Consider the following 56781-nt stretch of genomic DNA (forward strand, 5'->3'; position numbering starts at 1 on the left):
GGTTGGCATAGCCCAGTTCCAGCAACACGTTGTTGTCGCAGGCCATGGCCAGAGCGCGGCGGACCTTGGCGTCGGCATAAGGTGCAACGCCATCCACTTCCGAATCGCGGTTGGTGCGCAGCACCAGCGTGTTGGCCGAGACAGATTCGCTCTGGTTCCAGCCGATGCCTTCGAAGATTTCGACAAATTCACCGACCGTTTCATAGGTCATGTCGATCTCTTCCGCCTCGGCCGCCGCTAGATGCGCCGCGCCGTCGGTGCCGTAGTCGATGAACTCGATCCGGTCCAGATAGGCCCCTTCGCCCCACCATTCGTGATCGGTGTTCTTCTCAAGCACGACCTTTTCGCCGACCGCATATTCGACCAGCTTGTAAGGTCCGGTGCCGACAGGATCATTCGCCGGGTCGCCCGACCAGCCATCGGGAACAATCGCCGCCGGGTATTCGGTGACCGCCGGGATGATGGTGATATCGGGCCGGGTCAGGTTCAGCTTCAGCGTCAGATCGTCAACAACCTCAAGCGCGCCATCCGCCGGGCCGTCGCCAGCATCGTTCTGCAACGAGCCCATGCGCGCGGCCATCGAGTTGCCTTCCCATGTGCCATCGCACCAGCGCCCGAAGTTATAGGCCACATCCTGCGCGGTCAGCGTGCCGCGCCCGTCGTTCCAGTTCACACCGGGACGGATGCGCAGCGTGTATTGGGTGGCGTCGTCATTGACCTCCCAGCTTTCCAGCAAGCGCGGCTCGAACGTGCCATCCGCGTTGTACTGGACCAGATATTCCAGAAAACCGCGCACCACGTTGCCAAGCTGCGGCCAGTTATAGAGCGGCGGATCAAGCTGCGCGCGCACGACCTGCTGAATGCGGATCGTCCCGCCCTGCTGGACATTGACGGCGGCGCGCGCGGGCTGCGCCAGACCGATCATCGAATAGGCGGCAGATGCCGAAACACCCAGTGCTGTTGCACGGGTCAGAAACTCTCGGCGGCTTAATTTGCCGCTCTCTACTTCGTCCACATGCATGTGAACCGCAGGATGGACCTGCTGCGAATTGCCGAGGCTTGTCATTTATATCTCCCCAAAATCTGGCCTTGCGGGTCTTATTGTACCCATTTGCCTAAGTTTTGGTACAGATTCGATTAAGTTTGCAGTAGTTGAATTTTTATGGATGACATTAGCAAAATTAATCGCAAACTCAGCCGGAACCTGGTCGCGCTGCACGCCTTTGACGAGGTCGCGCGGCACGAAAATTTCACCAGCGCAGCTGAGGCGCTGGGGCTGACCCAGTCCTCAATCTCACAGCGCATCAAGGCGTTGGAAACGGAATTGGGGGTGACGCTGTTCAACCGCGAACACCGGGGCGTGTCGCTGACAATCGAAGGGTTGCGCCTGTTGAACGAGGTCCGGCCCGCCATGACTCAGATGGGCCTCGCCGTCGTTTCCTTGTTGAATCGAAAGTCAAAACCACGGGTGCGCATCTCGGCGGATTTCGCGTTTTCAACCTTCTGGCTGCTGCCGCGCCTGTCGGTCCTGCGCGACGAGATCGGCGATGAGATCGAGATCCAGATCCTCGCATCCCCCACCCCACCGGTCGAAGGGACCGACGATTGCGATATTCAAATTCACGTGGCGCATTACGACCGGATGAAACCCGGCGATGTCCTGCTTATCGAGGAAAAAGTGGCCGCCGTCGCCAGCCCTCAGCTATTAGCCAGAACGGGGCCAATCCAATCTTCCGCCGATTTACTTAACGTTCAACTTCTGAGCCTGTCCAAGCCGCCATCGGCAGAATGGCAGACCTGGCAGGGCTGGTTCGAGCAGCTAAACGTCAGTGGCACGCGCAAAAAGAACTATGTCAGCTTCAACAATTACGACATGGTCACGCAATCCGCCATCGCCGGAGATGGCGTGGCCTTGGGCTGGCTGGGGCTAGTTGACGGGCTGATTCAGTCCGGCGCGTTGGTGCAGGTGACAAGTGACGTCGTGGTCAGCGACGCCGGATATGTGATGTCCTGGGGACAGACCAATCTGGGTCAGGGGCCCCGAAAGGTGTTTGACTGGATATCGAAACAGGTCCGCTCGACAGATAGCGACCGGACCCGGACCTTCTAACCCGAGACCGGAACGGTCCGGCGTCTGGCGGCTATATCCGTCCAGTTCCGCCCGCCGAAAGCGATCAGCGCGATATAGAGCGTGTCCGTCTCAGGCTCGGGGCTGAACACGACGGTCAACCGATTGCCCACGCCGCCATGGCGCACCAGCCAGCCGGAAAGGCGGCCCTGCAACCGCATCCCCGACAGCGGGTTGGACAGGATCGACCGCGCCAGCGCGTCGACCTCTTCCAGACGGCGCTGTGCCGCAGCGATATCGCCGTCGGTCACGTCAACGATGTGATCAGCGATACCGATCAGATCCCGTTCGACAAACGGGTGGCGAACCAGCCGCATCAGCGTCGTGAATTCAGTGAAGCCAGATATGCCCGAGCCCCGGCCGAGATGTCCGAAACATCCCCGACCGGCTCCCACTCCCCGGTCGGCAGCGACAGGCGGCGTTCCAGCTCTGCCTCGAGCAGCGAATTCTCACGCTCGCGCGCGGTCTTTGCCTTGGTCAATTCACCGGATACCGCCGCGCTGACATTGGGGTATTCGCCCGCCTCGACCAGTTCCTTGGCAAAGGCATAGGCCGCTTCGGTGAAGCTGACGGATTGCTTTTGAACGGTCATGGCAAATCTCCAATGGTGCGCCATTAGAATACCAGCCAAGCCGTCAGACGGCAATATCACCCGGTTCGGACGCTGAACCCGGTCACACCCGGGCGCGCTCGAACTCGGCCCATGCGGCTTGAAACTTGTCGAAATCGAAACCGGGCGCGCGTGCCGCGTCCAGGACGATCCGCTCGGTCGAGACCATCTTTTCGATCGCAGCCTCCAACTGCCCCTCCAGATCGCCGGGGATGACCAGCGCGCCATGCCGGTCCGCATGGATCAGATCACCAGGATGGACCGTCAGACCAAAAACCGAGACCGGTGTGTCGATTTCCCGGACGTGCACAAACCCGTGGCTGGGCCCGACCGAGCCTGCAACCACCGGAAACCCCTCGGGCAGATCGCCCAGATCGCGCATGACGCCGTTGGTCAGGGCCCCAGACATGCCGAACCCCTTGTGCACGCTGGTGTTGATCTCACCCCAATAAGCCCCGATGCAGTGCGGGTAATCCACATCCTCGATCACCGCGACCGAGGGTGCGGAGGCTTCGGCCATATACCGGTAATAGTCCATACGGCGCTGACGGATGATGTCGGGGGCCTCGGATGGCGGCTGGACGGCGGCGATCTTTGCGGTGCGGGCATAGCCGACGACGGCAGGTTCGGCCGGGGCGGAACACAGCATTGTGCCGCGCGTGAACCGGTCGAACCCGCGTTTGCCCTGCGCCACTTCGATGGCGTTGCAGACAGTGGGCGTGTCGACCTTGCGCAGCAAAGCCAGAAGGGATGGTGTCATGGGGCCTCCAGCCAGCGGATCAGCGCCGCGGTTGTTTTGTCAGGTTGTTCCAGAGTGGTCAGGTGCCCGGCACCTTCGATGATCTCAAGCACGCTGTTTGGCATCAGATCATGCATCAATTCGTGCCGCTCGAAAGGGCACAGCCCATCCTCGCGACCGCACAGGATCAGGGTCTGGCCGTCGTATCCGGCCAGCGTTTCCGTCTGATCCGGGCGGGTCATCAGGGCCTGCGACTGGCGCAGGAACACATCCGGCCCCAGATCCATCGCCATCGCCATGCACAGATCCAGAATGGCCCCCTGCCGGGGACCGTCTGCCAGATAGTTGGGCTTCATCTCATCCCGCATCACCTGACGCAGACGGCCCGCGCGGGCGGCGTCCATTTGCGGGCCGCGCCGCGCTTTCACCGCATCAGTCTCAGCCAGCGGGTTGGTGTCCATCAGCGCCATCTTGTTCACCCGGTCGGGGGCCTGACGGACAACCTCCATCGCGACGATCCCGCCCATGGACAGCCCCGCCAGCGCAAAGACGGGCGGAGCGTTTCTTAGCACATGCGCGGCCATCGCCTGAACGCTGTTGTGTTCGGACAGCGGGAAGCTCATCAGCGGCACCCGGCCGGACAAGGCATCACTCTGCGGGCCGAACAGGCGCGCATCGCACATCATGCCGGGCAAAAGGATCAGCGGTATCATTTGGACGCCAGCTCTGCCCCCTGCGCCAGTGAAGCCAGCTTGGCATAGGCGATATCGGGATCAACCGCGCCGAACCCGGCGAAAGTGCCGAAGCCACAATCGCTGCCCGCAATCACCCGGTCCGCGCCGACAATCCCGACAAAGCGGTCGATCCGCTGGGCGACGAGTTCGGGGTGTTCGACAAAATTGGTCGTGGTATCGACAACCCCCGGCACCAGCACCTTGTCATCGGGAATCTCGGACCGGCGGTCCCGGAACACCGTCCATTCATGGGCATGGCGCGGGTTCGATGTCTCAAACAGAACATAGCGGGATTTGGCGCGCATCAGGGTCGAGAACACCGTGTCCATCGCAATATCGCAGCAATGGGGGCCTTCATAGTTGCCCCAGCAGATATGCACCCGCACTCGGTCCTGAGGAACGTTCTGCAAGGCGTGGTTCAGCGCCTCGACATGCATATCCGCGATCCTGACGAAATCTTCATCCGACAGGTCAGTGAACAGCATATGCCGCGACAGGGCCAGATCTGGGCAATCCAATTGCAGGTCCAGCCCGGCGGCCACGATGGTCTCATATTCCTCTTTCATCGCATCTGCCAAGGCGGCCAGATAGGCCTCACGGTTTGGATAGAAATCGTTCTGCAGAAACAGCGAGATCACACCCGGTGAGGCCGCATTCATGAACCCACGCACGGCCCCATGCTGCGCCATCGCCGCCTTGAGGTTGGCAATGTCCTTCTGCAACTCTCCCTGCCCTTTCGACCGCACCTCACCCGTGCACATGGGCCGCGCATATTGCGGCGTGCCGCCATCATCGGCCAGACGTTGCAGGAACCCGGGAAACATCTTCAGATCAGCAGGCGCATTACGCGGGCTGTCGCCGGAAAAGCCGGTGTAGCGGTCCTTGACATAGGTCGCATAGGAAATCTTGGAGGTCTCGCCATCGCTGACGATATCAACCCCGGCCTCGACCTGCCTGCGCACGGTGTCCGACACGGCGGTGGCCATGCAGGCATCAAAAGCAGCGGCATCGTAGGCTTCCTCGCGCTCGCGTGCGAAGATGAAATCCACAACCGCCTGAGATCGAGGCAAAGACCCCACATGCGTGGTCTCAATTCTGGTCATGCGGGGTCTCCTTTGCTCAGTTGCCGGTCCAGGTCGCACCCGCAGGATCGTCGGTTGCCGTGATCCGGTACAGCCCCGCCTGCCCGGTCATCGAAGGCTGCACGCTATAGGCTTCGCCCGGCAGGACCAGCGCGGTGTCCCCCACGGACAAAGTGCTTTCATACCCGTCCACCGAAATCCGCCAATGGCCGCTGGCGGGCATCAGAACGACCGGTTTGCCCGCCGCCACCGGCTCCGCCACGCAAGAGCCGCGCCCGAGGAAATCGACCTCGAACCCCGGCTTGTCCTTGATCAGACCGTTTTCACCGATCACCACAGCAGGCTTGTCGGTGGCCAGCGCCATCAGGTCCCAGTAGCGCGCAACGTATTTGCCGATCACCGCCTCAACCGGCACCTCGGGATAAGCTTTAAGTTCCTCCTCGGTCAACAATGGCATCGGGCGCACGTTATGGGGCAGCTCCTGACCCTTCTTGCTGTCATAGAGCACGCCGTTATCGCCCAGCATCAGCCCATGCGCCTGCGCGTCCTCGATGACCTGCGGGGCCCATGTCACACCACCGCCCGCATCGTCGCCGCCCAGCATCGACATGATCATCCCGTAGTCCTGCCCCACATTCTCGAACCCGCGAAAGATGCCAGTCGGGATATTGAAAATGTCGCCCTCTTCGGCGATGAACTCACCCGCCGTACCATACCGGCCCCAAAAGAACCGCCAGCGGCCTTTGGCGACAAAGAACACCTCAGCCGTTGTATGGCTGTGCAGTGAGTTGCGGCACTTCGGCGGTTGGCCCGCAGCCCCGATGTTAAAACCGATCTTGTCGGTGATGTGAACGTGCTGGTCGGGCGACTCGGACACCCCGCCGCCAATGATGGTGAAGTTTTCCTTCTGATCGCTACCCGGCGTATGGGCGTCGATAAAGGCGGTTTTGCAGGGTTTCAATTCGCCGTAGCGGACGATGCGTTGCTGGATGGTGCTCATGACCTTATCTCCTTGAATGTGAGGGCAATGGGATCAATCCCCACCCTCCGGGAGGTCGATTGTTCAGCCGCCGCGCCCTGAGAGACGCGCGATGACAATGAAACCGCCGCGCCGCGTGACTGGCATTCAGAGACGAAACCCGCGCGGTCACTCAGCTTTCCCCACTCTGCAGCAAAATCTGTTTCCAGACCGAGGTTTCGTCGAACAGCGTATATTCCCGCCGCAGTTGCGGCTGACCCCCGATCAAGGCCCCGAACTCGGCATGGCTGATGCCCAGCACATAAACCTGCGCCCCGGTTGGCGCACCAAACACGCCCCAGCCGTCATGCTTGCCCCACAGGCTCCAGCGGAGCGCGGCACGCGGCGGCATCTGCGGATCGTCGCGTCCGATCTGATGGTCGATCCGGAACTCGGCATTCGGGAAGCTGGCGCGCAAGCCCATCCAGAATCGATCCACCGGGTCCCAGCCATGGCCGGTCATGCCGCCCACATATTCGGACTGCACCGCGCGGTCATATTCGGCCTCGATCACACCCATATCCGCGCCCATGATCCGGGTCAGGATATCCGCGTAACGCTGACCCCATTCGTTGTCATTGCCCCGGCCTTTGTAGGGGCCGGGCTGGTCGATCTCGGGCGTAAGGGGCCGGACGCAATTCTCCGACCCGCCCTCGCGGGCGATCAGGTCGGCGGCGTACTCCTTGGGCTCCCACCCCATCTGCCGGACGATGGCACCCTGATCCCGGATCAGCCATTCGTCGTTGATCTGGTTGTCGATGGCATGACAGTCCGCCAGAATCCGATAGCGCAGTTTCGTGCCGGTTGGTTTGCCATATACACCCTCGGCCAAATGCGTCGCCGTCGAGATAATCCTGTGCGAACTCAGCATCCCCTCTTCCGGCGTGCCGGACCAGATCACATCCTCGCCCAGCAATTGCCGGTCGGGAAACTCGGCCAGTGTCGCCATGGTCGCGCCGATCACGTTCTGATTGCCCAGAACCACCGAACCGGGCGAGCGCACGACGATATCCTTGCTGTAATAGTCATGCAGGGTCGCGATGCCCCGGTCTTCCCAAATCTCTTTGGTGATACCGATGATGTAATCGGGAAAATCCCGGAACTTGGGATCAAAGCCTTTCATGTGTTCGTCCTTTGTGGGGTCCATCCTTTGGGCAACCGGGCCGAGGTACGCACGATCAGTGGCCCGTCAATCGCCACTTTGCGCGGCTCGGCCACCGCCGGGTCCTGAATATGGGTCAACAGCGCATCGACCGTTTCCGAGACCATCAGGTTCGCCCGCTGCCGGATCGTCGTCAGATTATAGGCGGGCCAGCCCGCCGGGGGCACATCGTCATAGCCCACGACCGAGACATCCTCGGGCACGCGCAGGCCCAGTTCGAACCGGATCACATCCATCACCGCCAGCGCCATATGGTCATTGGCGACAAACACCGCGTCGGGCCGCTGGTCAGGTGCCACATCAAACATCCGGCGCGCGGCGGCGCGGGCGTTTTCGGTGTGGAAATCGCCAACATCATGGGCAAACAGGTCCTGCCCCGCATCGCTTAGCGCCGCGCGAAACCCGGCCTCGCGGTCGCGCTGGGTCGAGGCCCCTTGCCATCCCGCGACATAGGCGATTTTCTCATGCCTCCCGGCCAGCAGAAACTCAGCCACTTTACGGCCGCCGGCATAGTTGTCGGACGCAACCGTGGTAATCCCGTCGATATCCTGACTGCGGTTGAACAGAACCACCGGCACACCCGCCTGCTGGCACCGCGTCGCGATATCCGAGGACATGGGCACCGAGGCAAGGATGACCCCATCGACCTGATAGTCGAGGATCTCCTCCATCACGTTGTCAATATTGCCCGCCGACCTCGAAGCCATGAAGATCAGGACGTGATAGCCATGCTTTTGCAGACCGTTCGACAGTTTCTCAAGCGCTTCGGGGTAGAAGTAATTATCCAGATACCCGACCACCAAGCCGATGATACGGCTTTTGCCCGACACCATCGCGCGCGCCAGCACGTTCGGGCGATAGCCCAGCTCGGTGGCGGCTTTCCGCACTTTCTCCTCGGTCTTTTTGCTGACCGAGGCTCCTGGCGTAAACACCCGGCTGACCGCCGACTGGCTGACCCCAGCCAGTTGCGCAACCTGAAGCGATGTGACTTTCTCAGCCATCAGTCCGCCGTCCACCCCCCGTCAATCAGCATCGACGTACCGGTCACCAGCGCCGAGGCGTCCGAGGCCAGATAGCGCACCGCGCCCATGATGTCCTCGACCTCGCCCACCCGGTCCAGCTTGATCTTGTCCATGATCCAGGCGGCCCGCTCGGGGTTGTCGAACGTGGCCTGAGTCAGCGGCGTGCGGATAAAGGTCGGGCAGACCGTATTGATCCGGATACCCAGCTTGCCCCACTCGATGGCCATGGACTTCACCATCCCCTCAAGCCCGTGTTTGGTGGCGCAATAAAGCGCCCGATCCACCCCGCCCACATGGCCCATCTGGCTGGAGATATGGATGATCGACCCACGCCTGCCCGCGCCCATCAACGCCTTCGCCGCATAAGCCGACAGGAAATAGGCCGAACGCAGATTAACGCTTGTCACCGCATCGAAATCTTCGGGCGTGGTCTCAACCGCCGCGCTGTGGCGCGCGGTCCCCGCTGAGTTCACCACCATGTCGAACACGCGCCCGTCGAACACATCGCGCAAGGCGTCCAGATCTCCCTGATCCACCACCACAGCCTCGGCCGACCATCCCCTCGCCTGCAATGCCGCGACGGTTTCGTTTAATCGGTCAGCTCCGCGCGCCGCACAAACCACATGCGCCCCGGCCTCGGCCAAAGCGACGGCGCAGCCTTGCCCGATGCCCGAGGACGCGCCGGTTACAAGCGCGGTCTTGCCGTCCAGCGAAAATGAAGGGGTGCGGGGCAAGTCAGTCATCAGCTCATTCCATCCGGTATCTCAATAGGGCCCATGTTCCGGGCCTTATTGAACTCCCGCAGTCGGGCAAAAACGTCAACGCCAAGTTGCCGGTAGGCGTCCAGCAAATCGACCAGAACCCAGTTTTCCCGAATCCGGCCATCCTCGAGCCGCCAGAAATCTAGACTGCGCATGGTGATCCGTTTGCCCGAGGGCGCAATCCCCATCCAGCCGTCATGGGTCACCGTTTGGATCATGTTGGGCCATCCCGTAACAGCCGCATAGTCACCATCGCCGAAGAAGTGATAGGTGATCTCATCAACATACTGCCCGCGATCCGGCATGCCGTTCAGAAACGGAATCTGGTGCCAGTTGCGAAACCCGGCATAGCCCCGCCCGGTGCCAATCCCAGACGGCCCGTACCAGTTCATTCGAGGGTGCCAGAACCGCTCCATCTCCATCACCTCGGGGCCGCCTTCTGACGGGTGTTTCTTCAGGTGATCCAGCATGTAGACGATATGTTGACACGTTGCCTGTCCCTTTGCCGCATCATAAGGTCCGGGCACAAACCCATCCTGCGTCGCCGGACCTGGCACATGCCACTCGCGCCCCAGACTTGGGGCCATAGGCCAGGCACCTGCCTGCATCATCACCTCGGGAATGTCCCAAAGCGCCTGCATCTCGATCACTTTGTCCTTCTCGAACCGAAAGAACTCGTGAAATCGCATGGTCACCTGATGACCGGTCGGAGGGATATCCAGCCACGGCCCAACGAACGTGCCGGTGTAATAGCCACCACATCCAACCCAGTCAGCGCCGTCCCCATCCGGCCCAGCCATGACGATGTAATCGCGCCGCTCCAGATCGGGCCAGGCCCCCAACAGGTCCTGAAACGCGGTATCAAAAAACGCCTCACTGCCGATGCTGTCCCCAAACGGATGGCACAGCCTGAACACAGCATCCGGAGCACTCGCCTCCGCCAGCGCCCCGCGCACTCCGTCCTCGGAAAAGTCATACATCGCCGCCCGCAGCGGCGCGATAAGACCCTTGTTCTGACTGTGCCTATCCAACTTCATCTTTTCCAAAATACTCCGGGGGAGGCCGAAGGCCGGGGGCAGAGCCCCCTACTCTGCCGCCTCCCGATAGGGCGCTGCTTCCCCGTAGGGCACGTTGATCCCTCCATAGCGACGCACCCGGATGTTGCACTGCTCGGCATGGCCCACGAACCCTTCCAGCATGCAAAGGCGCGAGCCATATTCACCGATCAGCGTCGCCGCCTCATCGGTCAGAACCTTCTGATAGCTGTGCGTTTTCAGGTATTTCCCAACCCACAACCCGCCGGTGTACCGCCCCGCCTTCTTGGTCGGCAGCGTGTGGTTGGTCCCGATCACCTTGTCCCCGTTCGAGACATTGGTCCGCGGCCCCAGAAACAGCGCGCCATAGCAGGTCATATTCTCAAGGAACCAGTCATCGCGGTCGGTCATCACCTGCACATGTTCTGAGGCAATGTCATCAGCCATCTGCAGTATTTCATCGTAAGTGTCGCAGACGATCACCTCGCCATATTCGTCCCAAGACACTTTCGCGGTTCCGGCCGTCGGCAGAATGCCCAACAGGCGATCAACCTCCGAAAGGGTCTCCTCGGCCAGCTTGCGCGAATTGGTCAGCAAAACGCAGGGGCTGTTATAGCCATGCTCGGCCTGCCCCAGCAGGTCAGTGGCGCACAGCTCAGCATCGGCGGCGCTCTCATCCGCGATTACCATCGTCTCGGTCGGACCAGCGAACAGATCAATCCCGACCCGGCCAAACAACTGCCGCTTGGCCTCGGCCACAAAGGCGTTGCCGGGGCCGACCAGCATGTGAACGGGATCAATGCTCTCGGTCCCCAAAGCCATCGCGCCGATGGCCTGAATGCCGCCCATCACATAAATCTCATGCGCGCCGCCCAGATGCATCGCTGCAATCACCGCCGGGTTCGGCTTGCCCTGAAACGGAGGCGTGCAGGCAATGATCCGGGGCACCCCAGCGACGCTTGCCGTCGCCACCGACATATGCGCCGAGGCCACCATCGGGAACTTGCCACCCGGGACATAGCAGCCCACGGACTGCACGGGGATGTTCTTATGCCCAAGGATCACACCCGGCAGGGTCTCGATCTCGATATCCAGCATTGAATCCCGCTGCGCCTGCGCAAAGTTCCGAACCTGCGCCTGCGCGAATTTGATATCGGCCAGTTCGCGGTCGGTCAGTTGCCCGATCAGCGCGTCGATCTCAGCCTGCGACAAGCGGAACGAGGCAGGCGCGTAATTGTCGAACTTCTCGCTCAACTCGCGCACCGCCGCGTCGCCCCGCGTTTCGATGCCTTTCAGCGTCGCTTCCACAACAGCGCGGGTTTTGGCATCGTCTTCGGCCCGGTCAGCGTCAGATTTGCCGCGTTTAAGATACTCGATTGCCATTTTCCAATCCTCAGTTTTCGGGCCGGGGCGGAGTCTTGTCCCCCCGGTCATAGGCTTCCCAGCCTTCGCCGTTGAACAGATCCACGCCCAGTTGCGCGGCGACATGGGCGAAATCCACATTCACCCAGTTGTCGACAATCTTGCCGTCCACCACTTTCCAGAAATCCATGTACCGGATCTCGACCCGCCTGCCGGTGGGCGCGATACCCAGAAATTCGCCCGAATGCGTGGCCTCCTGCCGGCCAAAGGCGGCGGCCCATTCGCCCATGTAAAGACGCGCCTCATCAACACAGACCTTGTCCGAGAACGCCGCCTGAAACGGACGCTGCCAGTTTTCCTGAAACTCTTTCAGGCCGGTCTTGGTGCCGCAGCCCTGATTGCCCAGCCAGCGGAACCCGTCGGCGAAGAACTCGCCGATATCGTCGATGCGGTGGTCGTTCAGGCCATCCACCATCGTCTCAATCACGCGGCGGGTTTCATCCGTTTTGGACATGTCCGTATCGCGGGTCAGAACGGCTTGTTCCGGGCGGGAACCCTTCATTTCTTTATCCTTTTACTGCGCCTGCGGTCAGACCGCTGACGATTTGGCGTTGGAAGATCATGACAAGGAAGAAGAGCGGCGCGGTGATCGACACCGCCGCAGCCACCGCAACTACCTGATCGGTGGTCGTGGTTTCACGGTTGAACATGCCCACGATGGCCGGAACCATCGTCTGGTTCTGCGCGTCCAGCAGCAGCGAGGTCACCAGCAGATCGTTGTAAGCCAGCAAAAAGCTGAACAGGCCCGTGGTGATGACGCCCGGCCACATGACCGGCATGATCACCCGGCGAAACGCCTGAAAATGGCTGCACCCGTCCACCCGCGCGGCCTCATCCAGTTCGGACGGGATGTTCTGGAAGAACGAGCGCAGCATCCAGATCGTAAACGGCTGGTTGATCGCAACCAGCACGGCGATCACCGCAAAAGGTTTGCCATAGAGCGTCGGCGCGTTGTCTCCCAAGATCGGGCTAAGCCACTCGGCCGAGTTGATGAAGACCGGCAGATAACCCGCCACCAGCACCGAATGCGGCAGGGCGCGGAATATCAGCGCAATGATCAGAATCCAGAAGGCCAAAGTCGAACCCGACCGCGCCAGACCATACCCCGCCAGCGTGCCCACGGTCAGCGAGACGGTGACAACCCCGGCGGTCACGATCAGAGAATTCTTGAAGTTGTTGGAAAACCCGCGATCCACCCAGACCGTTTTGTAGTGTTCAGTCGTCAGCCCCAGAACGTCCCGCCCCAGCGGGCCGAACAGCGGGTTCAGAACGTTCAACACGGCAGGTAGGATGACAAAGAACACCAGCAAAAAGCCGATCAGCGTTGCCAACACGCCGATGATCCACCCGAACCACTGCTGCCCGGGTTTCGAGTACGACACCACCATGGACGGCAGTGTTTTGGTCGCAACGATCACCCCGACCCAGATCACCACGATCCCCAGAATGATATCGAGGATCGACAACCCGTTCCCCGTCGCCAGCGTCGCCGGGCCGAAGATGACGTTCAGCGCATTGCTGTCATAGGCATCCACCGGGGATTTGACGCTCATCACCACAATCCAAAGGATCGGGAACGCGGCAACCAGGCACCAGAACGCCAGAAAGATGTTCGAGGTCAGCCGCAGACTGAACGGTTGGCGAAGCGCACGCGAGGACATGTCAGTGGCCTCCTTTATGATCACGCCAGGTCCGGCGCAGCGGGAAGATAAGCAGGATCACGATGCCGATCATGGTCAGCATAGCGCTGGCCGAGGCTCGGCTGATCGACCGGTTGCCCGCCTGATCCGGCACCAGGAAATCAAAGGTCAGCCATTGCAGCGAGATGACATAGCCCTGACTCGAGAAGCCGACGACCTCTTCGAAGGTGCGGAAGGCATCCATCAGGTGGATCATCGACACAAAGATGATCAGCGGCATCAGATGCGGGATGACGATGTATTTCATCCGCTGCCAGCGGGTCGCGCCATCAATCACCGCGCTTTCCAGACTGTCCTGATTGACGGTCTGCAGACCCGCATAGAACACGATTGCGGCAAAGGGTGCCACGTGCCAAACACGGTAGAGCATCATCAGAAGCTCGATCGTCCAGGCCTGCGCAAACAATGCGATGTCGCGCTGCAGCCACCACTCCATCATCGAGATCAGGATGCCATCCCCCTTGAACAGCCAGTTGATCGACAAAACCCCGATCAGCGGCGTGATGATGAAAGGCAGCAATGAGACAAAGATCACCGGCCCCTTGATCGACCGGGCGGCGTTGTTGATCAGAACCGCAATACCCAGACCGCAGCCCACGACAAGCGGCAGGGTGATCAGCGTGAAGGTCACGGTGAATCGCAGCGCCTTCCAGAAGTTGATCGTGGACAGAACGTTCCATTCTCCGTTGGAAATCGCGCGCCACGCACGTTCCGGCTCCAGAACATTGCGATAGCTTTGCAGGCCGACATATTCGGTCTGGGTGATGACCTCGCCGTGTTCGTCCAGCTTGGGTTGCGATTTCTCTTCGGTCACGCAGGTCTGGGTCAGGAAACCCGGCGTGCAGGTTTCCACCTCGACCGTCTCATAGACGGGCTGGGTGATGTAGAAGCTTTGCTTGAACACGCTGGCCAGCGGGAACGCAATAAAGAGAAGCATCATAAAGACAGAAGGGCCGACAAAGGCGGCAAATGTCCGGAAATTCATGGCTCTGCCTTTCTCATGGTTCTCGGGTTGGGAATGAGAGAGGGCCGGAGCCCTCCCCTGAGATGATCAGTTGCTGATCAGACCGGCCTCTTTCGCGGCGGTGATGTAATCCGCCTCGATATCGGCCAGCGTAGTTTGCGCATCCTTGGCCCCGGTCAGGTAATCGGCCAGACCGTTGCCCAATGCGCTGTGCAGCACACCCATCGCGGCGCTGGCCGGATAGGCCCCGGCGCCGTTCTCCGCAGATGCTGCCGCACCTGCCGCAAGCTCTCCGGGCTGGTAGGCTGCGCTCAGCCAGACGGCGGTGTCATTGTTGGCGCTGACCATGTCGCCGTCGATCCCTTCCATCACCAGACGGAAGGCCGCGTCGGCCTCGTCATCACTCATGTTCGAGGCCAGAACGATGCCGTCCCACCAGATCGTGGTCGAGGGCCGCGTCGATCCCATCGGGGCCGAGGCCATGGTGACCTTGCCCACAACCTGGCTTTCGGCCTCATCATTCATCGCAGCCGCGCGGCTGGCCCACAGGTTCGCCATGGCGATCTTGCCCTGCTGGAACTGCTGCTGCACGTAAGTGGAATCCGAGACCAGATATTCCGGGTCCATGAACTCGGTCATGGCCTTCATGGTCTCAAGCGCCTTGATGCCCTTTTCGTTGTTGATCGCGGGCATATTGCCTTCGCCAAGGAATGCCCCGCCTTCGCCCATGTACATGTTGACGAATTCCTGCGCGAGGTTCCAACCGGTCTTGAAGGTGCCGCCGATCGGGTATTCCATCACGCCCGCCTCTTTGATCTTGGCGGCGGCGGCCAGAACGTCGTCATAAGTCTTGGGCTCTTCGATGCCCAGTTCGGCCAGAACATCATCGCGATACATCAGGTGCTGCGCGTTCACCATCATGGCAATCGCCATCACCTTGCCATCCACCTTGATCAGCTGGTTCGGCAACAGGTCCTGCCCGTATTTCGCAACCAGATCGTCCAGCGGACGGATGGTACCCGCATTCAGCAGCGGGATCATGGTTTCATTCGCAACGCCGCCGATCTGATAGAGCGAGGGGTTGGCCGCAAACGCCTCGGGCTGCTTCTCGCGGAATTCCTGATCCAGCGAGGCGCTGAAATTGCCGCATTCGGCCATTGCATCGGTCACGGCTTTCCAGGCCTCGAACCCGGCGGACAGCGATTTCAGCGGCACTTCGTTTTCATAGGAACAGGCCGCTGATGCACCGCCTGCGGCGATGGCCATGGCCCCTGCCAAAAGGATCGTCTTGAGTTTCATGCGTTTCTCCCTGTCAGGATCGGTCCGTCGTCGACGCCCGGACCGCTGTTATGCCCGTGCGGGCTGTTGTTGGGGATGCTCCCCCATCCGCGCACCGCTTCCAGCTTCGAAGAGGTGACAGATTTCTGTCGGCACCGAGAACGAGACGTTTTCGCCAATCTCGGCGCGGAAGGATTTGTCGGCCTTGACCGAGACCAGCGCGCCGCCCACCCGGACCGAGATCATGGTCGCGTCGCCCAGCAGTTCCAGCGTGTAGATCGGCGCGGTGATCTGGCCCTGCCCGTCCGCAAGGCTCGCATCCTCGGCGCGGAAGCCCAGCGTCATCGGGCCGTCGGGTGCATCGACCGGAATCTCGACATGTTCGGCGCGAAACACTCCGCCCGACACCTCACCGTCCATCAGGTTCATCGCGGGCGAACCGATGAAGCTGGCGACAAAGGTATTGGCGGGGCGGTCGTAGATCTCGGTCGGGCTTCCGACCTGCTGCACCACGCCCTGCTTCATCACCACCACGCGGTCAGCCAGTGTCATCGCCTCGATCTGGTCATGGGTCACGTAGATCGTCGTCACCGCCAGTTCATGGCTCAGGTTCTTGATCTGCGCCCGGGTCGAGACGCGCAGCTTGGCATCCAAGTTAGACAGCGGCTCATCCATCAGGAACACGTTCGGCTCGCGCACGATGGCGCGGGCCAGCGCCACACGCTGCCGCTGACCGCCCGACAACTCAGCCGGTTTGCGATGCAGGAAATCGTCCAGTTCCACCATCGCGCTGGCGCGGCGCACCTTGTCGTCATGGGTTGCCGGGTCGATGCCGCGCACTTTCAGCGGGAAGCGAATGTTCTCATAGACATTCATGTTGGGATACAAAGCGTAGCTTTGGAACACCATCGCCACATCGCGGTCCTTGGGTTCCAGATCGTTGACCACCCGGCCATCGACCAGAATCTCGCCCTCGCTCACATCCTCGAGCCCCGCGATCATGCGCATCGTCGTGGTCTTGCCACATCCCGAGGGGCCCAGCAGAACCAGAAACTCCCGGTCTGCAATTGTCAGGTCGAAATTATGGACCCCGATAAAGGACCCCCACCGCTTGCCGACATTGCGCAGCTGAATTTCCGCCATGGTGCCCCCTGCAAGGATTCGGTTTGCATACGTTTGCAAAACTGTAAGTCGCATACATCAAATCAGGCAAGACTTTTTTGCATACGTATGCAAGAATAAGCCGAAACGGCGATTCAAAAGCCTGCATCGCCCCCTCTAACAGTGTGACGAAGAACGGAAAAACTGTGAGCTTCCAGAAAGAGAAACACCTGATCCTGGCCTTTCACGACGCCCTTGAAACAGCGGACGATGCAAATCTTGTAGGCATAATTCAGCAGTTTTGCGCACAAGGTATGATCTGGCGTGGCTTCCATCCCTTCGACCAAATCACCGGCGCGCAGGCGATTGCCAAAAAATTCTGGCAACCGCTGAAACACAGCCTGAAACGAATGCAGCGCCGACAGGATATTTTCTTCGCCGGTCGCAACTCTCTGGACCAAGACGAGGATGTCTGGGTGGTCTCGATGGGCCACCTGATGGGCCTGTTTGACGCCCCGTGGCTGGGTATCCGCCCCACCGGCAAGATGGCCTTTCTGCGCTATTGCGAGTTTCATCGCGTGTCGCAGGGGCAGATCGCCGGAACGGCGATGTATTTCGACATCCCCCATCTGATGGTTCAGGCGGGCCAGAACCCCTTCCCCCCGCAAACCGCCGCCCATCTGGTCCAGCCCGGACCAAAGACCCATGACGGCATCCTGACCGAAGACCAGCCCGAGGAGGAAAGCGCTAGGACCTTGGCGGCGATCAACGCCATGATCTCTGACCTCGGCCAATGGAACAGCGGCCTGACCCTGACCGAGGAACTGGCCCGCACCTGGCATGACGACATGATCTGGTGGGGCCCCGAGGGGATCGGCGCGACCTACACGATCGACCGTTACGCGCAGCAGCATTCGGGCCCCTTCCGCGCCGCCTTCGCCGAACGCTCCCAAACCCGCCACATCTGCCGTCTGGCCGAGGGCCACTATGGCGGCTTTTTCGGCTGGCCCAACTTCACCGCCATCCCCACAGGCGGCTTCATGGGCATGCCAGCAACCGAAAAACCCGGAGAATTCAGAGTGATCGACATCTATCGCCGCGCAGACGACAAGCTGGCGGAAAACTGGATCTTCATTGACCTTCTGCATTTCTGGAACCAACAGGGCGTGGATATTCTGGCCCGCACAACAGGGCTTGAACCGCAATGAAGGTCGATGCGCATCACCACCTCTGGGATCTGAACGCCGTCCACTATCCGTGGCTGATGGAGAAAGGCGCGGTCCGCTTCTTCGGCGATCCCGCACCCATCCAGCGCGATTACTTGCTGCCCGAATTTCGCCGGGACGCCGCAGCGGCGGGGTTCACCGCCTCGGTCCATATTGAGGTCGGGGCCGCCGACCCCTGGGTCGAGGCGCAATGGCTGCAAACCGTCGCCGACGCGAACCCGGGCTGGCCGCTGGTTCAGGTGGCGTTTTGCGACCTGACCGCAGATGACCTCAGCGCACAGCTTGACCGGTTGCAAACCCTGCCCTCGCTGCGCGGCGTGCGCCAGATCATTGGCCGCTCACCGGGTGAGGACATGACGTCCGGCACTAACGACCTGCTGACCAATCCGCGATTCCTGAGCGGTCTCAGGAAGTTAGGCGACCGTGGCCTGTCCTTCGACCTGCAGTTGCTGCCGGAGTTGATGGAGCAAACCGCCGCCGTGCTGGCCAAAGCCCCCGACACCCAAATCGCCCTGTGCCACGCAGGCTCCCCGCACGACCGCTCAGTAGCAGGGATCGAGCGCTGGTCCCGCGCCCTGCGCAGTCTCTCGGCGCTGCCGCAGGTCTGTTGCAAACTATCGGGGCTCGGGATGTTCGATCAAAACTGCTCCGCCGACAGCGTCCGGCCCATTGTCGAGACCTGCCTGTCCCAGTTCCAGCCCCATCGCTGCATGGTCGGCTCGAACTTTCCGGTCGACAGCCTGTCCTCGTCTTACGCCGACCTGATCTCGCGATACCGCACGCTGGTTCCTGACGGGTATCAGCAAGAGGTCTTCGGCGAAACAGCCGCGCGATTCTACCGTTTCGCCGCCCCCTAGGCACCCTATTCGACCGTTTCAAAGCGTAAGGAGCGCACCTCGGGGTCCACGCGGCTATAAGCGGCCAGCAGGCGACCGGTCCACTTCTGCGCGATGTAATCAGCCATGAACCGCGACGGGGCCAGCAGGGTGACGACGCCCCCGGCCCGATCGGCCTCGGTCAGATGCTGGAACCAGCTGGCCCAAAGTTCAGGGTCGCGCCCGTGCAAGATCGCCTGAACCTGGCTCCAGGTTTCGGCACCGGTACCTTCGGGCGTCGGAGGGCGGACTTGGAACGGAACGATATTGGTCTCGGCCTCAGGTTCATCCTGCATTCGCGCCTGAAAATCCGGGCCGATCACCGGCCAGACCTCGGATGTATCGATCATCACCTGCTTCAGATCCAGTTCATAAACCGCGACTCGCCCCCGTGCCGCCGGGCGTTTGACCATAATCCAGCCCATGGACCGAAACTTGGCCATCTCGCGTTTCACCGTGCGTTCGTTCACTGACCAGAGTCGGGCAATCTCCTCGCGCCCGATCGAGACTTCGTTCTTTCGCCAATTATACCGGGTGGTGATCAGCGCAACGATGCGCAGAATGCTGCGCTGCCGGTGCTTGTCGCCCGACAAGGCATGAACGGCCAGAGCCGACAGAATGTCATATTTCAGAGCCGGTGCATTGCGCCCGACGGGTTTGGCAACCTGCATTCCTTTTCTCACCGTACTGTCTGCCTCAGACGGATGTTTCCGCCAGTTCAGCGCCGTTTGCCAACGCTTTTCGCTTTGATGCCCTGATTAGCGTCCAAAGCTTCGATTCTGTCAAGCAGAGAGTGAAAATGGCGCGGTCTGGCGACCCTTTGGCCTCAAATCAAATAAAGAAAAAGGGTGAAGTATTGGTGATGGGGGACATCCTAGATGACCCCTTATTGGTCCCTTTTGTCCCCCTATATGCACCGCAACTACCAAGAGCGACCCCCTAAATCTTGAGGTCGGTGTCCACCGCGGCGCTCGGTTTCGGCCCCATGTCCGCCGAATCGGTTCGCACGCCCACGGCCCTTATTTTCTTACCCGTGGGTAAGATCACACTATGATCATAATTTCTTTTGCGTAAAGCGCAAATCAAGCGTAAATAGAAAACACATAACATTTAGCGTCCAAAACAATGAGACCCGAGGCATGTACACGCACGAAGACCTGAACGCATTGCGCAACCAGTCGCTCAAGATGCAGGGCTGGATTCGCCAGCAGACTTTCAGCCCCGAGATGGAGAAAACCCTCCGCCGGTTTTCAAGCTGGGAGGTATCAGAGCTGATCTTCCGGGTGAACCAGTCCACCTTTCGCGGCAAGCTGGCCGCCGACCCCTCCCTGCCGGGCGGTGAGGTCGAACCCGATGGCCGCCAGCGCTGGTTCAGCCTGGAAGAGGTGAATGAGCTGCGCCGCCGGCTGAAGGTAAACCGCAAATCCCTGATGCCCCCCCGCCCTGCCGGCAAACGCGCCATGCGCGCGGCGGTGGCCAATTTCAAGGGCGGTGCGGGCAAGTCCACCGTGGCGCTGCATTTGGCCCACGCCGCGGCTTTGGATGGCTACCGGGTTCTAGTGGTGGACTTCGACCCGCAGGCGACGCTCAGCCATTCCATGGGCCTGACCGACGTGGCCGAGGATTTCACCGTCTGGGGCATCATGGCCCGCGACCTGATCCGTGAGACCGAGCGGATGAACAACCGCCCCGCCGCTGCCGAGTCGGGCACCGCGCTGCCCCGCCGCGAACTGCCGCCTTCAATCACCGGCATGGGTCTTGGTGATCTGCGCATTTCCGACTTCATCAAGCAGACGTCGTGGTCGACCATTGACGCCATCCCGTCTTGCGCCAACGCGGCCTTTGTCGAATTCGCCTCGGCGCAGTATCGGCACCTGAACCCCGAATGGTCGTTCTTCGCCGCCGTGTCGCGCTATCTGGATCAAATCCCCGATGATGCTTATGACCTAATCCTGTTCGACTGCCCCCCGGCGATTGGTTACCAGTCCATGAATGCGGTGTTTGCCGCAGACATGCTGTATATCCCTTCGGGCCCCGGTTACTGGGAATACGACTCAACCACCTCGTTCATCGGTCAGCTGGCCGAAGCGCTGGAGGATCTGGCCTACGGGTTCGACAAGACCTTACCCACGGGTAAGATCGGCCTGCCGAAAACCTTCTGCGAACTGCGCTTTCTGCTGACGCGATACGAGCCCGGCAACGCCCTTCACCTTGCCATGTTTGACGCGTTCAAAAAGGTGTTCGGCGAACATGTCGCTGAACACCCGGTGGAAATGACCCGCGCCGTCGAGCAATCGGGCCGGTTCCTGAGTTCGGTGTACGAGATGGATTACCGCGAGATGACGCGCGAGACCTGGCGCCGCGCGCGCTCGACCTTTGACAACGTGTATGAAGAATTCCGGGGCGTGATGCTGACCGCCTGGGACAAGCTGGAGGATGACGCATGAGCCGTAAACGTAGAATGTTCGACATCGATATGCCAGCAATGGAGGACATCCCGGTCGGCAAAATCCCCGACAAGGTGCTGGAGAAACGGCGCGGTCCGATGGCGACGGCCATTTCCGAAAACGCGGATGCACTGCGCGATCAGCAATCAACCGAAGATACGATCCGCGCTGAAAATGACCGTCTGGCGCACGAACTGGTCCGGCTCCGTTCGGAGGGCCTGGTCACGGAACATGTGGCATTGGCGGATGTGGTGACGGAAAAACTGACCCGCGACCGCAAGCCCGGCCCCGACCCCGATCTCGACGAGTTGAAAGAGTCGATCCGGGATATCGGATTGTCAAACCCGATCCGTCTGGAACGTCGCCCGGATGGCCGGTTTGACCTGATCCAGGGCATGCGTCGGCTGTCGGCCTATCGCGCGTTGCACACGGAAACCGGCGATGATCTCTACGCCAAAATTCCTGCGGGCATTTCCGAGGCCGCCGGGTTGCACGACAGCTACCGACGCATGGTGGACGAAAACCTGATCCGTAAGGATATCTCATTTGCCGAAATGGGGGCGCTGGCGCGGGCCTTTGCTGAAGACCCGACGAACGACTGCGCTGATGTTGACAAGGCGGTGGCGATCCTGTTCAAATCCGCGAGCTACACGAAACGCAGCTATATCCGCTCCTTTGCCAGCCTGCTGGTAATGCTGGACAAGGTGTTGCAGCACCCCAATGACATCCCGCGCAATGTGGGGGTCGAGCTTAAGCGGAAACTTGACGCCAATCCCGGGCTTGTCGGTCAGGTCAGCACTGCGTTGAGAAATGAGCCGGACCGCGACGGTCCGCGTGAAGTGGAGATTCTGCGGAGCTTTGTCAAATCCGAACCCGTGGCAGCAAAGAAACCGGCCTCGGCTGGCGCGAGCAAGACACGCCGCGCAAAGACAACGTTCCAGGTATCGGGGAGGGCAGGGGTCGCAAAATGCTCTGCCTCAAGCGGGCGCATCGAATTGCGGTATGATCTGGATTTCACGCGTGTAGATCGCGGAAAACTGGAGCGGGCTATTGCTGTCCTGATTGATGATCTGCAGGAGGAAGACGATCTTACCCACGGGTAAGAAAGTGGTTGCCGATTGTCGGATTGAACGAAACGCCGGGTAATAAGCCCGGCGTTTTGCGTTTGAACATTTGTGTCCACGGTTCGGTCGGCGTGTCCTCGGCGGATTAGCCATGGTCTACGCCCCTTCACGCCTACGATGTACATCGGAGCAAGGGCAGGGGCGTGGTGGTCAACGGAGCGTTGTCGGAGACCGGAACTCACCGTTCCGGAGGGATCAGCCCGTTGGTCAGCTATACCCATGTGATATCCACGTCGCCAGTGCTGGGCGAGAGAGGGCATTCTTGACAGGCGGCTGTTCTAGGTCGCGTGCGTGATCGAGAATGATTACCGACACCATGGCTCCGCCATCTGGCCAGTTCTGCGACGAGCGGAACCACGCAGCGTATTGGCGGGCGTGCCGCGCACGTAGAGATCGGTCAGCGCCTCCTGATCTTCGACAGAAAGCGACGGAGAGGCGGCGGGCAGATATGGGGCAGGGGGCTTCATGAGGTTCATTCTGCGCGGTTTGCGCGATGAAATCAATCGTTACTGATAAGCGATACTTATCGAGAGTGGCTAAGATTTTGAGAGCCAATTTATGTAATCGGCAAAAATAACGAATAATGCGCGTAAGATAGATTGCGTCTCGTTCAAAAAGGGTGGGGAGGGGCTGTCCGAACATTGTTCCCAACTGACAGACTTCGCGTCGTTTCTGTAGTGGATGCTTGAATTTCACAGGAGCCGAAAGTGAAGATCTCATTCAAGGGTCCACATTTTCCGAAAGAGGTGACTTATGTCGGTTCCCTGGCATTGGTTCGGGTACTTCTGACATGTGTTCGGCTTGTTGCGGGGCTTGTGCTCATGCCTCTGACTCGTATGGTGTTAGCGGATCTAGTCCAACTCAGAACCGCGTGCTCAAAGCACTCTGCTGAAAACTGGTTTTCCTGATCGGGTCTCACGATCCTGATGCCAAACCGCCCTTGTCCTTTTCCGTTTCCGCCGCCTCACCGTCGCGTATGCGCTATGCGCGGGTGATTGGAGTTCGGTGGACTTTCCCCTTGCTCATCAGAGCCCAAGCGATCCTCGCCATTTTGTTGGCCAGGGCTACGCGACCCAGCAGTGGTGGCACGCGCTCAATCATTCTAGCAAGCTAAGGATCGCTTCCTGGCTTATTAAATGAAAGCTAAATTGCAACGCTGTTTGCACCGTTGATCAACAATCGCCTGAGCGAACGCTTTCGCATCTTTTTTCGCCCTGAGACGTTGTTTGCCCCCTGTTGAATGCTGCCTTGGCACCAACCGGAGCCAAATCGCGAAGTCACGCCCACGACGGGACGTTTCCTGCGTCGGGGTAAGGGCCACTACTGCGGTTGCGATGAGCGGGCCAATTCCTAGCACCGCAATAACGCGGAGTGCCATTTCAATTGACCGTACTCGGCGGGTAATCTCGGCATCTAGCTCTTTGATTTGACAATCCAGTTGGTCCAGCATGCTGATCAGTCTTTCAAGACATTCCCGGACCGCAACCGGGATCGTGCTATCGCTAATGTCCAAAAAGGCAACAAGCTTATGAGAATTGGCTTTTCCTTGGGGCGTGAACTGGCCAAGCTCTCCAAGGTGACCTCGAAGAGCAATGGTCAAATGAGTGCACTGCCGAACCAAAGGCTCGCGAGTCCGATGTATCATCGCTGACGCCTGCGTCGCTTCACTTTTTACGGCAACAAAACGCATCGTTGGTCGGCACGAAGCTTCACAGATTTCTTCCGCATAAGCCATATCGTTCTTCTGACGTTTGGCAAATGATCTCACACAGGTTGGAGGGATAAAATGGCCCAATCGACCGATCTCACACCCCCAGTAGTGCGCACTTACACAGGCAACCACGCAATGCGGTAGCTTGGCAAAATGCTTGAGGACCTAGCCTCTGCGCAATTTCTTTAGAAGAACAAAGTGACCCGAACCATCTGTTCCGCGCGCCTGGAACACCTTCTTCGCCAAATTCAAGCCAATCATGCTAGTCAATTCCATAGACGCCTCCATTTAGGTTGTTGCAAACCCACAATGGCACATCGAGGCCAGTGGTGGCGTCTAAACCTTCATATCCGGGGAAACCGCTTACCCATTAACAGAAATACGGGAGGTTCTTGTCCTTCGCTGCCCGCACCCAATTGGGGACGAAGGGCACGATTTTGTCCTGGGTCGGAACCATCATCTCGATGAAATTGGCACCGGGGTTGGAAATTGCCTGTGCCAGGATCGGCTCGATTTCGTCACCGGACGTGATGCGGGCGGTTTCAAAGCCGAAGCCTTCGGCCACTTTCAGATAGTCCACTGCGCCGAAATCCGTTGTCCACGGCGCATCCACATCGTCAAGAAGCACGGCCTCGCCCCGGATCCACCCGAAACTGTCATTGCGGTTGAGGATGATGGTCACATTCTTCCCCGACCGCTTTATGGTTTCCATATCCCCAAGCACAAACCCGATCGATCCGTCACCGGTCAATGAGATGATCGGGCCGTCAGTCGCGTAAGACGCGCCCAGGCCTGCGGGTATGGCATAGCCCAACGCGCCCATTGAGTAGTTGGTGATGTAACGTCGGCCCGCCTCGCGAAAGGTCAGCAGGGCGGACGGATAAATCGCACTGACGCCCGGTTCAGACGTGACTACGGCGTCGGCTGGCATGATCCGGTCGAGGGCCTGTGACAGTTTTACGGGCGATATCGTTCCCGCAGGCATCGGGATGTTTGCGTTAAAAACTTTGTCCAGCGCGGTACGTTTCACCTGTGTCAGGTCAATGCGCGGTCGGGTTACGGTGGCATGTTCGGATTTCAGAACTTCGATCATGTAAGCAAGGGTGGCGCGCGCATCACCGGCAAGGCCAACCTTGACCGGAAAATTATTGCCGATATGCGCTTCGGCAATATCGAGATGCAGGAAGGTTTTGTCTTGCGGATCACCGTACAGCTTCCAGTGATCTGTCGCGGCGCTGTCGGTATTCGTTCCGATGAAGAAGATCAGATCTGCATCGTGGACGTACCGGTTCGCATATTCCATGCCACCCCGCGCCCCGATCACCCGCAAGGCCAGCGGGTGATCCTCAGGGATCGTCCCCTTGCCCGGTGTCGTCGTCCCCACGGGGATTTGCAGAAACTCGGCGAGTTCCAGAATGACGTCGGTTGCCTTCGATATCAGGCCACCCTGACCGCACACAATTGCGGGCTTCTTTGCGGATAGCAGCGCCTTTATAGCCGCTTGCACCTTGCTGTGGTCCGCGACCGGGCGGTGGGCCGGATAGGCGCTGTATTCCGGTTCGGCATACAGATCGGCGATATCGGCTTCTTCCCCGAAGATGTTGATTGGCACCCGGATATGCACAGGCGCCGGGCGACCGGAGGTTGCAACGCGAAAGGCGCGGCGCAGCAGGAACGGAATTTCGCGGACTTTGGTGATCACAAAGGATTCCTTGCAGATGCAGTCATACAGGGCCGTCTGATCGACCCCTGTCAGCCCGTGCCTTTTGTCTTGATTGATCGGGATGTCGGACGAGAAGAAAATGACCGGAACCGAGCTCAGGAAGGCTTCGGTGATCCCGGGGGTGCAATGGGTGACACCGGGGCTTGGCGCTTCCAATACGGCGGGTTTGCCGGTGACCTTGGCATAGGCCTCTGCCGCGTACGAGGCCGTGCGTTCGTCTCGGGTCAGGACGAACTCGATATTCGAATGGGCCCGCCATTCCTTGTACCAGCCGATCGTGGTTTCGCCCGGCAGGCCGAACACATGCGTGACCCCATGCAGTTCCAGCATATTTAGCAAAACCTGCGCGCCGTTCATTCGTGTCAGCTCGGCCATTTACGTGTCCTTCAGAAGTTGGGTGCGGTAGCGCGCCAACGTATCGGGGTCCGGAGCGGTACCAAGGCCCGGCGTTGCCGGAACCTGCACATGGCCGTTGCGGACCGGGAAAGGCGTTTGGGCGATATCGGCCTCGGCATAGTAGGTGGACATGTAGAACTCACATCCCAGTGTCAGATCGGGAATGGCCGCCATCAGATGCCCGCCTGCCATATGGGCGACAGAGGTCTCGAACATGCAGCCGCCATACACCTCGATGCCTGTAGCGCGGGCAATGGCGGCGATTTCGATACAGCGCCGGATGCCACCGGATTTGGCGGTTTTCAGCGAGAAGATATTTGCAATCCGGGAGCCGGCACCCTGCAATGCCTGTTGAACGTTGAAAACGGCCTCATCCGCCATGATGGGGACATCGACGGCGCGTGTGATCTCGGCCAGGGCATCGCGCTCATGCATACGCACTGGCTGCTCGACAAAGTCCGGGTGAAACGCTTCGAGGTCGCGGATATGGCGAATGGCATCATACGCCGGAAGCCCCTGATTGTAGTCGATCCGCAGACCTATGGCGTCCCCATAGGTATCGCGCAGCTTTTCAAGGCGCATGAGATCGAAGGCGTGATCTGCAAACCCGGTCTTGAGTTTGAATATCCGCACACCGTCGGCCCACAACCGCGCAATGTCCTTAAGGTCGGCGTCGAAATCCGGGTTGGCGACGGAAAAGCTGAGGGGGATTTCGCTGCGATGCCTGCCACCCACAAGCTCGGCGATCGGTAGGCCCGTGATTTGGCCGGTGAGGTCCAGCAGCGCGCATTCAAGGGCGGCTTTGGCCTCTGGATGGCCGACCAGAACGCGATCCGCCTGTGCCATAACCGGTTCAACCTGACACGGGTCCTGACCTATGACATGGGGCCGCAGATACACATGCAACGCAGCGGCATTCGCCTCGACCGTGCCGGTGAATACGGGCCACGGAGAGGCCTCGCCCCAACCGGTCAGACCGGTGTCCGTGGTCAACTCGCACAGGGCGGCGTTGATCCCGCCGACATCTCCCGAACCATGTGAATGAACGGCCTGTGCCGGGATGTGAACACAGTGGACGCGCAGGTCCGTAATACGGTGGTCGCTCATGGCTGCGCCTGCGGGATGTCATCAAGATGGGGCGGGAAACGGCGCGGCAAAAGGCCAGATTGGAACCACAATAGATAGGTGTAGATGGAAAAGACCGGACGGCCCGTGGCACGACGAATGTCAGCGGCATAGGGAACCATGTTGGTGCATTCCAGCAGGATGGCCCCGATGTTCGGCTGATCCGACACCAATCGCTGGGCGGCGCGGATATTGTCGGCGCGGGCCTGATCAAAGTCGATTTGCGCGGCGTCACCCAGCACCTGCGTGGTAAAGTGCGAGCCTGCGCCGGTACCGGCAATGGGCGTGCCTTCGGGAATGCCCGCAGCGTCCAGATGAGCGGTGGTCAGGGTTTCCGAAGATATCGTGAGGATGCCCAGTTCCTGATCGGCGGGCAAAGTCTGGCGGATAAGCGGTGCCTGAAGTAGCGAGGACGATGCAACGGGTACGCCAAGTGCGCGGGACATCTCGGTCTGAAACGGGACGAGAAAGCCGCAATTCGTGGCAATGCCGTCGCAACCCAATCCCACCAACTCGCGGCCTGCGTCGATGAATGCGTCCAGCAGCGGTGTAGCATCGCCACGCACAACGTTGTCGGGTGTGGCTGCAGTAACAACCTTGTACTGCACGGGGAAAGGCCATGTGGCTGCGTTGCCGATATCGCCCGGTATACGCGGGAAACGGGTGTTCAGCATCAGGATGCCGACCGAGGCACCGTACACGGTTTTGCCGCCATGCGTTGTCATCGAAGGGTCTCCTGCGGGGCGTAGAGGTCCGCGAAAGCCAGGCGCACGGCCTTGGAGGCATGCTGTGCGCGGTTTTCGATATGTTGGCGCATGGCCGCAGCCGCCCCGTCCGCATCCCCCTTGCGCACCAGTTCCAGAACCACGCGGTGCCGTTCCGTTGTGGTTCGCCCGGCGGCCTGCAAACTGCGCAGATCTGCCGCGCGCACAAAGCGGATCTTGTCATAGATCGTCGCCAGCATGCGAATGAGTTCCGGGTTGCCCGAAAGCTGCGCAAGGCTCATGTGAAACGCCTCATCCAACTCCAACAGGCGCAAGGGGTCCGTGCACGAGGCGTATTCGCTGGCCGTATCGTCGAGGGCGGCGCTGATGCCCTGCACATCGTCCGGACTGGCGTTGTGGGCGGCCTGGCGCGCGATTTCACACTCGATTGCCATGCGGGCCTGATACAGGTGCGTAATCCGCTGATCGGACAGCGCCCTGCAAAAGAATCCGCGCCCGGCGTGGAAATCCACGAACCCCTCGGCCACCAGACGGTTCAGTGCCTCGCGCAGGGGCGTGCGACTGGCCCCGAGGTCACGGGACAAGGCGGATTCGTTGATCCGTTCTCCGGGTTTGAAAGCAAACGAAGCCGCCATGACACGCAATTGCGCGTAAACCGCGCTGACTGTGTCTTCGGCGTTGGAAAGGGCGAGAGTCACATCGGTTTTTCCCATAGAGTCACAAGCAGCGTACGCAAGGCTTGCTTTGAACGCAATGCTGTGCATTGATCTGTATACAGATATGCGAAGGACGGGGTCATTCCAAATCGTATCATCATCGCGGGTGCAGGAATTGTCGGTGTATCAGCCGGTATCTGGCTGCGCCGCTTTACCGATGCCGAGGTGACGATCATTGACCGTCTGCCCCCGGGCGAAGGGACGTCCCGGGGCAATGCCGGGGTGATTGCCGCCTGCTCGGTGGCCCCTGTGACGGCACCGGGGCTGGTTCGCAAGGCACCGAGGATGTTGATGAACCCGGACTTTCCTTTGTTCATGAAATGGGGGTATTTCCCGAAGCTTTTGCCCTGGCTGATCAAGTATCTGGGCACGGCCAATGACCCTGACACGCGTCGGATTTCCAGCGGGTTGACCACGATCGTTGCCGACAGTGTCGACCAACACAAGTCGCTTGTTGCCGACACCAGCGCGGCGGATTGGGTGCAAGACAGCGATTATTCCTTTGCCTACGCAGACCGGGCGGCCTTTGAGGCGGACAGCTACACATGGGGATTGCGGCGCGAGGCAGGATTCGAACCTGTCCTCAGGCAAGGCGATGATCTGCGCGCATTTGAGCCGAACCTGTCGCTTTCGGTCGGGCTGCTGGCAACCATGACCGATCATGCCTATGTCCGTGATCCCGGCGGATATGTAAAAGCCTTGGCCGCCGTTTTCCAAGCCTCGGGTGGCACGATCCAACAGGCCGAAATCAAGGATTTCGAAATGACGGATGGCAAGGTGGTTGCCGTCGTTACGTCAGGCGGACGGCAGGTTTGCGATCAGGTCATTCTGGCAACCGGTGTCTGGTCCAAACCGCTGATGCGGAAATTGGGTCTCAACATCCCGATCGAGACCGAGCGCGGCTATCATGTCGTATTCGAAGACTCAGCGGGTGGGCCATCCCACCCCATCATGGTGGCAAGCGGTAAATTCGTGGCCACGCCCATGGCCGCAGGGCTGCGCTGTGCTGGCGTTGTCGAATTTGGCGGGTTGGATGCAGGACCGTCGGACGCCGCGCTGAACCTGCTGCGACGGCAGGCAAAGGCGGCCTTTCCCAATCTGGTTTACAAGCAAGAAGTGCCGTGGCTCGGACACAGGCCTGCGCCGTCAGATAGCCTGCCCTTGATAGGTGAGGTACGAAGCACGGGCGTGTTCGCCGCCTTTGGACACCATCACATTGGATTGACCGGTGCCCCGAAAACAGGAAGGATCGTGGCGGGTCTGGTCGCGGGCCAACCTGTCAACACTGACATTGGCGCATTTGATCCCATGCGTTTTGCATAGGACCGCGCGGATTTGACCATCAGGGAGAGGAAAATGACAAAAATCACGACGACATGTGCGACGATTGCCGCGGCAACATTGCTGGCCGTACCTGCGGCTGCGCAGGAAAAATGGGATTTGCCTATGGCCTATTCCGGGTCCAACTTTCACTCGGTAACGGGGGCAGAGTTTGCAAAATGCGTGACCACCGGAACCGGTGGCGAGATCGAGATTACAACCCATCCATCCGGTTCGCTTTATGCCGGGGCTGACATCAAGCGGGCAGTGCAAACAGGTCAAGTACCGATTGGCGAGCGACTGCTGTCCGGCCACCAGAACGAAAGTGCCATCTTCGGCTGGGATTCCGTGCCATTTCTGGTGTCCTCATTTGACGAGCATGAAAAGCTTTACGAGGCAGCTTTGCCGCATGTGCAAGACCTGCTGGCCGAGCAGAACATGACTATGCTCTATTCGGTGCCCTGGCCTCCACAGGGCCTGTATTTCAACAAGGAAGTGAATTCCGTGGCCGATATGGAAGGCCTGAAATTCCGGTCCTACAACAATGCAACGGCCCGAATGGCCGAACTGACCAAGATGCTTCCCGTGTCCATCGAGGCGGCCGAGATCAGCCAGGCCTTTGCCACCGGCGTGGCGGAATCTATGGTGTCATCCGGGGCCACCGGATACGACCGCAAGGTCTGGGAAAGCCTGAGCCACTTCTACTCCGTCGATGCGTGGTTGCCTCGCAACTACATGCTGATCAACAACGATGTCTGGAACGGCGTATCGGATCAGAACAAGAACGTGATCAAGGCGTGCGCAGAACTGGCCGAATATGCGGGCACATGGCGCGCCAAGGAATACACCGGCTTTACCCTTGCCGGACTGGCCGAGGGCGGAATGAGCGTGGCACCGGCGGGTGAGCAGTTGATGTCCGACCTGCGCGGTGTGGGTGAAACCATGACGGCCGAGTGGCTGGAGGCTGCGGGCGATACAGGCACGGCCATCCTCGACGCCTATAACGCGGCGCAATAAGTGCGATTGCCCGGGCTGCATGTGCTGGCCCGGGCGTTATCAGCCCCGGAGACTGACCTATGACGGGTGCCTTGCGCGGCCTGCGCCGCTTTCTTGATTTTCTGTATCTGGCAGCCGGTGTTCTGGCTGCACTGTGCCTGATCGCCATCCTTTTGCTGATCGTCGCGCAGATGGTGGCCCGCTGGACCGGAGAGATATTCCCCGGAGCCGCGAATTACGCTGGCTATGCGATGGCCGCAGCCAGCTTCTTCGCCTTTGCCAACGCGCTGAACCGGGGCGCGCATATCCGGGTGTCAATCCTGCTGAACGCGGTCCCGCAGGGGGTTCGCCGGGTGATGGAAATCTGGTGTTTCGCCATAGCGGCAGCCGTGATGTGGTATTTCGTATATTACGCCTACTGGTTCACCTACTGGTCGTGGAAATTCAATGAACTGAGCCAGGCTCAGGACGCGACGCCATTGTGGATTCCGCAATCGGTCATGGTGCTTGGGGGTGGCATTCTGGCGATATCGCTGACCGATCATCTGATCCATGTCATCTTCCGCGGGGATCACCGCATTCAGCGCGATCTCGTCGATCAGAGTTTTGGGGAGTAGCGTGATGGAAGAAATCTATGCAATCACCCTGTTCCTGTTTGTCCTGTTCCTGTTGTTGGGCACCGGGGTCTGGGTTGGGCTGGCCTTGATGGGCGTGGCCTGGGTGGGGATGGAACTGTTCACGACCCGCCCCGTCGGTGACACTATGATCACCACGATCTGGGCCTCGTCCTCCAGCTGGACCCTGACCGCGCTGCCCCTGTTCATCTGGATGGGAGAGATCCTGTTCCGAACACGGTTGTCCGAGGACATGTTTCGCGGCCTGTCCCCCTGGATGGCGCGCTTGCCCGGAGGGCTGGTGCACACCAATATCGTCGGATGCACGGTTTTTGCGGCTGTGTCGGGGTCGTCGGCGGCGACGCTGACCACAGTGGGCAAGATGTCGATCCCGGAACTGCGCGCCCGCAACTACCCCGAGCGGATCGTGATCGGCACATTGGCCGGGGCGGCAACGCTGGGCTTGATGATCCCGCCGTCACTTGCGCTGATCGTCTACGGTGTCACCGTGAATGAAAGCATCACGCAACTGTTCTTTGCAGGCGTATTTCCAGGCTTGTGTCTGGCGTTGATGTTCATGGGTTATGTGGCTCTGTATTCATGGTTCTCAGGGTCCTGGAACCCAAAGCAGGAAACGTTCATGAGCTTCGGCGACAAGCTGAAGAACTCGCGCTTTCTGATCCCGGTCATGTGTCTGATCTTTGTGGTGATCGGATCGATGTATGCGGGCCTGGCCACCGCGACCGAGGCTGCGGCCATCGGGGTCATCGGGTCACTCGTTCTGGCTGCAAGCCAGCGTTCGTTGAACTGGACCACGTTCACCGAAAGCCTGATGGGTGCGACACGGACATCGGCGATGATCGCTCTGATCCTGGCCGGGGCCGCGTTTTTGAAGCTGGCAATGGGCTTTACCGGTCTGCCGCGTGCATTGGCCGACGGAATTGCCTCGATGGAATTGTCGCGGTTCGAGCTGCTTATGATCCTTATGGTGTTCTACATCGTGCTGGGTATGTTTCTGGATGGCATTTCGTCGGTGGTGCTGACGATGGCCGTGGTTGAGCCGATGGTGCGTGAAGCGGGCATCGACCTGATCTGGTTCGGCATCTTTGTCGTCGTTGTGGTCGAAATGGCGCAGATCACGCCGCCCATCGGTTTTAACCTGTTCGTTCTGCAAGGCATGACTGAACACGAAATGGGATATATCACCCGCGCCGCTTTCCCGATGTTCATGATCATGGTGCTGATGTGCTTTGTTCTGATCTGGTTCCCGGACATAGCAATGTGGTTACCCGAAAACATGCGTCAGGCCCCCTGACAGGTGGGTGCCGTGCTCAGCTGGCTTGGGCGGCAGGGTCGATACTGCCTGATCGCCGGCCTGATCGCCGGTTTGCTGGCGCCCGACCTTGCCGAGTTTTTGCGCCCATGGATCGGGGTTCTGGTGGCAATCCTGCTGCTGGTGACGGGGATCCGCGTGGGCGCGCGCCAGGCATTTGGTTTGCGCGGTGACCTGATGCCAACGTTGCTGCGTATCGGGGTGTTGCAGACCCTGCTGCCGCTGATCGTGATTCTTGTGCTTGCAGCGACGGGCCTGTTGCAGTTTCCCTTGGCTATGGCGGTCTGTTTGATGCTTGCCGCGCCCTCGCTTACGGGGGCACCGAACTTCGCCATTATGATGGGTCAGGACCCCGCTCCGGGGATGCGGCTTTTGGTTATGGGGACAGGGTTGTTTCCCCTGACCGCTTTGCCGGTTTTTCTGATCCTCGATCCTGCCGGAGGTGGCGTACAAAGCGGGATCAGCCTGTCCCTTGGTCTTCTTGCAGCGATCCTTTTGTCTGTCGGGCTGGGCTTTGCCATACGGCACCTGTTTCCTGAGTTGGGAAAGCCAAGGGCCCTGGAAATGTTGGACGGGTGTTCTGCCCTGTTACTGGGTATCGTGGTGATCGGATTGATGAGCGCAATCGGCCCGCTTGTCCGTACCGATCCCGTTGCGATGCTAATGTGGTTGGTGGCAGCCCTTGCAATCAACTTTGCACTGGTCGCTTTGACCTTGTTCTTGTCGAGCGCGGCGCGGCTGGGCATGGCTATTCCAACGGCAATCTACGCCGGCAACCGCAATATCGCCCTATTCCTGATCGTTCTGCCGGACGAGGCCGCAGCCCCTTTGCTGGTTTTTGTGGGCTGCTATCAAATCCCAATGTATCTGACACCGATCCTGCTGACGCGTATCAACCTGATGATGTCACGCTAGTTCTGCCCGATTGGTCGGTCAGATTTCTACGATCAGCAACCACTTGGCAGCCGAATCTTTCTGACACCACCCGTTCGCTGGATAAGGCCACTATTTCAGCGCCGATGATCACTTCAGTTTGATGATGAACCCAGACCCGTCACAAACTCGTATGACGCCTCGACCAGATCGAACACAACTTCCAGCTCATCCGTGTTGACCGGTGTAAAAATCATGACAAAACCACCCCAACCCGGTCTTTGATCCGCCCATGGGTGGCTGACAGCCCAACCCTTGTCAGTTGCCGCCTGCGCAAGCGCCGGGGACAGCGACGCATGCAGACTACCATCTGGGTGCAAGTGGGCGAACTCACGACCACCCACAATAACCTCGGGTCGCGCCAGTTCGGTGTTTTCGGTGATCCAAAAGCCCAGAGCCCCTGGCAGGGATACGACCGTTTGCCGGATCTCAACGCCGGGCAGATTCGACACCTTTTTCAGAAGGGCCTCTGATATCTCCGGTACCGGCTCTACATCGATCTGAATATGCGGCACGCCATTTGTTGTTCGCGGGACTGGTGTTTCACGGACCGGCAGGTCTGTCAGGTCGGCCAACGCGAGCGAGGCCCCACAAACGCAGGTCAGGGGCGCCAGAAAGATGAGGTGACTTACCTTCATATTTTAATCTCCCTTCGATCAACTTCAGTCCGCTAAACGGTCATTCGTGGGATACGTACAGAGCCCCCGATAGCAAAAGTGCGGGGCTTTTGTTGTAAACTCCGGACGTAATCTATGAAAGCACCGGTAGTTGAAGCGTAAGGCTTGCCCCCTGTTCGGCCCGATTGATGGAAATCTGGCCCCCGTGGCGTTGCGCGACGCCCGACACTATCGACAATCCCAACCCGCTTCCGTCGGATGGTTCCAGTTGCGAAAATCGTCCAAAGGCCGTTTCGCTGTGTTCGGGGGACAGGCCCTTGCCATCGTCGGCCACAGTCAAAGCGACCGTGTCATTCCTGCGTGCCACGGTGACCGACACTTCGCTCAGGCCTTTGCCGCCATGCCTAAGCGCGTTGTCGAGAAGGTTCTTGATGGCCTCGCTCAGAAAGATCCTGTCTCCGGAAACCGGTATTCCCTCATTCGGCATGCTGAGTTCAAACTCGATACCTTTGGCAAGAAAGTGTACGCCCATGTCGGTGCAGACGTCTTCGACGATGTCCCGAAAATCGAACTCTTCGATCTTGTCTAGATGTGTTGGGTTCCGCAGACGTTCGAGAGACAGCAATTGCTCTGCGACATTCGCAGACCCTTTGGCCGCGATCACCAGATCGGCGATGCGCCTGTCCCTGTCCGCGTCGGTTTTTGCGTCCCGAAGAGCCTCGGCCATGGATTGAACCGCCGCTGCTGGATTCCGGAGTTGGTGGGCGGCTTCGGATATGAAGGTTTGATGCGCGGTGATGCTGCGTTCCACCTGACCGAACAGCCGGTTCAGGGTTTTGACGATGCCTTGTGCCTCGGAGGGAACCGGTCGTCTGATCTCACTCAGATCGTCGGGTGAACGCAGGTCGATTGCGTCCTGCAAATCCAGCAATGGCCGTAGACCGCGCGCGACGCCGAACCAGACGACAATCGCGAGGGTGGCCAGCAGGATACCCATCAGGATCGCGGCGCGCAGCGACAGTTCATTGGCAAAGGCGTTGCGGTCCGCGATGCGCTGCCAAGCCGTGACTGTCGCGTCACCCAGTAAATTTTCCTGTGTGACTCGTTCCGTCATTTTCAAAACGCGCACCGGCTCGCCCCGATACACCGCTTCAAAGAACTGCGGCTGGTACGCGTTCTGTTCCGAGGGGTCCGCGGAGGCCGGAGGATAGGCGTACCCCGTCACATAGATACCGCCGGGTCCGGTCACGTGGTAGAATACCTCTCCGCCCGACGCATCGCGGATCAGACTGCGCGTGGTGGGCGACAGGGCGTCGCCTTCGGAAACAGCCACATCGCGGGAAATCGCTAGACCGGCTGAGAGCAGGCTGTCGTCAAAAAGCTCCTGCGCTGTCTGTTGGGCGACCGTGAAGCGCCACAGCCCCAGCAGGATCGCGAGCAAAACGAGCGGGGTCAGGATCAGAACAAACAGCCTGAGCCGGAGTGAGCCGAGATGGATCACTGTTCTACCTCAAGCAGATACCCAAGGCCCCGGGCGGTTTTGATCCGGATGCCCAGTTCCTGCAGTCGCTTGCGCAGCCGCGACACATGCGGTTCGACGGCGGACGGTTCCACATCTGCGCCAACACCGTAGACATAATCGGTCAACTGGTTTTTCGGAACGATCCTTCCCCGACGCTCCAACAGGCATTCAAGCACGGCCATTTCCCGACGCGGAATATCCAGAACCTCGCCTTGTACGCTGACCTGACGCGCGGTCCGGTCGAATTCCAGATTACCGATCTGCTCGCGCGCGCCGTAATCAAGCTGTTTGCGGCGCGACAGCGCCCGGATGCGCGCTTCAAGCTCGTCCATCTCGAAGGGTTTGACCAGATAATCATCGGCCCCCATGTCCAGCCCGGACACCCGGTCGCTGGTTTCGGTCCGGGCGGTCAGCAGGATCACGGGCGCGCCGTTGCCCCGGTTGCGCAGGGATCGCAGGATCTCCAGCCCCGACCGGCCCGGCAGGTTGATATCCAGCACGATCAGATCCGCGCCTTCCTGCTGCAGATACAGGTGCGCCGCGTCGCCATCGGTCAGCACGTCGGCGGCATGGCCCCTGTCGCGCAGACGATAGGCGATGGCGTTGGCGAGGGGTTCATTATCCTCGACGATGACGATCCGCATCAGCTCTCCTGCAAGTTTCACGCAAGGTTGGCGTTCCATGATTGCCAGATGGGAGGGGGAATCAACCCCACAGTTCTATTTGCGATCACGGTAGCGCGAAGGGCGCTCGCGTGGTTGTCTGGTCAACAGGGAGGAACCAATGACCATTTCCAACTTCACCCGCCGCGCCGTCATAGGGCTGATTGCCGCCGCCGGTGTTGCAGCGCCTGCCGCCGCCGAGGTCGATTTCTCGGGCAAGACCATCGAATGGGTCATCCCGTTCTCGGAAACGGGTGGGTCTGCCAAATGGGCCAACTTCTTTGCACCGCTTTTGTCTGAAGCGTTGCCGGGGCAGCCAACCGTGGTGGTGAAATTCATGCCCGGTGCCGGTTCGACCAAAGGTGCCAACTGGTTTCAGGAGCAGGAGCACGATGATGGCACCCTGCTGTTCGGCACCTCTGGTTCCACCCAGTTCCCCTATCTGCTGAGCGATCCGCGCGTGCGTTATGAATATAACGACTGGATTCCGGTCATGGCGTCGGGCACCGGCGGTGTCGCTTATCTGAACGCCGAGGACGGGGCCAAGTTTGATGGCTCGGCCAATGCGCTGAAGGACACCAACTTCATCTACGGCTCGCAGGGCGCGACCCGTCTGGACCTTGTGCCGCTGCTGGCCTGGCAGATGCTGGGCATGAATGTGGAACCGGTCTTTGGCATCAAGGGCCGCGGTGACGGCCGCCTGATGTTCGAGCGTGGTGAGGCCAATATCGATTACCAGACCTCGTCCGGCTATCTGGGCGGATCGGCCCCGTTGGTCGAGGCCGGTCAAGCGGTGCCGATGATGACCTGGGGTGCACTGGATGCCGATGGCAACATCGTGCGCGATCCGACCTTCCCGGATATCCCAACCTTCAAAGAGGTCTGCGAAGCCACCGATGGCTGCGAAACCAGCGGTGAGGCATGGGATGCGTGGAAAGCCTTTTTTGTTGCCGGCTTCCCGGTGCAGAAACTGGCTTTCCTTCCCGGTGACACGCCGCCTGAGGTCGTCGATGCCTACACCGCCGCGTTCCAGGCCGTGACCGAACGGGGCGACTTTGCCGATATCTCCTCGAAACGGGTGGGCAAATATCCGGTGTTTGTAGGCGACGGCTCCAAATCAGCGCTGCAGACGGCGACCAATGTGGACGACAACGCCAAGCAATATGTCCTGAACTGGCTGAAAGAGGCTTACGGCGTCGAGCTGAACTAAGCCGACATGCCGCAGCGCGTGCCCCAGTGAAGGGCGCGCGCTTTTCTGCACACAAGACAAACAATGAAAGGCGACCGCTATGGAGGTTTTCGCCACCGCTCTACCTGCGCTCAGCGACGCGTGGGGTCTGATCCTGCAACCCATCGTTCTGGGCTACCTCGTTCTCGGTGTCGTTATGGGGCTGGCCGTGGGCGTCTTTCCGGGGCTGGGCGGCATCGCAGGTCTGTCCCTGTTGCTGCCTTTCATGTTCGGCATGGACCCGATCCTTGGTCTGGCGCTGATGATCGGGATGGTTGCCGTTGTGCCCACCTCGGACACCTTCGCCTCGGTTCTTATGGGCATTCCCGGCAGTTCCGCTTCGCAAGCGACGGTGCTGGACGGCTTCCCCATGGCCAAAAAGGGCGAGGCTGCGCGCGCGCTGTCGGCGGCCTTTTCCTCGTCGCTATTCGGCGGTCTGGTGGGCGCGACCTTCCTGACCATGTTCATCCTGATCGCACGTCCCATCGTTCTGGCCTTCGGCCTGCCCGAGATGTTGATGATCACCATTCTCGGCCTGTCGATGGTTGCCATCCTCGCCGGGCGCATCCCGCTGAAAGGCGTCGCCGCCGCCGGTCTGGGCCTGATGGTCGGCACGATTGGTGAGGCTGACGCAGGCGGGTCGCTGCGGATGGCGACCTATGACATTCCCTATCTGACGGACGGTCTGAAGCTGGTCATCGTCGGTCTGGGCATCTTTGCGGTGCCCGAGATCGTCTCGCTGCTGCGGCAGGACCGATCGATTGCCAAAGGGGCCTCGCTGGGGGCCGGTTGGCTGGACGGTGTCAAAGACTGGGCCGCCAATATCTGGCTGTCGGTCCGTTGTTCGATCATTGGCGTGGTGGTGGGCGTCATTCCCGGTCTTGGAGGTTCGGTTGTCGACTGGATCGCCTATGGCCATTCGGTTCAGTCCACCAAGGACAAAAGCAACTTCGGCAAAGGCGAAGTGCGCGGTGTGATCGGCCCGGAAAGCTCGAACAACGCGAAAGAGGGTGGGGGGCTTGTGCCAACCCTGCTGTTCGGCATCCCCGGTTCCGGCTCGATGGCGATCTTCATCGGTGCCGTAGCACTGCTGGGCTCCGGTGATATCGAGGTCGGTCCGAGCATGCTCAAGGACAATCTCGATATCACCTATTCGATTGTCTGGCTGCTGGCGCTGGCCAACGTTGTCGGCACCATCCTGTGCATCGCGGCTTCGGGCGGGATCGCCAAGCTGACCACGATCCGCTTCACCTTTCTGGCGCCGTTCCTGTTCATGCTGATCAGCTTTGCAGCCTTCCAGTCCGGGCAAAACTTCGAAGACCTTCTGGCCCTGTTCGTGATCGGCCTGATCGGCATCTTCCTGCGCCGCTTCGACTGGTCGCGCCCGGCTTTCCTGATCGGGTTCGTGCTGTCAAACCCGGTTGAGAAGTTCACCAATCAGGCGTTCCAGATCGCCTCATTCCGGTTCCGCAAAAGCTTCGGCGAGGGGATGGAATATGTCTTCAGCCCCATCGTTATCGTGCTGATCGTCGTCACTGTGGCGTCGGTCATTCTGGGCATTCGTCAGGCCAAGATGATCATGGCCGAAGGTGATGTACAGGCCGGGCACAAACGCGCGCCGCTGGTCTTCCTGCTGGTCATCATGGCCTATCTGATCGTCGCTTTGGTCAACGCCAACATGATTCCCGACTACAACATGACCGACAAAGTCATCCCGCTGGTGATCGGCAGCGTTTCCCTGTTCTGCTGCGTGATCCTTCTGATCCAGATGATGCGGCGGCCCGAGGGCGATGCGATCTTTGCCGACAAGGAAATCGCCGGTGAAGACGCCAGTGCCCCCCACGGTCTGTGGTCCACACTGGCCTGGTTCGCGAGCCTGATCGCAGCCACATGGGTCTTGGGCTTCATCCTTGCGCTGCTGGGCTTCCTGATCGCCTTCTTCCGCATTCGGGCCGGTGCCAGTTGGCAGATGACCCTGATCCTGACCGCCTGCGGCATCGGCTTCATGTGCCTGATGGCGGGCGCACTGAACCGCGACTTCCCACCGGGTCTGTTGCAGGACATGGTGGATCTGCCGTGGCCGCTGAAATGAGCCGCGCCGTGAAACAAACCGCAATCCCCTACATCTTCATGCGCGGCGGCACCTCGCGTGGGCCTTATTTTCGCAAGTCCGACCTTCCCGAGGATCAGGGGGTTCTGGCCGACGTCCTGATCGCCGCGGTTGGGGCCGGTCACCCGCTGAACATCGACGGGATCGGCGGCGGCGCGGCGGTGACGACCAAGGTGGCCATGCTGTCGGTCAGTGACGATGACTGGGCCGATATCGACTATTTCTTCGCCCAGGTCTCGGTCGAGGAGAAGCTGGTGGATTTCAAACCGACCTGCGGCAACATCCTGTCCGGGGTTGGTCCCGCTGCAATCGAGATGGGTTTGACCCGGCCCAATGGGGATCAGACCGAAATCCGCATCCGCGCCGTCAATACAGGCGCCCAGGTTGTCGCCCAGGTGCAGACGCCGGGCGGCGAACTGACCTACGACGGGGGTGCCGAAATCGCCGGTGTTCCGGGATACGCCGCGCCGGTGCAACTTAGCTTCATGGGGGTTGTCGGCTCATCGACCGGGGCCTTTCTGCCCACCGGACATCTGCGCGACACCGTACTGGGGGTTGAGTTGACCTGCATGGATGTCGCCATGCCCATGGCCATTGCGCGGGCGTCCGATTTTGGCCTGACCGGGTATGAAAGCGCGGAAGAACTGGACGCCAACCGCGCCTTTTTTGACCGGATGGAGGCCATTCGGATCGAAGCAGGGCAGTTGATGGGCATGGGCGATGTCTCCCAGTCGGTCACGCCCAAATTCGGGCTTCTCGCCCCCGCTCGAGATGGGGGTACCATCACCGTTCGGTATTTCATGCCGTGGAAAACGCACCCGACGATGGCGGTCACCGGCGCGCAATGCATGGCCTCCTGCGCCTTGACGCCGGGAACCGTGGCGGACGGGCTACTGAACAGGGGCAACTCCAGACCGGCGCAGGTGGTTCTGGAACATGCCTCTGGGATCATCGACGTTCTGGTGGATTTCTCAACGGACGAGGGGTTTTTGCTGAACTCTGCCGGTCTGATACGCACCGCGCGCAAGCTGGCCGATGGGTATATCTATGTCCCCAACAGCGTCTGGAACGGGAGTTGATTGGCCTCCACCAGTTCGGTATACTAAGGTATACAATAAGGAGGCCCCTATGACGGACTATTCTGAATGCCTCGACATCGCCCGGCAGGAACTCAAGCTGGCACAGGCCGCGCTGCGACGAGACATGGCGCGGTACCCGACACCGATTGCGGGGTGCGACGTGCAGTTCAATCACCTGCTCGATCAAAGCGAACGGGTTCGCAGCGCGCTGGCGGCCCTTGAAGCGCCAAATTTTGTTCCGACACCCCGAAACCTGGCCCCCGGGCGGAGTATCGAAAGCCGATGAAAGTTCACATTCTGGATGACTGGTTCGACACGCTGCGCGGGTTGCCTTGCTTTGCCAAGCTGGCCGAACATGAGGTGACGGTCTGGACCGATCACGTCGAAGACACCGCCAGCCTAGCCTTGCGGTTGCAGGAGGCCGAGGCAGTCGTGCTGTTCCGGGAGCGTACCAAAGTGACGCGAGAGTTGCTTGCAGACTTGCCCCATCTGAAACTGATCAGCCAGCGCAGCGTGTATCCTCATGTGGACGTGCAGGCCTGTTCGGATCATGGCGTGCTGTTGTGCTCGAATATGCATGCAGGCACTCCGTCCTACGCGGCTGCCGAGTTGACCTGGGCGCTGATCATGGCCGGGATGCGCGATTTGCCGGGGCAAATGGCCTCTGTCAAGGCGGGGCGCTGGCAGGCCGGGGTCGGCAAGACGCTGAGGGGGCGGCAGTTGGGGCTTTACGGCTATGGCCGCATCGCCCGCGCGGTTGCGGGCTATGCCGATGCGTTTGGGATGAATGTGGTCTGGTGGTCTTCGGAGGACGGCCGGGCGCGGGCGCAGGCCGATGGGATGCAGGTCGCGACCAGCCGTCGGGCTTTCTTTGCGGACAGCGACGTGGTCTCGGTTCATGTGCGCCTGAAACCGGACACGCGCGGGATCATCACCGTATCGGATTTCGCGCAGATGCAGCCGGGCGCGCTGTTCGTGAATACCTCAAGGGCAGGGCTGATCGCACCCGGTGCTTTGCTTGAGGCGCTCAATGCCGGTCGCCCCGGCAAAGCGGCGATTGACGTCTTCGACGCTGAGCCGCTGACCAATCCGAACGATCCGCTGCTGTCACATCCCAACCTGATCTCGACGCCGCATATCGGTTTCGTGACCGAGGACGAGTTCGACCTGCAATTCGCTGACATCTTCGATCAGGTGAACGCCTATGCCAATGGCGCGCCGATCCACATGATCAATCCTGAGGTTTGGACCGGCGCGTAGCCAGACGGGCCGCCACGAAGGTCACAGGCACGATCCGCGTCAAATGGTGGGGAAACTCCGGAACGGCCCCGTCCGTAGGGTCGGGTTTTGACCGTATTGACTCGATATGTATCCATATGTATACAAATGGACGCAACGCAGCTGCGAACCCACGTTAGCCCAGCGGCTGAGGCTAAATTCGGTAGGTAAAACAGGACATGGCCCCCAAAAAGGAAGCTTACGATATCGCTGTGATCGGCGGCGGAAATGCAGCCCTCTGCGCCTCGATGACCGCGGCTGAGGCCGGTGCCCGCGTTCTGATCCTTGAAACGGCGCCGAAGCCCTATCGCGGGGGCAACTCGCGCCACACCCGCAACTTTCGCTGCATGCACGGCGCCCCTCTGGGTCCGTTAATTGAAGATTACAGCGAAGACGAATACCTCTCGGACCTACTGAAGGTCACCGGCGGCAAAACCGATGAACATCTCGCTCGTTTGGCGATCCGCACCTCGGAAGAATGCCTGCCTTGGATGGAGGCGCACGGGGTGCGCTTTCAACCTTCGCTGTCCGGCACATTGTCGCTGGCGCGCACCAATGCGTTCTTCATGGGGGGCGGGAAATCTCTGGTGAACGCCTATTACCGAACAGCGGCCGGTCTGGGCGTTGATGTGCTGTATGAGGCCGCCGTCACGCATCTGGAATTAAGTGGCGATCGGATCGAGTGGGTGGACTACACCTATGCAGGGCAATCCCACCGGATCACGCCGAAAGCGGTCATCGTTGCCTCGGGCGGGTTTCAGGCGGATACCGATTGGCTGACCCGCGCCTGGGGCGCGCCTGCAAAGAACTTCCTGATCCGTGGCACGCCGTATAACCGCGGCGTGGTGCTGGCCGACCTTCTGGATCAAGGGGTCGAGAGCGTCGGCGACCCGACCCAATGCCACGCTGTGGCCATTGACGGGCGCGCGCCGAAATTCGATGGCGGCATCGTCACCCGTCTGGACTGCGTGCCGTTTTCCATCGTCGTGAACAAAGACGCGGAACGGTTCTGTGACGAAGGCGAGGATGTCTGGCCCAAACGCTACGCGATCTGGGGGCGTCTGGTGGCGGGCCAGCCGGATCAGGTGGGCTATGTGATCATCGATGCCAAGTCGCTGAACCTGTTTATGCCTTCGGTCTTTCCGCCATTAAAAGCGGATACTCTGGACGAGCTGGCGGGCTTGCTGGGCCTTCCCGCCGACAAGCTGACGGCCACCGTCAATGACTTCAACCAAGCCTGCGGCGACACCAGTGGCTTTTATCCGACCGAACTGGACGGTGTCGCGACCACCGGCCTGACCCCGCCCAAAACCAATTGGGCCCGCCCGATCACCGAGCCGCCCTTCTATGGCTACTCGCTGCGCACCGGCGTGACCTTCACCTATCTGGGGCTCAGGGTTGATGACACAGCCCAGTGTTCGACCTCCAACGGCAAGATCAAAAACCTCTGGGCGGCGGGGGAAACCATGGCCGGGTCGATCCTTGGCCAAGGCTATCTGGCCGGGTTCGGCATGACCATCGGAACCGTTTTCGGACGCATCGCAGGACGTGAGGCCGCAGCCTATGCAAACTGAACTGATACAAGAGGCCCGCCGTCAGGCCGAGATCTGCAACGCCTGCCGGTACTGTGAGGGCTATTGCTCGGTCTTTCCATCCCTGCATGCGCGGCGGGCATTCTCGTATGGAGACATCACCCAACTGGCCAATCTCTGCCACAACTGCAGGGGGTGCTACTATGCTTGCCAATACACGGCTCCGCACGAGTTCGACCTGAACCTGCCCAAAGCGCTGGCCGAGGTGCGCAGGGACAGTTGGGAAAGCTTTGCCTGGCCGCAGCCTCTGGCGCGTCGGTTTCATACCCATGGCGGGGCCATCGCCCTGGCGCTGGTGGTCGGGTTTGCCCTGATGTTCTGGGCTATCCGCGCCATCGGATCGAGCGGGGGCGAGGGCTTCTACGCCGTCCTGTCCCACACTGCGATGGTAGCGATCTTCACCCCCGCTTTCCTGCTGCCGCTGGTCAGCATCGGCATCAGCCTACGGCGCTATTGGCATGCGGTCGGCGGCGAACCCGTCCAAATTTCCGACCTGATGGCCGCCTGCAAACGCGCGGGCAAGATGCAGGATCTGGCTGCCGGACATGGCGAGGGCTGCAACTTCGAGGACGAAGACCGGTTCAGTCAGGCCCGACGTCATATTCATCAGGCTATCCTGTACGGCTTCCTGTTGTGCTTTGCCTCGACCTCGGTGGCGACTGTTCTGCATTACGGCTTTGGGCTGCACGCGCCCTACGGATTCTGGTACTTGCCCAAACTGCTCGGGATTTCCGGCGGTCTTCTTCTGACAGTGGGTTGTGGTGCGATGGCGCATCTCAAGCAGAAATCCGACCGCGATCTCGGCGATCCGTCAGCCTGGGGCGGCGAGATCGGCTTCATCCTGTTGCTTGGGTTTGTCGGGCTGAGCGGGCTTATCCTTTTTGCCCTCGGCTCAACACCGCTGATGCCAGTTCTGCTCGCCATTCATCTCGGATCGGTTCTGACATTCTTTCTACTGACGCCCTACACCAAAATGGCCCACGGGTTTTATCGGCTTGCAGCGCTTGTCCGGGATGCGCAGCGTCAACGGGTCTGACTGGGTATGCACTGGCCGGGTTCTGTTGCGAAGTGTTAGGTGACGGAAGAAAACACACCGGACGGATGGGCTAAGAAGCCAGTTCCGCGAATTGGCGAAACGGACGGTTTCCGGGCGTGAATCGAACTTTGCGGATCAGTTCTATGCCTGCCTGGACAGATGCGGCTGATGAGAGAGATTTGAAACCCAGCATGAGTCTGATCCGTCGTTTGATGAAAGGGTGATCCTGTTCGATGATGGTATCGAGGTATTTCCGCCTGACCATATCGATCAGGATCGGGCAATCAAAGCTCTTGAGCATCTTGTTGATGGCTTTGATGCCAGCCGCATTGGCAACATTTTTTTGGCGACAATCTTCCATGGCAAACCGCTTACCCCGAGAGCGCGCGCGAAGAACCTCGCCGCAGCGGCCTTATTCCGTTGCTCAGATAGCATGAAAGCCAGTGTCTTGCCGTTTTTGTCGATGGCTGGATAAAGGTAAAACCACTCACACTTCACTTCCTCATAAGTCCCATCCATGTGCCATAAATGGTCAGCGGGACGCTATTTGTACGGCGAAGCATCAGCTACTAGACCAGCGAATAGTCTCACCCACAGGTTCAGAGTTGCATGACCGAGTTCAACGCCTCTTTCCGCCACAATTTACTACAAGCCCGATATGATACGCCGTATCCACGATAGAAGAAAAAACGTACAAGATCACTTCTTTTGGAGAATGCGCGAACTTTAACGAGATTGTCACCGTCTGCTCCGGTCATTCAGAGCACGGACTACCAAAACGAAGCGTCGTCTGACAGGTGGACATTAAGTTTGCGACGGAATCCTCGGAGTTGCGAGCTTTATGAAGTGGCAATCAAACTGCGGCATTCGATCGGGCCTTAGGAACTTGGTTGATATTTGCTGCGGCGGGTTTTTCCGATCTAAGTGCCCGAGATATACGCGCGGGTCATTTCTGCCGTAACGGCGGGAAGGATAAGGCTTATGTGACCATGACCGGACGCAACAAAAACCCTTGGGTTTTGCGGTGTTGGACCGATGGTGGATAACGAATCCGGTGTGCTGGGCCGGTCACCCGACCAAAGCGCTGCGGTTTGATCTCCGATCCCTATGATCTTCTCAGCTTTCCGGAAAATCGGCCCCATCCGCGTATAATCCGGAGGGCGGCTGGCCGAGGTAAACCCAGCCTCGGTTCTAAGTCGCAATCCGTCGGGCATCGGAGATGCCACGACGCGGATGTCAACAAACAATGCGGATCGTTCAAACGCGCGGGCCTGTCGAACCGCTTTTGAAAGCCATGGTCGGCAATGATGGGAACTTTAATACCAAGAAGTTTCAAGAAGCTTTGGCAGCCAACCCCCGCGGCCAGAACCGCACATCGAAATCGTGGTCACCTGCTTTCCGTATTTACCTTTACGTCCGTTGGTGAAAGAGAAAGCTTCAGAACATTCTCTTGTCGAATGCCGACAAAAGCGCATCTAGCATGGCTTCTGACGAAATAACTTGACTGACGTTCCGAAACAGCGTGGCGCTTTGGACAAGATCAGTAAAGCGAGCGGATACCAGACCGGGTTCGATCTCAAAAAGCTCGCCGGCGGAAAGTTCCTCGACGCAGGTGCCCAACCTCCGGCGCCTTCACAAAGTGCTTTTAGCTGCAAGCGCCGACTCCTCTGAGAGGTAAAGCTACTTCCATTGCCTTGAAGAAAAACGCTCGCGCCTTCGAAGAGGCGCGCGAGGTCTGTAACGAATATGGGCGCTTCTTGCAAAAAACGCGGAATATTAGGGGGTTCCACCCAATCTGTCGCTGTGTGAGTCAGGGGACCAAGAATTGTGATCCGTTCTCGCCGTTCAGTGCATCGCTTAATTTTCTTTGACCACAATCCTCAAAATCCTGCGCACAAGGGGCGCGACGATCAACACGATTGGAAACGAGAATACCCAAGCTGCCAGCCACGCTGCAAACCACTTGCTGAAGAAATCGACGACGAATCCAATGTTCGAATATGTCGCCAGTCCGGCAACCATGCAGGACATCATCCCGGACAAGATGAAACCAAAGGCAAGCGACTCGAACTTTTTGGGGATGAAGGGTGCCATATCGCCTGCTTTACACCGTTGCACCTAAACGATGGCCGCCGAGTGCCAGACGTTTTTGACGTCCATGTAGTTGTCGAGGCCTTCAGTGCCACCTTCACGCCCATAACCACTGGACTTGACGCCGCCGAACGGCGTTTCGGGCATGGACGCCTCGAGCGTGTTTATGGAGAGATTTCCAACCTCAACTTCGTCGATCAGACGGTCAATGTAATCGGCGCGGTTGGTAAACGCATAGCCCGCGAGGCCGTAGGGGACCGAATTTGCTTGTGCCATCGCCTCATCCAGCGAAGAGACCGGGTTTATCACAGCGACCGGGCCAAACGGCTCTTCCTGCATGATCCGCGCAGTTTGCGGTACGTTCAGCAGAACCGTGGGCTGGAAGAAATACCCGCTGTCCCCATGCCGCGCGCCGCCGGTGGCCAGTGTTGCGCCTTTCGCAACGGCGTCTTCGACCAACGACGTTAGCACGGGGATGCGGCGTTCGTTTGCGGTTGGTCCCATTTCGACGCCCGCTTCCATACCGTTTCCGACGACAGTTGCCTTGGCGCGCTCAACAAAACCGGCGGCATAGTCATCAAAGATGCTTTTGTGGGCAAAGAACCGGGTCGGTGATGTGCAGACTTGGCCCGCATTGCGCATCTTGCGAACGGCGCTCGATACGGCGGCGGACTGCACATCTGTGTCTTCGCAGACGATGACCGGCGCATGTCCACCCAATTCCATCAGCACGCGCGTATCGTTTTGCGCGGCCATCGTCGTCAGATGTCGACCAACGGTCGTGGACCCTGTGAAGGCGACCAGGCGCACGGGTTTTTGCGGGATCAAGTAGCCCGAGATGTCGGCGGGGTTTCCGAAGACAAGGTTCAATACCCCCGCTGGCAGCCCGGCATCTTCGAAGGCTTTGACAATATGGATTGCGCCTGCAGGGGTCTCTTCTGCCGCCTTCAGGATGATCGAGCAGCCCGAGGCCAGCGCCCCCGCGATCTTGCGTGCAGGCTGGCTCATGGGGAAGTTCCACGGCGAGAACGCTGCAACCACACCGACGGGCTGGTGATGCACTGCAAATTTGTGTCCCCGCGCCGACGGAATGATCCGGCCATAGGTGCGCATGGCCTCGCCTGCGTCCCATTCAAAAAACTCGGCGCCGCGAATAACCTCCAGCCGGGCTTGGGGCAGCGGCTTGCCATGCTCCAATGTGATCGAGGTCGCGATCTCGTCCTGACGTTCCCGCATAAGGGCGGCGGCGCGCAGGATCGTGTCGGCCCGTTCGCGCGGAGAGGTTTTGCGCCAAATCTCGAACCCTTTGTCGGCAGCTTCCAGCGCGGCGTCCAGATCGGTCGGACCGGCGCAGGGCAGGCGCCCGATCTCTTGCTCAGTGGCCGGGTTGATCACTGGCATATCCGATTCCGCCTTCCGCCATTCCCCGCCAATGAACAAATTCAGATCAGGATACATCTGTACGCGCCTCCAATTACATTGCCTCCAGATCACCCGTCACCTGCGCTCGCCTCAAGGAAATTGGATGAATACTGATATCGGATTGCGGAATATCAGGCTTTGGTTGCTACGCTGACAGCGATTGGGCTGCCGCATGCAGTGCCGATTTGAAAGCACGCCCCGCGGGGGACAGATCATCCCCGACGCGAAGTGAAACGCCAATGGGGCCGTGACCAAACGGCACCTGCCAGTCAAGTTCAACAAGATGGTTGCCTGCAACGTCATGCGAGACAACAGCAGCGGGCATTAGACCGATCAGATGGCGCGATTGCAAAAGCGCCCGGTTGGTCAGGTACGAGACGCTTTCAATGGCGACTTTTGGTACGTATTGCTGCTGCCGGACAAAGAACTGATCGACTTGTCGCCTCAATGTCGTTTCCAAGGGCGGTAAAATCCATCCGAACGGTTTCGTCTGGGCAAAGCTTACGTCGCTTATCTGCGCCAAAGGATGATCCGGGCCAACCACAGCAAGAATACGATCTTCAAACAATTTCTCCTGGCGCAATTTATCGCGATGCCTTTGCGAAGGCAGGCGTCCAACAACCATGTCAATTTCACCGGACAGAAGGCCGGGCATCAGAACCTCGTTTGTGCCTTCACTGATCTTGATCGCCACATTCGGACGCTTTTCCAGAAGGATTTCGATGGCTTTGGGCAACAGGCTGGTTGACGCCGCAAGCAATGTGCCGACGACAACCCGACCGGCATTGCCTTCGCTCAGGTCGTCCAGTTCCTGCGCGGCATTCGAAATCTGCGCAAAGATCAGCTTACCGTGACGGATCAGTGTTTCACCGAAGATTGTTGGTACGACGCCCCGGTTGGTGCGGTCAAACAGCTTGACCTCAAAGTCCAGTTCCAAATCCTGGATCATCTTGGTCGCGGCGGGTTGCGACATGCTCAACGACCGCGCCGCATTCTGGATGTTGCCATGCGTGCCAACGGCCACCAGCAGACGCAACTGCCGCAGCTTCAGCCGGGTCAGCGCACGGTCAACGATCCGGGCGTGGCGGTCAATCATAGTGAAATACCCGCTGAGATTTGGTCAAGCTTGCTCAGTACGCTCATCGCAGTCAAAGCAGAAGAGCGGGGATTTTCAGGCAGGGAATTTCCGCTGATCCGGAACTGAAACTGGCCGAAATCGCCTTGGGCGGTGACCTCGTGAATGTTCTGCGAGACCTCTGCATCCGCAATCAGCCGAACCTTTGTGTCATCAAATCCGAGGCCTGCAAGCGCAACGGCCGCTGCGACATTGGCGTTCTTGGGATATTCCAGCGCGGCGGCACGGGCGCTGCCTTCGAAATGTAGATATGCGCCTTTGGTCAGCCCGTCCAAATCCAGCTTGCCCTCGGCCGGGGACCCTTTCCATCCCTGTGGGGGTTTCCGGCCCGTATAGGTCACAGATGTCAACCTGCCCATGCGCGCAGCAGCCAAACAATCCAGCGCCCCGATGGCACCGCTGGCCAGATGCAATTGCGACCCTCCTGCCTTGGCCGCGTCGCGCAAGGTGGCCTCGGTTTCCGGATTGGCCAGGGCCCCAATTGAAACGGTGATCATGCTGAGACCCCGCGCCAGGATTTGCGGGCCGTGTGCCGTCAGAGCCTCGTGCCCCGCGCAGTCGATCATCAGATCAAGGTCGCGCGGAAGCGCCTCGACCGATCCGACCTCTGGGACCGCACCGTCCGCCACTTTTTCCGGTCGCAGCAGGACGGCACCCAGCTGATGCCCGTTCGAGGCAAGAGCATCCCCTACATATCGCGCGATTGCGCCTTTGCCGATCAATCCAACTTTCATGGGACGACACTAGGCCATCATAAGGTTCTGAGGAATTACAAAGCGTCTGATATCCGTTTTTTCGATATCCATATACCCCCTTCGGTTTGGACTGCGCAGATGTATTCAGGTTTTCTGGCATCAAATCGGAAGGAGCGGTCCGTATGAAATATACCAAACACGACGCAAAGGCCTATGCGCGTGAGAACATGCGCGGCATTTGGGCGGCGGCGCTGAATCCATTTAAGGATGACCTGTCGCTGGACGAAGAAGGTTTGCGCGCCAACATCCGGCATTGGGTCGATGATCTGGGCATTCAGGGTCTGTTCGTGGCGGGCAAACAGGGCGAGTTCTGGTCGATGAGCCTGGAAGAGCGCAAGCGCAACATGAGCATCGCCGCCGATGAATGCAAAGGCACGGCCGGCACGATCATGTCGATCTCGGACCAGAACATGAATACCGCGCTGGAGCTTGGCCGCCACGCCCAAGACTGTGGCGCAGATTATGTGGTGGTTCATGCTCCCATGCTTAGCTTTTGTCAGGATCGCGGAGACGTCCTCTATCACTACTACAAGCGTTTCTGCGACGAGTTGGACATCGGCATCGCGATGTGGAGCCACCCCGATAGCGGCTATCTGATGCAGCCCGAGGAATGCGCCCGCATCGCGGAATTGCCCAATATCGTCGCGATCAAATATTCTGTCCCGCGTGAGATGTATGTGCGCCTGACGCATATGGTCGGCGACAAGATCCACGTCTCGACCTCGGCCGAGCATGAGTGGCTCGACAATATTCTCGAACTGGACTGGAAGCTCTATCTTTGCTCGTCGCCGCCCTATCAATTGCAGACCAAGGCTGATCAGCGGATGAACGAATACACGCGGCTGGCCTTTGAAGGCAAAGCCGATGAAGCGCGGCGCGTATTCGACAGCCTGAACCCGGTCCGCGATGCGATGAAACGGACCAAGCCAGCAGGCAAGCCGACGGCGTTCGGCAAGTATTGGCAAGAGCTTTTGGGCCAGACCGGGGGCCGCGTCCGCGCGCCGATGTTGGAACTGACCGAGGCAGAGAAAGAGATCATCCGCCATGGGTTCAACGAATGCGGGCTCAAGGTCTGATATAGCCAAATCGGATATCTACATGCCGACAATTACTTTGCGGCAAAGGCACGTGTCGCAGACACTTTTTGAAAAGGGGAGACGACCTATGTCCAGATTAGCGGCGTTCAACTTCAAGGCGTGGATCGACGAGCACCGGCATCTGCTGAAGCCTCCGGTCGGCAACAAGATGATCTTTGAAGACTCGGACCTGATGGTCACGGTTGTGGGTGGTCCCAACAAGCGCACCGACTATCACGATGATCCGGTTGAAGAATTCTTCTACCAGCTTGAGGGCGACATGCTGCTCAAGCTCTATGACGGTGAAGAGTTTTACGACGTCCCGATCCGCGAAGGCGAGATATTTCTGCTGCCACCGCATGTGCGGCACTCACCGCAAAGACCGCAAGAGGGTTCCGTCGGGCTGGTGATCGAGCCGAGGCGGCAAGAAGGCCAACATGACGCCATCGAATGGTACTGCTTTGACTGCAATCACAAGGTCTATCGCGCGGAATTTCAACTTCAGTCCATCGTGAAAGACCTGCCGCCGGTTTACGAGAAATTCTACGCCTCGGAAGAGGATCGCACCTGCCCGAATTGCGGCGCGATCCATCCGGGAAAAGAGCCGCCCGAGGGTTGGGTGCAGCTTTAGACAAAGGAGCATGATCATGAAAATTGTTCTTATCCACGGTGCTTGGCACGATGGCAGCCTTTGGGAAGAGGTCGCGAAACCACTGCGTGACGCGGGCCACGACGTTCACACCCCGACGCTGGCAGGCAATGCGCCCCCGGGTGTCGAGGTGGATCGCACCATTGGCCATGCCGAGGCGGTGCAATCAGCGGTCGATTACATCAACGAAAACGACCTCTCGGATTTTGTCCTTTTGGGGCATTCCTATGGCGGCTCGATCATCTCGAAACTCGCCGAGGCGATGCCCGACCGCATCCGGCGTCTGGTCTATTGGAACGCCTTTGTTCTGATGGACGGGGAAAGTGTCGAAGACGTCAGCCCCCCGCCATACAAAGAGATGATGGACGGCATCGCCGCCTCGGGTGCCTATGGCGAAGGGGCAGTCAAGCTGCCATTCCCGGTCTGGCGCGAGGCGTTCATGAATGACGCCGATCTGGATCTGGCTCAGAAAACCTATGAGATGACCACGCCGCATCCGATCCGTACACTGACGGACAAGTTGGAGCTGAAGTCCTTCTACGACCTGCAAATTCCAAAGTCCTACATCAACTGCACCGAAGATATCGCGATGCCTCCGGGTGATTTTGCTTGGGTGCCGCGTTTCCCGGGTCGTCTTGGCTTGTGCCGCTTGGTGCAAATGCCGGGCGGACATGAGGCCTGCTTTACCAATCCCGGCCTGCTGGCCGAGAAAATCATCGAAGCCGCGCGCGACTGACGCGACACAAAACGAACAGGGAGACGTCATGAAACACTTCACGAAATTCATCGCCTCAGCCGCTCTTGTCGCGGCTTCAAGCCTTGCCGCGCAAGCCGACGAGTTCCGTTTGGGGCTGATCACTCCGCCACCGCATATCTGGACAAAAGCTGCCGAAGCCTTCGGGGCCGAGTTGGCAGAAGCCTCGGGCGGTGCGCACAGCGTCTCGGTATTTCCAGCCCGGCAATTGGGCAATGAGGCCGAGATGCTGCAACAGCTTCAGACCGGCGCGCTGGACATGGCGTTTATGACCGTTGCCGAAGTCTCGAACCGCGCGCCCGAGCTTGGTGCCTTTTACGCGCCCTACCTGGCCAATGACATTGCTCATGCAGGGCGCATTCTGCGTTCCGATACTGCGAAAGCCATGTTGGAGCCGCTTCCCGGACAGGTCGGTGTGGTCGGTGTTGGCTATGGTATGGCCGGTTTGCGCCAGATTGTAAGCCGGGGCGAAATTTCGTCGGCCGATGACCTTGCCGGTCTGAAGCTGCGGATCACCCCGTTCACACCAATCCTCGACTTTTACAATGCGTCGGAGCCGCGCCCACGCCGATGCCCCTGCCTGCCGTTTACGACGCGCTGGCCAACGGTCAGGTCGATGCGATTGACATGGATGCCGAGCTGATCTGGGTGCTGAAATACTACGACCACGCCGATACGATCGTGCAGTCGGATCACATGATGTTCCCCATGGTCGGGATCGTGTCGGCCAAGGTTTGGGCAGGGCTTTCGGAAGAAGATCGGGCGATGATCAGTGACCTTATGGCAAAGCATGTCGACAGCACGATCGAAAGCTATGTTGCCAAAGAAGCTGGATGGCTGGAACAGATCGCCGGAACCGGCAAGACCTTCACTCAGGTCGACGCGTCTTTCTTTGGCGACACCATCGATGAATGGAACGCCATCTGGTCGGAAAAGACTTCGTCGCTCGAGGCTTTGCGGGCAACAGCTGCAGAAACCGAGTAGTGTGGCACCAGAATTGAGAGGGGCGCGGGCACGTCCGCGCCCTTCTTCATGGGGAGGGTGTAGATGTTATACAAGGTTTCCGCTGCATGGGCACGGATCGAGCTGGTGGGCGCAGCCGTCCTGGCCGCTTGCGTCACCGTGTTGATCTCGCTGAATGTTGCCACACGGAACATTGGGCACGCGTTGTTCTGGGTCGATGAGCTTGCGATCTACGCGATGGTGTGGATGACCTTCCTTGGTGCATCTGCCGCTCTGCATCACAGGGATGCCGTCTCAATCACGCTGATCTCAGAGGCCGCATCCCCTGCGGCGCGCCGCATGATCCGCAAGTTTGTGGATCTCATCGTGTTTGCCTTTTCGGTCGCAATCCTGTGGTTTTGCTGGCGCTGGTTTCTACCACTTGATCTTGCGCAAGCCGGGTTCGACACGACGACATTTCAAGGCAACACCTTCAACTTCATCTATGCAGAACCCACCCTGACACTGGGTCTGCCAAAGTACCTGTTCTGGCTGGTCATGTGGCTTTTTGCCGTTGGTTCAACGCTCCATTCGACCGCACATCTGCTGTCACGCACGTCAGAGAATTCGGCATGAGTGCAATCGTCTTTCTCATCGCCCTGCTGCTGTCTGTTCCGGTTGCGATCGTTCTTGGTATCACGGCTATCTGGTACATCTGGGAAAGCGGCAACACCGTTCTGTTCGATAGCTTCGCGCAAAAGATGTTCGGAGGGCTCGAGAATTACGGGCTTCTGGCCATCCCGCTGTTCATGCTCACCGGCGAGTTGATGAACGAAGGCGGCATGACCCGGCGTCTGGTCGCCTTGGCGCGCATCTTCGCAGGCGGGTTCCGAGGCGGTCTGGCTTACATCAATTTGCTGGCGAATATGTTCATGGCGGCCATCATCGGGTCCGCCACCGCGCAGATCGCGGTGATGTCGCGGGCTACGGTCCCCGAGATGAAGGCGGAAGGCTATGACGAAGGCTTTGCCGCCGCGACCACCGCCGCCGGAGGGCTGCTAGCCCCGGTCATCCCGCCATCGATGATGTTCGTGATTTTCGGCGTTCTGGCTCAGGTGCCCATCGGCGAAATGTTCATCGCGGGTATCATTCCGGGCCTGCTGCTGGCACTGGCATTTGCCCTGGTCATCACAATGATCGGCTGGTCCCAGCAATTTCCAAAAGGCGAGTGGTTGTCCCTTGATGACGCATGTCGCGCGCTGCTGGCTGCTCTACCAGCAATGCTGGTGCCTGTTGCGATCATCGGTGGCATTCTGCTTGGCATCGCAACTCCTACGGAATCAGCCGCGATTGCCTCTCTCATCGCCTTTCTCGTGGGCTGGCTGTTCTATCGCGATCTCGACCCGCGCAAACTGGGCCAGATGTTCGTCCGTACGGCAGCAAATGCTTCGATGATTCTCTTCATGATCGCGGCCGCAAGCGTTTTTGGCTGGGTCATCATCTATGAGGAACTGCCGCAAAAGCTCGCCGGCCTGATCACGTCGATCACCGCTGACCCGTTCATGTTCCTGCTGATCGTTAATCTGGCACTTTTGCTTGTCGGAATGGTCATCGACGGGATCGCGGCGATCATCCTGATCACACCGATCCTGCTGCCAATTGCCACCGGTTCATATGACATCAGCCCCTATCAATTCGGCGTCGTCGCGTGCCTGAACCTGGTGCTGGGCCTTCTGACCCCACCGGTGGGCATCGGCCTTTACATCGCATCGTCCATGAGCGGAACCACACCAGGTTCGATCCTGAGATCGCTCTGGCCGTTTCTGATCGCCGTGACAGCCATTCTGGTCTTGCTGAGTTACTTCCCAAATCTGACAACGTTGTTGATTTGAACTTTGCAACAGAACGTTCAAAGGTCATTGGACAGCAACCCGACCCGTTTGAATGCCTCCTTTGGTACCTGATTTCTCCTCATGATGAGCCGCATGTGGTTTTCCAGCCTCTGCACCACCTCCGGCGCGTCGATGGGGGTGTATTGGCCAGGGTCGGCGTGCAGGTCATAGAGGACCGTTGTCGTTTCGCGCGGCGTGCCCATGCAAGGCACGTCGATATCGCCGTCTTCGGCCTTGCGGGCCGGGATTTTCATCACCCGCAGCCCCTGCGCGAAATCCATTGGCGCGGACAAATCCATCTGCGACAGATTGTCGACCGAGAATGCCTCTTCCAGATGCGTGGGCATCAGCGTGTATTCATAGATCTCCTGATCGGCGATGTCATTGGGATAACGGAAATACGTATATCGCCCGTCGGTGATGTTAACGGACCCGCCGAAAATTCCATAGGCTACAGCTTCGTGCCCCGGTCCGTCTGCGGCCAACAAGGGTGTCAGGTCCTTGCCCTCAACCCCCTCGGGCTCAGGGGTCCCAAACAGTGACAGGATGGTTGGCATCAGGTCCATGGTCTGCGTCAGCGCCTGACGCGAAGTGCCGCCCTGATCGGCGTAGTCGGGGTGATAGATCATCAATGGGATATGGGCGATTTCGTTGTAATAAGGGGTGATGTTCTTGGCCCACCACTCGTGTTCCCCAAGCAGGAACCCGTGATCGGTGGTCAGGATCACCACCGTATCCTTCCACATGTCGTGCCGGTCCATGTGATCCAGCAGCCGCCCAAAATACTCGTCGCACATCTCGACAAGCCCGGCATAATTGTTGCGCAGCTCTTCGATTTCTTCGGCGCTTTCGCTGACCTTGTCATAGCGCGGCCAGTCGAGGATCGGGCCTTCGTATCCGCTGTCACGCCGTCCCTGAAAGC

At 59.4% G+C, this 56781-nt stretch carries 54 protein-coding genes and 3 pseudogenes (2 of these 57 cut by a window edge); 23 read left to right on the top strand and 34 right to left on the bottom strand.

Annotated elements, in window-relative coordinates; genetic code table 11:
* On the bottom strand, positions 1-1066 hold the 5' portion of the coding sequence (locus tag ACR0NJ_RS06435; RefSeq protein ID WP_480816305.1) for an ABC transporter substrate-binding protein. 587 nt of this gene lie to the left of the window's left edge; 1066 of the gene's 1653 nt are visible here — the first part of the coding sequence; its start codon is at positions 1064-1066; the stop codon falls past the left edge of the window.
* 96 nt (positions 1067-1162) lie between these two features.
* Here ACR0NJ_RS06435 and ACR0NJ_RS06440 point away from each other — a divergent pair, with 96 nt between their 5' ends.
* Positions 1163-2110: a LysR family transcriptional regulator gene (locus ACR0NJ_RS06440; RefSeq protein ID WP_480816306.1), complete on the top strand. Its 948-nt coding sequence runs from the start codon at positions 1163-1165 to the stop codon at positions 2108-2110.
* Here ACR0NJ_RS06440 and ACR0NJ_RS06445 read toward each other — a convergent pair.
* From ACR0NJ_RS06445 to ACR0NJ_RS06520, 16 genes are all read right to left on the bottom strand, one after another.
* Entirely contained in the window at positions 2107-2445 is a 339-nt protein-coding gene (locus ACR0NJ_RS06445) for a type II toxin-antitoxin system RelE/ParE family toxin (RefSeq protein ID WP_480816307.1), read from the bottom strand. The genes ACR0NJ_RS06440 and ACR0NJ_RS06445 overlap by 4 nt on opposite strands.
* The gene (locus ACR0NJ_RS06450) at positions 2445-2720 is read right to left on the bottom strand and encodes a hypothetical protein (protein ID WP_480816308.1); all 276 of its coding nucleotides are present in this window, start codon (positions 2718-2720) and stop codon (positions 2445-2447) included. The genes ACR0NJ_RS06445 and ACR0NJ_RS06450 overlap by 1 nt, the downstream gene beginning before the upstream one ends.
* An 82-nt stretch (positions 2721-2802) precedes the next feature.
* Positions 2803-3498 (bottom strand): RraA family protein, encoded by a 696-nt coding sequence (locus ACR0NJ_RS06455; protein WP_480816309.1) that lies wholly within the window; start codon positions 3496-3498, stop codon positions 2803-2805.
* The gene (locus ACR0NJ_RS06460; RefSeq protein WP_480816310.1) at positions 3495-4190 is read right to left on the bottom strand and encodes an alpha/beta fold hydrolase; all 696 of its coding nucleotides are present in this window, start codon (positions 4188-4190) and stop codon (positions 3495-3497) included. The genes ACR0NJ_RS06455 and ACR0NJ_RS06460 overlap by 4 nt, the downstream gene beginning before the upstream one ends.
* Positions 4187-5314: a cobalamin-independent methionine synthase II family protein gene (locus ACR0NJ_RS06465; protein ID WP_480816311.1), complete on the bottom strand. Its 1128-nt coding sequence runs from the start codon at positions 5312-5314 to the stop codon at positions 4187-4189. Before ACR0NJ_RS06465 ends, ACR0NJ_RS06460 begins: the two co-directional genes overlap by 4 nt.
* Before the next feature lie 16 nt (positions 5315-5330).
* Positions 5331-6293, bottom strand: a complete 963-nt coding sequence (locus ACR0NJ_RS06470; protein ID WP_480816312.1) for a cupin domain-containing protein — start codon at positions 6291-6293, stop codon at positions 5331-5333.
* A 151-nt stretch (positions 6294-6444) separates the two neighbouring features.
* Entirely contained in the window at positions 6445-7434 is a 990-nt protein-coding gene (locus tag ACR0NJ_RS06475) for a nuclear transport factor 2 family protein (protein WP_480816313.1), read from the bottom strand.
* Positions 7431-8474, bottom strand: a complete 1044-nt coding sequence (locus tag ACR0NJ_RS06480; RefSeq protein ID WP_480816314.1) for a LacI family DNA-binding transcriptional regulator — start codon at positions 8472-8474, stop codon at positions 7431-7433. Before ACR0NJ_RS06480 ends, ACR0NJ_RS06475 begins: the two co-directional genes overlap by 4 nt.
* Complete coding sequence (locus ACR0NJ_RS06485) at positions 8474-9238, bottom strand: SDR family NAD(P)-dependent oxidoreductase (RefSeq protein WP_480816315.1); 765 nt, start codon at positions 9236-9238, stop codon at positions 8474-8476. The genes ACR0NJ_RS06480 and ACR0NJ_RS06485 overlap by 1 nt, the downstream gene beginning before the upstream one ends.
* Positions 9238-10293, bottom strand: a complete 1056-nt coding sequence (locus ACR0NJ_RS06490) for an ester cyclase (RefSeq protein WP_480816316.1) — start codon at positions 10291-10293, stop codon at positions 9238-9240. The genes ACR0NJ_RS06485 and ACR0NJ_RS06490 overlap by 1 nt, the downstream gene beginning before the upstream one ends.
* A gap of 48 nt (positions 10294-10341) precedes the next feature.
* On the bottom strand, positions 10342-11673 hold the full coding sequence (hisD, locus tag ACR0NJ_RS06495) for a histidinol dehydrogenase (protein WP_480816317.1): 1332 nt from the start codon (positions 11671-11673) through the stop codon (positions 10342-10344).
* 10 nt (positions 11674-11683) lie between these two features.
* On the bottom strand, positions 11684-12214 hold the full coding sequence (locus ACR0NJ_RS06500) for an ester cyclase (RefSeq protein WP_480816318.1): 531 nt from the start codon (positions 12212-12214) through the stop codon (positions 11684-11686).
* A 4-nt stretch (positions 12215-12218) separates the two neighbouring features.
* Positions 12219-13373: a carbohydrate ABC transporter permease gene (locus ACR0NJ_RS06505; protein WP_480816319.1), complete on the bottom strand. Its 1155-nt coding sequence runs from the start codon at positions 13371-13373 to the stop codon at positions 12219-12221.
* A gap of 1 nt (position 13374) precedes the next feature.
* Positions 13375-14397 carry a carbohydrate ABC transporter permease gene (locus ACR0NJ_RS06510; protein WP_480816320.1) on the bottom strand — a complete coding sequence of 341 codons (1023 nt, stop codon included), beginning with the start codon at positions 14395-14397 and terminating at the stop codon, positions 13375-13377.
* A 66-nt stretch (positions 14398-14463) separates the two neighbouring features.
* Complete coding sequence (locus tag ACR0NJ_RS06515) at positions 14464-15675, bottom strand: ABC transporter substrate-binding protein (RefSeq protein WP_480816321.1); 1212 nt, start codon at positions 15673-15675, stop codon at positions 14464-14466.
* 48 nt (positions 15676-15723) lie between these two features.
* Complete coding sequence (locus tag ACR0NJ_RS06520; protein WP_480816322.1) at positions 15724-16797, bottom strand: ABC transporter ATP-binding protein; 1074 nt, start codon at positions 16795-16797, stop codon at positions 15724-15726.
* Between the two features lie 164 nt (positions 16798-16961).
* Here ACR0NJ_RS06520 and ACR0NJ_RS06525 point away from each other — a divergent pair, with 164 nt between their 5' ends.
* Both ACR0NJ_RS06525 and ACR0NJ_RS06530 read left to right on the top strand, forming a co-directional pair.
* Positions 16962-17963 carry an ester cyclase gene (locus ACR0NJ_RS06525; RefSeq protein WP_480816323.1) on the top strand — a complete coding sequence of 334 codons (1002 nt, stop codon included), beginning with the start codon at positions 16962-16964 and terminating at the stop codon, positions 17961-17963.
* Complete coding sequence (locus ACR0NJ_RS06530) at positions 17960-18838, top strand: amidohydrolase family protein (RefSeq protein WP_480816324.1); 879 nt, start codon at positions 17960-17962, stop codon at positions 18836-18838. Before ACR0NJ_RS06525 ends, ACR0NJ_RS06530 begins: the two co-directional genes overlap by 4 nt.
* A gap of 5 nt (positions 18839-18843) precedes the next feature.
* Here ACR0NJ_RS06530 and ACR0NJ_RS06535 read toward each other — a convergent pair whose 3' ends face one another.
* On the bottom strand, positions 18844-19527 hold the full coding sequence (locus ACR0NJ_RS06535) for a DnaA N-terminal domain-containing protein (RefSeq protein WP_480816325.1): 684 nt from the start codon (positions 19525-19527) through the stop codon (positions 18844-18846).
* 468 nt (positions 19528-19995) lie between these two features.
* On the opposite strand from ACR0NJ_RS06535, the gene ACR0NJ_RS06540 reads away from it, so the two are divergent.
* Both ACR0NJ_RS06540 and ACR0NJ_RS06545 read left to right on the top strand, forming a co-directional pair.
* Positions 19996-21303 (top strand): AAA family ATPase, encoded by a 1308-nt coding sequence (locus tag ACR0NJ_RS06540; protein WP_480816326.1) that lies wholly within the window; start codon positions 19996-19998, stop codon positions 21301-21303.
* Positions 21300-22406: a ParB/RepB/Spo0J family partition protein gene (locus ACR0NJ_RS06545; RefSeq protein WP_480816327.1), complete on the top strand. Its 1107-nt coding sequence runs from the start codon at positions 21300-21302 to the stop codon at positions 22404-22406. Before ACR0NJ_RS06540 ends, ACR0NJ_RS06545 begins: the two co-directional genes overlap by 4 nt.
* Before the next feature lie 326 nt (positions 22407-22732).
* Here the strand turns inward: ACR0NJ_RS06545 and ACR0NJ_RS06550 are convergent, their stop codons facing one another.
* From ACR0NJ_RS06550 to ACR0NJ_RS06575, 6 genes and pseudogenes are all read right to left on the bottom strand, one after another.
* Complete coding sequence (locus ACR0NJ_RS06550; RefSeq protein ID WP_480816328.1) at positions 22733-22894, bottom strand: hypothetical protein; 162 nt, start codon at positions 22892-22894, stop codon at positions 22733-22735.
* Between the two features lie 514 nt (positions 22895-23408).
* Positions 23409-24414: pseudogene (locus ACR0NJ_RS06555) on the bottom strand (IS110 family RNA-guided transposase).
* Positions 24415-24508: 94 nt separating this feature from the next.
* Complete coding sequence (locus tag ACR0NJ_RS06560) at positions 24509-26236, bottom strand: thiamine pyrophosphate-binding protein (RefSeq protein WP_480816329.1); 1728 nt, start codon at positions 26234-26236, stop codon at positions 24509-24511.
* Complete coding sequence (locus ACR0NJ_RS06565; RefSeq protein ID WP_480816330.1) at positions 26237-27364, bottom strand: enolase C-terminal domain-like protein; 1128 nt, start codon at positions 27362-27364, stop codon at positions 26237-26239.
* Complete coding sequence (locus ACR0NJ_RS06570) at positions 27361-28107, bottom strand: aspartate/glutamate racemase family protein (protein WP_480816331.1); 747 nt, start codon at positions 28105-28107, stop codon at positions 27361-27363. Before ACR0NJ_RS06570 ends, ACR0NJ_RS06565 begins: the two co-directional genes overlap by 4 nt.
* Positions 28104-28805 (bottom strand): GntR family transcriptional regulator, encoded by a 702-nt coding sequence (locus tag ACR0NJ_RS06575; protein ID WP_480816332.1) that lies wholly within the window; start codon positions 28803-28805, stop codon positions 28104-28106. The genes ACR0NJ_RS06570 and ACR0NJ_RS06575 overlap by 4 nt, the downstream gene beginning before the upstream one ends.
* A 99-nt stretch (positions 28806-28904) precedes the next feature.
* Between ACR0NJ_RS06575 and ACR0NJ_RS06580 the strand changes: the two genes are divergently transcribed.
* From ACR0NJ_RS06580 to ACR0NJ_RS06600, 5 genes are read left to right on the top strand one after another with little or no spacing between them, the layout of a single operon-like run.
* Positions 28905-30146 (top strand): NAD(P)/FAD-dependent oxidoreductase, encoded by a 1242-nt coding sequence (locus tag ACR0NJ_RS06580; protein ID WP_480816520.1) that lies wholly within the window; start codon positions 28905-28907, stop codon positions 30144-30146.
* A 33-nt stretch (positions 30147-30179) separates the two neighbouring features.
* Positions 30180-31160, top strand: a complete 981-nt coding sequence (locus tag ACR0NJ_RS06585; RefSeq protein ID WP_480816333.1) for a TRAP transporter substrate-binding protein — start codon at positions 30180-30182, stop codon at positions 31158-31160.
* Between the two features lie 59 nt (positions 31161-31219).
* Positions 31220-31756: a TRAP transporter small permease gene (locus ACR0NJ_RS06590; protein WP_480816334.1), complete on the top strand. Its 537-nt coding sequence runs from the start codon at positions 31220-31222 to the stop codon at positions 31754-31756.
* Between the two features lie 4 nt (positions 31757-31760).
* On the top strand, positions 31761-33068 hold the full coding sequence (locus tag ACR0NJ_RS06595) for a TRAP transporter large permease (protein WP_480816335.1): 1308 nt from the start codon (positions 31761-31763) through the stop codon (positions 33066-33068).
* A gap of 12 nt (positions 33069-33080) precedes the next feature.
* On the top strand, positions 33081-34001 hold the full coding sequence (locus ACR0NJ_RS06600; protein WP_480816336.1) for a hypothetical protein: 921 nt from the start codon (positions 33081-33083) through the stop codon (positions 33999-34001).
* 113 nt (positions 34002-34114) lie between these two features.
* Here the strand turns inward: ACR0NJ_RS06600 and ACR0NJ_RS06605 are convergent, their stop codons facing one another.
* From ACR0NJ_RS06605 to ACR0NJ_RS06615, 3 genes are all read right to left on the bottom strand, one after another.
* A complete protein-coding gene (locus ACR0NJ_RS06605) occupies positions 34115-34657 on the bottom strand; it encodes a luciferase domain-containing protein (protein WP_480816337.1) in 543 nt (180 codons plus the stop codon).
* Positions 34658-34769: 112 nt separating this feature from the next.
* Positions 34770-36137 (bottom strand): sensor histidine kinase, encoded by a 1368-nt coding sequence (locus tag ACR0NJ_RS06610; RefSeq protein WP_480816338.1) that lies wholly within the window; start codon positions 36135-36137, stop codon positions 34770-34772.
* Positions 36134-36802, bottom strand: a complete 669-nt coding sequence (locus tag ACR0NJ_RS06615) for a response regulator transcription factor (protein ID WP_480816339.1) — start codon at positions 36800-36802, stop codon at positions 36134-36136. Before ACR0NJ_RS06615 ends, ACR0NJ_RS06610 begins: the two co-directional genes overlap by 4 nt.
* Before the next feature lie 139 nt (positions 36803-36941).
* Between ACR0NJ_RS06615 and ACR0NJ_RS06620 the strand changes: the two genes are divergently transcribed.
* From ACR0NJ_RS06620 to tcuB, 7 genes are all read left to right on the top strand, one after another.
* A complete protein-coding gene (locus ACR0NJ_RS06620; protein WP_480816340.1) occupies positions 36942-38030 on the top strand; it encodes a tricarboxylate transporter in 1089 nt (362 codons plus the stop codon).
* Positions 38031-38109: 79 nt separating this feature from the next.
* Entirely contained in the window at positions 38110-40140 is a 2031-nt protein-coding gene (locus ACR0NJ_RS06625) for a tripartite tricarboxylate transporter permease (RefSeq protein WP_480816341.1), read from the top strand.
* 8 nt (positions 40141-40148) lie between these two features.
* Positions 40149-41237, top strand: a complete 1089-nt coding sequence (locus ACR0NJ_RS06630) for a 4-oxalomesaconate tautomerase (protein WP_480816342.1) — start codon at positions 40149-40151, stop codon at positions 41235-41237.
* A 49-nt stretch (positions 41238-41286) separates the two neighbouring features.
* Positions 41287-41523, top strand: coding sequence for a hypothetical protein (locus ACR0NJ_RS06635; protein ID WP_480816343.1), 237 nt, complete (start codon positions 41287-41289; stop codon positions 41521-41523).
* Positions 41520-42497 (top strand): D-2-hydroxyacid dehydrogenase family protein, encoded by a 978-nt coding sequence (locus ACR0NJ_RS06640; RefSeq protein ID WP_480816344.1) that lies wholly within the window; start codon positions 41520-41522, stop codon positions 42495-42497. The genes ACR0NJ_RS06635 and ACR0NJ_RS06640 overlap by 4 nt, the downstream gene beginning before the upstream one ends.
* Before the next feature lie 197 nt (positions 42498-42694).
* Positions 42695-44089, top strand: a complete 1395-nt coding sequence (tcuA, locus tag ACR0NJ_RS06645; RefSeq protein WP_480816345.1) for an FAD-dependent tricarballylate dehydrogenase TcuA — start codon at positions 42695-42697, stop codon at positions 44087-44089.
* A complete protein-coding gene (tcuB, locus tag ACR0NJ_RS06650) occupies positions 44079-45143 on the top strand; it encodes a tricarballylate utilization 4Fe-4S protein TcuB (protein ID WP_480816346.1) in 1065 nt (354 codons plus the stop codon). Before tcuA ends, tcuB begins: the two co-directional genes overlap by 11 nt.
* A 70-nt stretch (positions 45144-45213) precedes the next feature.
* On the opposite strand, the pseudogene ACR0NJ_RS06655 reads toward tcuB, so the two are convergent.
* The 6 genes and pseudogenes from ACR0NJ_RS06655 to ACR0NJ_RS06680 form a co-directional block, all read right to left on the bottom strand.
* Positions 45214-45885, bottom strand: a pseudogene (locus ACR0NJ_RS06655) (IS6 family transposase).
* A gap of 178 nt (positions 45886-46063) precedes the next feature.
* On the bottom strand, positions 46064-46369 hold the full coding sequence (locus tag ACR0NJ_RS06660) for an FAD-dependent oxidoreductase (protein ID WP_480816521.1): 306 nt from the start codon (positions 46367-46369) through the stop codon (positions 46064-46066).
* 631 nt (positions 46370-47000) lie between these two features.
* Positions 47001-47237, bottom strand: coding sequence for a DUF2798 domain-containing protein (locus tag ACR0NJ_RS06665; RefSeq protein WP_480816347.1), 237 nt, complete (start codon positions 47235-47237; stop codon positions 47001-47003).
* 24 nt (positions 47238-47261) lie between these two features.
* The gene (locus tag ACR0NJ_RS06670) at positions 47262-48692 is read right to left on the bottom strand and encodes an NAD-dependent succinate-semialdehyde dehydrogenase (RefSeq protein WP_480816348.1); all 1431 of its coding nucleotides are present in this window, start codon (positions 48690-48692) and stop codon (positions 47262-47264) included.
* Between the two features lie 109 nt (positions 48693-48801).
* Positions 48802-49752: a LysR substrate-binding domain-containing protein gene (locus ACR0NJ_RS06675; protein WP_480816349.1), complete on the bottom strand. Its 951-nt coding sequence runs from the start codon at positions 49750-49752 to the stop codon at positions 48802-48804.
* Positions 49749-50525 (bottom strand): aspartate dehydrogenase, encoded by a 777-nt coding sequence (locus ACR0NJ_RS06680; protein ID WP_480816350.1) that lies wholly within the window; start codon positions 50523-50525, stop codon positions 49749-49751. The genes ACR0NJ_RS06675 and ACR0NJ_RS06680 overlap by 4 nt, the downstream gene beginning before the upstream one ends.
* A 143-nt stretch (positions 50526-50668) precedes the next feature.
* Here ACR0NJ_RS06680 and ACR0NJ_RS06685 point away from each other — a divergent pair, with 143 nt between their 5' ends.
* From ACR0NJ_RS06685 to ACR0NJ_RS06710, 6 genes and pseudogenes are all read left to right on the top strand, one after another.
* On the top strand, positions 50669-51622 hold the full coding sequence (locus ACR0NJ_RS06685; RefSeq protein ID WP_480816351.1) for a dihydrodipicolinate synthase family protein: 954 nt from the start codon (positions 50669-50671) through the stop codon (positions 51620-51622).
* Between the two features lie 88 nt (positions 51623-51710).
* On the top strand, positions 51711-52253 hold the full coding sequence (locus ACR0NJ_RS06690; RefSeq protein WP_480816352.1) for a 3-hydroxyanthranilate 3,4-dioxygenase: 543 nt from the start codon (positions 51711-51713) through the stop codon (positions 52251-52253).
* Positions 52254-52269: 16 nt separating this feature from the next.
* A complete protein-coding gene (locus ACR0NJ_RS06695; protein ID WP_480816353.1) occupies positions 52270-53007 on the top strand; it encodes an alpha/beta fold hydrolase in 738 nt (245 codons plus the stop codon).
* Between the two features lie 28 nt (positions 53008-53035).
* Positions 53036-54009, top strand: a pseudogene (locus ACR0NJ_RS06700) (TRAP transporter substrate-binding protein).
* Positions 54010-54072: 63 nt separating this feature from the next.
* A complete protein-coding gene (locus tag ACR0NJ_RS06705) occupies positions 54073-54603 on the top strand; it encodes a TRAP transporter small permease (RefSeq protein ID WP_480816354.1) in 531 nt (176 codons plus the stop codon).
* Complete coding sequence (locus ACR0NJ_RS06710) at positions 54600-55859, top strand: TRAP transporter large permease (protein WP_480816355.1); 1260 nt, start codon at positions 54600-54602, stop codon at positions 55857-55859. Before ACR0NJ_RS06705 ends, ACR0NJ_RS06710 begins: the two co-directional genes overlap by 4 nt.
* 17 nt (positions 55860-55876) lie before the next feature.
* Here ACR0NJ_RS06710 and ACR0NJ_RS06715 read toward each other — a convergent pair whose 3' ends face one another.
* Positions 55877-56781, bottom strand: the 3' portion of a protein-coding gene (locus tag ACR0NJ_RS06715) for a sulfatase (RefSeq protein WP_480816356.1). The gene runs 619 nt beyond the window's last position; 905 of the gene's 1524 nt are visible here — the last part of the coding sequence; the start codon falls outside the window, past its right edge; the stop codon is at positions 55877-55879.

The organism is Ruegeria sp. F11, from assembly GCF_056533855.1.

Excerpts from the sequence above, each read along its gene's own strand:
- ACR0NJ_RS06440 (WP_480816306.1), top strand. The coding sequence starts at position 1,163 with ATGGATGACATTAGCAAAATTAATCGCAAACTCAGCCGGAACCTGGTC.
- ACR0NJ_RS06445 (WP_480816307.1), bottom strand. The coding sequence starts at position 2,445 with ATGCGGCTGGTTCGCCACCCGTTTGTCGAACGGGATCTGATCGGTATC.
- ACR0NJ_RS06450 (WP_480816308.1), bottom strand. The coding sequence starts at position 2,720 with ATGACCGTTCAAAAGCAATCCGTCAGCTTCACCGAAGCGGCCTATGCC.
- ACR0NJ_RS06455 (WP_480816309.1), bottom strand. The coding sequence starts at position 3,498 with ATGACACCATCCCTTCTGGCTTTGCTGCGCAAGGTCGACACGCCCACT.
- ACR0NJ_RS06460 (WP_480816310.1), bottom strand. The coding sequence starts at position 4,190 with ATGATACCGCTGATCCTTTTGCCCGGCATGATGTGCGATGCGCGCCTG.
- ACR0NJ_RS06465 (WP_480816311.1), bottom strand. The coding sequence starts at position 5,314 with ATGACCAGAATTGAGACCACGCATGTGGGGTCTTTGCCTCGATCTCAG.
- ACR0NJ_RS06470 (WP_480816312.1), bottom strand. The coding sequence starts at position 6,293 with ATGAGCACCATCCAGCAACGCATCGTCCGCTACGGCGAATTGAAACCC.
- ACR0NJ_RS06475 (WP_480816313.1), bottom strand. The coding sequence starts at position 7,434 with ATGAAAGGCTTTGATCCCAAGTTCCGGGATTTTCCCGATTACATCATC.
- ACR0NJ_RS06480 (WP_480816314.1), bottom strand. The coding sequence starts at position 8,474 with ATGGCTGAGAAAGTCACATCGCTTCAGGTTGCGCAACTGGCTGGGGTC.
- ACR0NJ_RS06485 (WP_480816315.1), bottom strand. The coding sequence starts at position 9,238 with ATGACTGACTTGCCCCGCACCCCTTCATTTTCGCTGGACGGCAAGACC.
- ACR0NJ_RS06490 (WP_480816316.1), bottom strand. The coding sequence starts at position 10,293 with ATGAAGTTGGATAGGCACAGTCAGAACAAGGGTCTTATCGCGCCGCTG.
- hisD (WP_480816317.1), bottom strand. The coding sequence starts at position 11,673 with ATGGCAATCGAGTATCTTAAACGCGGCAAATCTGACGCTGACCGGGCC.
- ACR0NJ_RS06500 (WP_480816318.1), bottom strand. The coding sequence starts at position 12,214 with ATGAAGGGTTCCCGCCCGGAACAAGCCGTTCTGACCCGCGATACGGAC.
- ACR0NJ_RS06505 (WP_480816319.1), bottom strand. The coding sequence starts at position 13,373 with ATGTCCTCGCGTGCGCTTCGCCAACCGTTCAGTCTGCGGCTGACCTCG.
- ACR0NJ_RS06510 (WP_480816320.1), bottom strand. The coding sequence starts at position 14,397 with ATGAATTTCCGGACATTTGCCGCCTTTGTCGGCCCTTCTGTCTTTATG.
- ACR0NJ_RS06515 (WP_480816321.1), bottom strand. The coding sequence starts at position 15,675 with ATGAAACTCAAGACGATCCTTTTGGCAGGGGCCATGGCCATCGCCGCA.
- ACR0NJ_RS06520 (WP_480816322.1), bottom strand. The coding sequence starts at position 16,797 with ATGGCGGAAATTCAGCTGCGCAATGTCGGCAAGCGGTGGGGGTCCTTT.
- ACR0NJ_RS06530 (WP_480816324.1), top strand. The coding sequence starts at position 17,960 with ATGAAGGTCGATGCGCATCACCACCTCTGGGATCTGAACGCCGTCCAC.
- ACR0NJ_RS06535 (WP_480816325.1), bottom strand. The coding sequence starts at position 19,527 with ATGCAGGTTGCCAAACCCGTCGGGCGCAATGCACCGGCTCTGAAATAT.
- ACR0NJ_RS06540 (WP_480816326.1), top strand. The coding sequence starts at position 19,996 with ATGTACACGCACGAAGACCTGAACGCATTGCGCAACCAGTCGCTCAAG.
- ACR0NJ_RS06545 (WP_480816327.1), top strand. The coding sequence starts at position 21,300 with ATGAGCCGTAAACGTAGAATGTTCGACATCGATATGCCAGCAATGGAG.
- ACR0NJ_RS06550 (WP_480816328.1), bottom strand. The coding sequence starts at position 22,894 with ATGAAGCCCCCTGCCCCATATCTGCCCGCCGCCTCTCCGTCGCTTTCT.
- ACR0NJ_RS06560 (WP_480816329.1), bottom strand. The coding sequence starts at position 26,236 with ATGGCCGAGCTGACACGAATGAACGGCGCGCAGGTTTTGCTAAATATG.
- ACR0NJ_RS06565 (WP_480816330.1), bottom strand. The coding sequence starts at position 27,364 with ATGAGCGACCACCGTATTACGGACCTGCGCGTCCACTGTGTTCACATC.
- ACR0NJ_RS06570 (WP_480816331.1), bottom strand. The coding sequence starts at position 28,107 with ATGACAACGCATGGCGGCAAAACCGTGTACGGTGCCTCGGTCGGCATC.
- ACR0NJ_RS06585 (WP_480816333.1), top strand. The coding sequence starts at position 30,180 with ATGACAAAAATCACGACGACATGTGCGACGATTGCCGCGGCAACATTG.
- ACR0NJ_RS06590 (WP_480816334.1), top strand. The coding sequence starts at position 31,220 with ATGACGGGTGCCTTGCGCGGCCTGCGCCGCTTTCTTGATTTTCTGTAT.
- ACR0NJ_RS06595 (WP_480816335.1), top strand. The coding sequence starts at position 31,761 with ATGGAAGAAATCTATGCAATCACCCTGTTCCTGTTTGTCCTGTTCCTG.
- ACR0NJ_RS06605 (WP_480816337.1), bottom strand. The coding sequence starts at position 34,657 with ATGAAGGTAAGTCACCTCATCTTTCTGGCGCCCCTGACCTGCGTTTGT.
- ACR0NJ_RS06615 (WP_480816339.1), bottom strand. The coding sequence starts at position 36,802 with ATGCGGATCGTCATCGTCGAGGATAATGAACCCCTCGCCAACGCCATC.
- ACR0NJ_RS06620 (WP_480816340.1), top strand. The coding sequence starts at position 36,942 with ATGACCATTTCCAACTTCACCCGCCGCGCCGTCATAGGGCTGATTGCC.
- ACR0NJ_RS06625 (WP_480816341.1), top strand. The coding sequence starts at position 38,110 with ATGGAGGTTTTCGCCACCGCTCTACCTGCGCTCAGCGACGCGTGGGGT.
- ACR0NJ_RS06635 (WP_480816343.1), top strand. The coding sequence starts at position 41,287 with ATGACGGACTATTCTGAATGCCTCGACATCGCCCGGCAGGAACTCAAG.
- ACR0NJ_RS06640 (WP_480816344.1), top strand. The coding sequence starts at position 41,520 with ATGAAAGTTCACATTCTGGATGACTGGTTCGACACGCTGCGCGGGTTG.
- tcuA (WP_480816345.1), top strand. The coding sequence starts at position 42,695 with ATGGCCCCCAAAAAGGAAGCTTACGATATCGCTGTGATCGGCGGCGGA.
- tcuB (WP_480816346.1), top strand. The coding sequence starts at position 44,079 with ATGCAAACTGAACTGATACAAGAGGCCCGCCGTCAGGCCGAGATCTGC.
- ACR0NJ_RS06665 (WP_480816347.1), bottom strand. The coding sequence starts at position 47,237 with ATGGCACCCTTCATCCCCAAAAAGTTCGAGTCGCTTGCCTTTGGTTTC.
- ACR0NJ_RS06670 (WP_480816348.1), bottom strand. The coding sequence starts at position 48,692 with ATGTATCCTGATCTGAATTTGTTCATTGGCGGGGAATGGCGGAAGGCG.
- ACR0NJ_RS06675 (WP_480816349.1), bottom strand. The coding sequence starts at position 49,752 with ATGATTGACCGCCACGCCCGGATCGTTGACCGTGCGCTGACCCGGCTG.
- ACR0NJ_RS06680 (WP_480816350.1), bottom strand. The coding sequence starts at position 50,525 with ATGAAAGTTGGATTGATCGGCAAAGGCGCAATCGCGCGATATGTAGGG.
- ACR0NJ_RS06685 (WP_480816351.1), top strand. The coding sequence starts at position 50,669 with ATGAAATATACCAAACACGACGCAAAGGCCTATGCGCGTGAGAACATG.
- ACR0NJ_RS06690 (WP_480816352.1), top strand. The coding sequence starts at position 51,711 with ATGTCCAGATTAGCGGCGTTCAACTTCAAGGCGTGGATCGACGAGCAC.
- ACR0NJ_RS06695 (WP_480816353.1), top strand. The coding sequence starts at position 52,270 with ATGAAAATTGTTCTTATCCACGGTGCTTGGCACGATGGCAGCCTTTGG.
- ACR0NJ_RS06705 (WP_480816354.1), top strand. The coding sequence starts at position 54,073 with ATGTTATACAAGGTTTCCGCTGCATGGGCACGGATCGAGCTGGTGGGC.
- ACR0NJ_RS06710 (WP_480816355.1), top strand. The coding sequence starts at position 54,600 with ATGAGTGCAATCGTCTTTCTCATCGCCCTGCTGCTGTCTGTTCCGGTT.